This is a genomic window from Paenibacillus sp. FSL W8-0439 (genome assembly GCF_038008995.1).
Taxonomy (GTDB): domain Bacteria; phylum Bacillota; class Bacilli; order Paenibacillales; family Paenibacillaceae; genus Paenibacillus; species Paenibacillus polymyxa.
Window position 1 is genome coordinate 3,026,199 of the sequence record NZ_JBBPAK010000001.1, and the last position, 57,671, is coordinate 3,083,869.

A 57,671-nucleotide genomic window follows, 5' to 3' on the forward strand; every position below is an offset into this window, starting at 1 on the left:
TATGATGGATGAACTTCGGGAAGAGGTCGACATGAATGAAGAGAGAAATCGAGGATTAAACAAAGAAGTAGTTGTCCGTTATGCAGCGTCCGCTGTAGTGCGGATCATGGAGTGGTGGTTTATGAACGAAAAACCTCTCCCACCGGTCGAGATGGCCGAGCAAATTGGCATGCTTTTAGACCGAAAATTGTGAATCTGGGCGAAAAAAGAGTAGCAGACGTATCTATCTGCTACTCTCACATCCATGAGTCAGAAGCAGCTCAAGCGAGTTGCTTCTTCAATTTTAGGTACAAGTATTTTAAAGATTATGTTTATCAGGACCAAACACAAGATTCGCCGACTGTTTGGCCTCCTCAATGACATTCATAACCTTTTCGCTATGTTCAAGCATATCCGAGACCTTTTCCAAATCGTTGTCACGGATGATACGGTCGAATTCAACGAATTCGTCATACATACGATGCGAATGATCCTTCAAATCCACACGGATGGGCATTTCCTTATTAGGAGTGTATTCAAAATAATCGCATATATTAGCTGAACTCGCCATGTGTATATAGCCTTTATTGCCTTGAATGTTCACTGCATTGGGTGCCGTACTGTCTTTTGAACCTATGCAAACACACTTAAAATCGCCGTAATCAAGTAGCAGTATGCCTGAAGTGTCAATTCCACGTTCCATGTTCGCCAAATATTCTACCTTCTTAGGGCTCCCGAAAAGGCCAACAACAAAATGAATATTGTATAAATTGATATCCATCAAGGCTCCGCCAGACATTTCTGGATTAAACGCAGGCTGGATTACTCCCGATTTAAAAGCCTCATACCGAGATGAATATTGAGAATAGTTGCATTCAATTATTTTAATCTCACCAAGCTTTGGCAGATACTCCTTCATGGAAAAATAATTTTTCAAATATTGATTCGTAATGGCTTCCACCAATACCAGTTTTCTTTGCTGAGCAATTTCTTTTAGCTCTAGAAATTCATGCAAATTGGGTGTGAACGGCTTCTCACAAATGACATGTTTACCACTCAGTAATGCTTCTTTGGCATATGAATAATGAAGATGATTAGGCAACCCAATATAGACAGTATCAACGTCATTATTCATCAGCATTTTGCTGTAATCCGAATAAATCTGAGAGATTCCATATCTACGTTGCCAATCTAGTAATTTCTCCTCATGGCTAGGTCTAGAACAAATGGCCTTTAATAAAATAGTCGGGATTTCCTGAATAAAGCTCAATAGATCCCCTACAATCATTCCTGCTCCGACAATTCCCAATTTCATTCTAGTTACACTCCTCTATACCCTTCTCAAGTATTTCCATTGAAGTTATTGTTTCTTCATCTGTAATCGCTTTTTCTTTGCCGTGTATGATCGAATGATAGAGATCGTCATATACTCGGGCATAATCTCCTTTTTCAGAAACAACTTTTTCTTCATGGTACTCTCCATCGTCATCCAGGTACGTTAAAATGCCATAATGCTCAGGCTGGTCGATGCCGAAATCGGCGTGTCCCTTAGGCAGATAGTATAATTTAAGATGCTCCTCCTGACGATCCTTTGTCTGCTTTATAAAAACGCCTTTTTTGCCGTATACTACAAAACTCGGCCGCTCTTTTAAACGAAAAAAGCTGGATTTGATGGATACCTTGAGTGAAGAATAATAAAAATCCAGATCAAAATAATCATTCATTCTTCCAGAACCGAGCAATTGGCGCACATCGTAATGGATCGTGTCAGGCTTCCCAAAATAGGAAAGAACCTGGTCAATGGTATGAGCGCCATGTCCATAAAGGTAACTGTTATATTTGGAAAAATGAGAGGTGGAGTTTGGGGTTTCAGGGCGATAATAATCGAAATGCATTTCCACCTCCAGCAAATCACCGAGTTTTCCTGATTCAATAACCTTCTTTGTAGTGAGGAAATCCGAATCGTAACGTCTATTCTGATAGCACTGTATAATCAGATTTTTCTCCTTGGCATATTGGAAGATGGACACAGCTTCTTCTTTCGTTAACATAAAGGGTTTCTCGACAAGTACATTTTTTCCGTGGTCGAGTGCCATTTTCGCATAAGTGTAGTGAGATTCTACAGGTGTACAGACAACAATCAACTGAATTTCCTTATCGTTCATTAGAGAATCAAGATGATCCGTATACTGAACGCCTGGGGCTTTCTCCCACTCCCCTTTATCTGGATTACGCGCGTAGATCGTCTTTACGTTCAAATGATCTCTGGTCAATGAAAAAGGAAGATGATACCGATTGGTACTTTTGCCATTCCCAATATAACCGATAGTAAGCATATTAATTCCCCCTAGGCTCTTTTTCATTTATTATAGTAGAAGAACGTCGATCGTAAAGAATTTGCCATCAAAATGGTACATTTAACCGAATATTTGTAAGCATGGCGGCTTGTTTTTAAACAAAATGTTTATTTGGTATCTTTTGTAAAACGTTAGTTCAATTGAACCGGGGGGAACCTGTTGAAAATACTGATGCAATTATCTGAAATGCAAAACTTTACACCAAACGAAAAAAGCATTGCTTCATATATTTTGGTCCACAAGGAAGCGATTCTGCACTTAAATATTCAGGAGCTTGCCAAAGCTACGTATACTTCGCATTCCGCCATTAATCGATTAATTCACAAACTTGGGCTATCCGGCTTCAAGGAGTTTATCATAAAACTCGCTCGGGAATTTCAGCAAGATACCCAGAATATTTCCAATGTGGACCCTAACTATCCATTCGGCTTTGATGAAACCCCACTTCAAGTGGCGAAAGAAATTGCGGAATTAATGAAGGAAACGATTGAAAAAAGCTTTACATTCATGGATGATAGCATGCTGTCACAAACGGCTCAGTTGCTGGATCAAGCGAACAGGATCTTTATATATGCGTTAGGCGATTCACAAATCCGAGCGAAAAGTTTTCAGAATAAATTAGTAAAAATCAACAAGTATGTGGTTATAGCCACGGAGCTATCTGAATGGGCTTACCATACGGCTAATCTAACTTCAGAAGATTGCGCTATTTTCTTAACTTACCACGGTAAGTCACCGATTTTTTTAAAAGCGGCACGACATTTTACGCGTGAGAATATCCCTTTTATCACCATTACAGCTACCAATCAAAGTGAGTTGGCCAAACGAAGTAGTATATGTATCCAGGTGCCTAATGACGAAGTAAAGCATGCTAAGATTGGTACATTTTCGTCGCAAATTGCCTTTGACTATGTGTTAAACGTGATTTACTCCTGTATCTATAAAATTGACTACTTGAAAAATATGCAAACCCTAACACAATCGTTGGAGAATTCGCATCTCAATGACATGATGAATGACGTGTAGAGGGATTAGCTTCTCTCTAACTGCAAAATAAGTGGCAACTTATAAGTATATATGGTTGTTTTTCGGCAAATAAGGTCTAGTTAGTATTATGCTAACTAGACCTTTGTTTTTTTATTGCTTGCTAAGAATCTGCCATACTGGCGGCTTCTTATGCTTTTCAACTATTGTCCACATTAAAGGTCAATTTTCATCAATAGCGTTTCGAATATCGTAATCATCGATGTTAATATCCAAAGCCATCCCAAGTGCTAATCTTGCCAGTTGATCTCCAATGAAGGGACCCATGGTCAGCCCGGATGCTCCAAGCCCATTGGCAGCGATAAGGCCGTTCCAGCCAGGGACAGCTCCAAGCACCGGTAGAAAACCGGGGGTAAACGGACGAAAACCGACTCTTACCTCCTGAAAAGTGCTGTTTACTAAATCAGGTGCTAATTCTAAACCTTTATTTAGGATTTCCTGCATCCCGCCTGCTGTTACTCTTGTATCGTAGCCTTCGATTTCATTCTCGTGAGTTGCCCCAATTACGATCTTCTGTTGATCAAACGCCAACAAGTATTGATCAGTAGGCGGCATGATTACAGGCCAGGTGCCGGTATCTTGTTTGACAGGAACCTGCAAGTGCATAATCTGTGCCTTTTGAAAACTAACCTTAAAGCGAATGCCCAACGGCAGCATCAGTTGATTGGCCCATGCACCTGCACAAACAATAACTTCGTCAGATGAGAAACTATTTGCACCGACCGCTACTCCGGTTACATGGTCGGAATCGTATTGAAGCACAGCATCCCCATGGATAAGGGTTGCCCCATTTCTTTGTGCTGATCGGATCAACGCATCACGCAGCGCACGACCATCTATACGAGCGGCACCGCTAATATGAACAGAATGATAGCGATCTACTAACAAAGGAAAACGTTCATGAGTTTCCTTTTGATTTAGTTGCGTAATTTCGCCGATTTCTGGTGCATCTGTATGTCGTAAGTGCGCCCGTTCCTGCATTTTTTTAATTTTCTCCGAATCATCATGAATACTGAGAGCCCCGACTTGAGCATAGCCAGTTTCTGTTTCTCCCTCGCTTTTGAGTTCTTCAATCAACCCAGGGTAAAAACGTGCGCCCGCTTTGGCTAGCTGGTACCAAGCCTGATTGCGTCGCTGTGATAGCCAGGGACAGATAATGCCAGCAGCTGCATCTGTCGCCTGTCCTTTATCTTTGCGGTCTACAAGAATGACATCAGCGCCCATTTTTGCTAACTGGTATGCTGTCGATGCCCCCAGAATTCCTGCTCCGATTACGATAACCTTCTTCATGAATACATCCCTTTCCTAAATCACTGTATCCATTATAGCGAATACTGCATGAATGCATAAAGTTTGAAACATTAATATTTCAATCCTTATAAAGTTCTTAGAATTGATCTGTAAAGTAGTTGTCAGAACGAATGAAAAGGATGAACTGATATGGATAACATTATTTTACAGACTAAAAATCTCTGCAAAACCTTCAGACGACAACAGGCGGTGAACAACGTCACATTGTCTATTCAGGAGAATTCCGTGTATGGTCTGCTCGGCCCGAATGGGGCAGGAAAATCAACTACCTTAAAAATGTTAACCGGTATGCTACGCCCCACGGCCGGTGAGATTTTATTTCAAGGAAAACCCTGGTCCCGAAAAGATCTGGCTCAGATCGGTGCACTGATCGAAGCTCCTCCCCTCTATGAGAATTTGACAGCTAGAGAGAACCTGAAGGTTCGCACAACGTTGCTTGGACTACCTGACTCGCGGATTGATGAAGTGCTGAACATTGTTGATTTGACCCATACCGGGAAAAAGCGCTCGGGCCAGTTCTCGATGGGCATGAAACAGCGGCTAGGCATTGCGATTGCTCTCCTCAATCATCCCAAGCTATTGATCTTAGATGAGCCAACCAACGGACTAGACCCCATTGGTATTCAGGAGCAACGCGAGTTGATTCACTCCTTCCCGAAGCAAGGAATTACCGTAATTCTTTCCAGTCATATCCTATCCGAAGTCGAACAAATCGTTGACCATGTTGGGATCATTGCTGGCGGCGTATTAGCTTATCAAGAGGCGGTCACTTCAGGACAAAACCTGGAATCGTTGTTCATGCAGATTGCACAGGAATACCGAAAGGAAGGTGAGTAGCATGCAGAAAAACATAGCAGCCGAACATTTAAAATTAAAGCGCACCTTCACGAAAAAGCTAGTCTGGCTGGCTCCCATTGTTACTCTTCTTCTATGTACCGGGCTCATGGGAGGACATATGTTCCAAAGCGCCAGCTACAACTGGTGGTATATCATGCTGCTGCCAGGTGCTCTCACCTTAATGTGCTCAGGAGTCATCCAAAAGGATGGCAAGAAGCTGAAATACCGTGCTATCCTCGGCATGTCTGTGGATTTGGCCCAGGTATGGTACGGGAAAATCGGGGTTTGCGTAAGGCTCTTAATGGTTTCATCTATTATCCTATTTGTAGGAATAACTCTTGGCGGATTCGTATTCTCATCTTCCGTGACACTAGCAGGAAGCGTCGCTGCAACTCTGATACTTTTTGTTACCTTTTTGTGGCAAATTCCACTTTGCCTGTTCTTAACGGACCGAATAGGCATGTTTGCCACCCTAATCATCAACATGCTGGGCAATGTAGCCTGCACCATCTTGTTCGCAACGTCTTCTATATGGTGGGCGGTACCCTATGCTATTCCAGCGCGATTGATGTGCGCCGTTATTCAAGTGCTGCCTAATGGGCTCGCTGTTCCTTCAGAAGATCCACTTTTGGATAGAGGCGTAATTGTACCCGGCCTAGTGATCACAGTTGGTCTATTCATGATTCTGTCCGTCCTGACGGCCATGTCTTTCCGCAAGCGGGAGGCTAAGTAAGATGATATCCTTCTTCCGCAATCTGAAATCTGATGTGCTTAAACTTAGAAGGCAGCCCTTATTGCTGGTGCTGCTGCTTGTGCCACTCCTAGGCATAGCAATCTTTCTAGCCTATTATTCCTTTACTCCATACTCACCAATTTCGAAGGTAGACGGCTATTTGCAAGTCCTGGCTGTGGCTCTTCCTACCATGATTGGTATTGTATGCTCCATTGCTGTTGAGCAGGAGTCAGTCGCTGGAAATTTCCAACACCTCTTGACCTCGCCGGTGAAGCTGCTACCTTTTTTGAGCAAGCTTAGCCTGCTTCTGTGCTTGGGATTTGGTAGTGTGCTGCTTGCCTCAGGCGGCTTTGGGGCTGGTTATATATATCTGATGAAAGAGTCCCCGTATGGCTTGATGTTTTATGTGTTGGCTGCCTGCATTCTGTTTATGTCCAGTGTATTCCTTTATATTCTGCATTTTTTCATTAGCTTGAGATTCGGCAAAGGAGCTTCTATCGGTCTGGGCATCATGGAGAGTCTATTGTCTGCTTTGCTCCTTACAGGGCTGGGTGATCATAATTGGATATTCATCCCCCCTGCTTGGGCGGCCCGGTTCATCACGATCTGGGTACAATACGGCGTAAGCTCAGCAGATTCTATCCCTGAAACTATACAGCTTGATTGGGGAATCAGGTATTGCGTAGTAGGGACCTTCGTCATCATGGTATTATTAGGGTTATGGATTTGTCGTTGGGAAGGACAAAACTCATCGGAGTAAAGATTAGAGTAAAGAAAGCAAAGGGAAGTGAATTAAGCATGGCAAACTTGTTGGCCGTTGATGATGAACCTGCCGTTTTGGCACTCCTTCAAAATATTTTGCAAAAAGATGGCCATGTTGTCACGGTGGTCTCCGCCTCCCCACAGGTTCTCACCATGCAGCTTGGAGCCTTTGACCTCATCCTGCTTGACGTAATGATGCCAAGCATAGACGGATTCACCCTCTGTCGGGAAATTCGCAGCAAGGTGGACTGTCCGATACTGTTCCTCACAGCAAAATCCATGGAGAACGATGTGATGTTGGGCCTTGGGGAAGGGGCTGACGATTATATTGTCAAGCCGTTTGGGGCTGGAGAGCTGCGCGCTCGAATCAACGCCCATCTCAGACGGGAGCATCGTGAACGACGAAATGTATTCTGCATCGGGGAAGTTCATTTCAATCTGTCTGGTAAGGAAATCACCGTTCAGAATATTGTAATCCCGTTTACCAAAAGTGAATATGAAATATGTAAGTTTTTAGCTCTAAATTGGGGCCAGGTGTTCTCTAAAGAGCAGATTTATGAAGCCGTCTTTGGGTTTGATGGGGACAGCGATTCCGCTACCATCGTGGAGCATATCAAAAATATCCGGGCCAAGCTTGGCAAAGTAGAGGTTTCGCCAGTGGAGACAGTTTGGGGGATCGGGTACCGATGGAAGTAGCCAAAGTACAGCAAGCACGCAAGACAACCAAACTGCGAACCATTTTCCTGGGTTATTTAGTTATGTTCTGTATCGGGACGATTGCGCTCGCGCTGTTCCTGGTCCTCATCTTCTATGTCCTGATGTCTTGTGGAACCATTCTTCCCGCGAACTATGCTGAGAATCAAGTACGGGAGGATAAGGCATTCATTGAAGCTGGCAAAACCCTACAGCCAGATTCTCGGCAGAAACTATATAGATATGCGTTATTCACTTCGGAAGGCCGCCACATTGAGGGAAATCTTCCTGAAAAGCAGGCTCAAGCCGCTTGGAGTGTTACGCAGCAGAGCAATACTGCCTATCAATTTCCCTATAACTATGTAAAAGTTTCACATAATAATAAAGTTACTGTGATGCGCTACTCTGTCTCGGCACAGTTTGAACATCCTATTCTACGTCAATATCTGCCGAACGCGGAATTGTCCTTTTTTGCCGTGTTTTGTATCGCCTTCCTGGGGGGAGGAGCCCTACTCGCTTCCTCCTTCGGACGAAAGCTGACGCGCAAAATGAGTGGATTGCAGCAGGCTACAAAGCAAATTCAGGCACAGGATCTGGACTTCTCAATTCAGCTCAGTGGTGTGATGGAGATCGATCAGGTGCTCCATTCCATGGATAAAATGAAAGAAACGTTAAAGACTTCGCTTCAGAAGCAATGGAATCTCGAAAAATCACGCCGCGAGCAAATATCCGCGCTTGCACACGATGTTAAAACACCGCTCACTATCGTTCGCGGAAACGTAGAGCTGCTGTCCGAAACCGATCAATCGGAAGAGCAAAAGAACTATACCGATTATATAGCGGAGAGCACCAGGCAAATGGAACAGTATATCAAAACTCTTATTGAAATTTCAAAAGCAGAAACAGTAGCCACCCTACAGGCGGAAATGATAAATACGGACTACTATTTAACGAAGGTGAAAGATCAGGTAAAGGCCTTGGCTGCTGTCAAAAAAACATCCGTCGCATTTGCTGCATACAACCTCCCTAAGACGTTGTATGTAGACCCCGTTCTGCTTGAGCGAGCCATCATGAATGTTGCTTCTAATGCGGTAGATCAAGCACCAGAAAATAGCGAAATCCGGCTGACTGTAGAGTCTGTGGAAGAATGTATTCGATTCAGCATCGTAGACGAAGGCCCGGGCTTCTCTCCTGAAGGCCTCAAACAAGCAGCAGAGCAATTTTATATGGGTGATTCGTCCAGAAGATTAAGTGGACATTACGGTATGGGCCTATATATAACAAAATCCATTGTGAACCTACATGGCGGACAGTTGATCATCGCCAACTCTACCCAGACAGGCGGCGGACAAGTAAGCATTGAGATACCATCGGTGCATTGATGACCTAATGTTAAAACCACCAAAATAAGTAGTAGCTATTAGGTTGGATCGATTTCCTAAGTTCCCCCCTCTTCCTCGTTTGTTATTGAAACGATATAAAACGCTACTGACATACGAAGGTCAGTAGCGTTTTATCATTTTGCCATCGGAATGAAAACACTCCTGGCACAGGCTATGGCGATTATTATAAGGTACGTGGTTATTGGATTACTGTATGTGTTGCTAAACGAATGTTGCTTTTTTACGGAAAACTGAAAAATAAAGAATGGCAAATCCTATGATCCATATGCCCATAATCCAAAAAATAGAGCTGAACACACTTTGACTTTGTGCTTCTTGATCAAGTACGGATCCTAAAATAGACGTTCCGATAGCCCCCGCCATAAAGCTTCCCATCATATAGATACCCATACCAACTCCGGTTTGCTTACCGCTTAATGTTCGAGAAATGGTGTTTGCCATTGTAATCTGAGCGAACGTTAACCCAGTATTCGCTAGAATTAAAATGATCGCAATAACTGCTGGGGCCGCCTCTGTAAAAATACCTAATATAAGATATGCTATCACTTGGAATAGCAAAGCCAACGAGAATACAAAGCGGTTGCCCTTTGCATCCGCGATTTTCCCACCTACCAGCCCAAGCAATGCAGCAATCAAAGCACCGGGAAACATTACGAGCCCTATGTTTATAGAGGACAAGTGATGTAATGAACTCAGCACCTGCGGTATCAAATACGGAACACATAAATTAAGGGTAAGAACCATACAAGCGATAATCAACCCTATCGTATATCTTGTATTTTTAAAGAGTGTCGGTTCAATAAAGGGTTCACCTGTTTTGTTAATACGAATAATGAACAATACGAATATGAGGATCGTAGTCGCGAAATAGCTCCAACTGTGACCAGTAATGGAGAGCAGCAGCAGCGTAATGGAAGCGGCAAGCAAAATACCTCCTATGAGATCAGCTTTTCCTTTTGAAGGTGCTTCATTGATTAAATACCTTCTGAAAAGAGGAATGGTAACAATTATTAAAAATGAGATTAAAAATAGGTAACGCCAGCTTGCGAATCCAATAACAAAACCAGCAATAATTGGGCCTATTGCCGTCCCTAAAGCCATTCCGGCAGAAGTAATCCCCAAAGCCTTGCCACGATTTACGATTGATATATAGCGAATCGGGATCAACATGGATGAGGCCGGAACAACAGACGCCCCAATGGATTGGAATATTCTGCTCACAATAACCATCCAATAATTAGAAGAAAAAAAGCCGACTATAGATCCTAGCGCAAAGCAACATAATCCAAAGGTAATTAGGTTTTTCAACCTAAACATGTCCGCCAATTTTCCGTAAGCCACTGATCCAATAGCATAAATAATAATATATGCTGTTACAACCCAGCTTACTTGGGAAGAGGATAATTGAAATTCTTCGCGTAGTGAAGGTAGCGCGACATTAAACATGGTGGAATTCATCACTGAAATCACCATTGCAAATGCGAGTATCCAGATAATAGCATAGGACTCAGATTGTTTGGTGCGATTGTTAACTGACACTGCGTCCTCCCTACTTACGATCGAGCGGAGATTTAGCCACCACGTTCAGATCAAGTTCGTCGATAATAGCCATTACACGATCCATACGGAGCGGGCCTGGTTCTGTTGGAAAGGTGTATGTTTCGTGCGGTTCACCCAATGCCCGGAAGAAAGGTTCGAACAATCCAGACACCAACATACCTACGACTTTCGTATAATGAGAGTCCAGTCTATACGAATGAAGTGTTCCTGCAGGTACATGAAGAAAATCTCCAGGGAATAGTTTTACTTCTTCTCCGTTTGCCCACATCGTCATTTGTCCCTGCACACAGAAGAAAGTTTCCGTATGGTGGTTATGAAAATGTTCAACAATGGGGTCTCCTTTCGGGCCATCAGAAGCTACAAAAATGTATTCCCCGTTCGTATTTTCTTGAGTAGCTAGAATCCTGTGAAGCTGGTCTCCAGTGAGCAACCGGTCTCCCTCTCCATTTTCCAGAACATAAGGAGCTACGCTTCTTGGATTATGGCTTTCTTCAGGCGAGTTATACTCCCCCCATTGAACAGCATCTTGAAGGAATACAATGTCTGCTCTATTGGAAGCTTCCGTCAATTGATTCTCAGAATACGAATTCATCGCTGTGGTTGGATGTTCAAAGTAAGGATACGGCTCTCCTAAAAGCTCATATATTGCCGTGAGATTACCTTTAATCGAATAGGAAGCAAAGCGATTTCGATGCCCAGCCATTCGATACGCATGTGCGATTCCAGGAGGGATATGAACATAGTCTCCGGCAGTCAACAAATAGTTCACTCCATCGAGCATAAATTCGATTTTACCTTCCATTACATAGATAGATTCAAAAGCATCTTTATGTTTGTGTAGCGGAAAGGTCTCTCCTTTCCCACCTGAAATCGTCGTTAATTCGAGTACATCCCCAGTGCTTTTAAAATCGGCAATAACAGTAGCTAGCTGTTGACCAAACACATACTTTCTTCCATCCCCGCTACGCAGCAAATATGGCATTTTTTCTTCTGGAAGCTCTGTAGTTAAACTAATACTCATCATGTTATCCTCCTTTGTATTTATATTTAAAATTTTAATAGTTTCGATTTTTCACTTAAATGGTCATGAGCGACAGCTTATGGGCAATTACGACCTGTACCAATTGAATACATCTTAAAAATTGATATAATAAAATTTATGACTAAAAAATGGTGTGCTTTCTACCAACAAAGGAGGGGATCGCATTGGTTAGCGAAGAGGCATATTATCTAGACCATAATTTCACAAATGGGACTCCAATTTCTCTTTGTCCTATTCAAATAGAAGGAAATATTCAAAAACACGCTCATGATTTTTACGAAATATCTTATATCAAGGAAGGTAACGGCACACTAAAATTTTCTACACAAACGTTGCCCGTCTCCAAGGGAGATATTATTTTTATCCCTTATGGAAAAGAACATCTCTTTGTTCAGAGTAATACAACAGATCATACACCGCTTGAGGTTATGAACTGTCTTTTTGACAAGCAAATACTAACATTGCCCGGAGAGCCTGCTGATAGCCAAATTCAAGAGGATTTCTATCGTTTGGCTCTTCTTTTTCGGGAATGTACTGACTATATTCAAGTTCGTGAAAATGCAAAAGAATTTGCTAAAATAATGTACACTATTGAAATGGAGCAAAAATGTAAATCCACCGGATTTAGATATAAACTTTATTTATACTTAATCGATTTATTAGAACATATCAGCCATGCTATGCAACAAATAGCTCATGTTTCCAAGCCAATCATAACCGATCCCATTCAGTATGCGATTGATGATATAACCAGAAATTATAAAAATCCGTTGTCTGTTGACCAAATTTGCAAGCAATTCTTAATTAGCTCACGGCAATTTCAACGCAAATTTAAACAAGCCAGCGGCATGACCTACACCAAAATGCTGCAGGATATTCGTATTCACGAGAGTTGTAGCTTACTATTAGATACTCATTGGAGCGTTCAAACGATCGCACTTGAAGTCGGTATTCATGATATGAAATATTTCTATCGAATCTTCAAGGAACGATGTGGATTAACCCCTCATGAATTTCGCTTTCATGCCTGTTCGAATATTCAGTAATACGTAGATCTTACGGGCGTCTAAAAGCTCTCTTTTTCGCATGTTCATATACATTTCCTAACAAAAAGAGTTCTAAAGTTTTTACTTTAGAACTCTTTTTTCAGAAGTATTTATTTGGTAATCGTAATTTGTTTGGATGCAGTATTATAGTTTACCTGATAACCCGAAAGCTCGCTGATGACTCGTAATGGAACCAGCGTGTAGCCGTTAACAATAACTGGAGCAGTGATGCTCGTCGAATAATTCCGGGAGTTGTTTAACTCATATACAGCAAGTGTGGAATTCTTGACTTGAAGTACTATTTGTTTGCCGTCTGTAGGACGATTCAGAATGATCTTTTTGGTGCCTTTTTCATAATTTACATCGTAACCCACCCGTTCACTGATAAATCGTAACGGGACCATCGTTACGCCATTTATGATTTTCGGCGCCTGAGCTATCGTTGTAGCCCGACCATCCACATAAGCTGTTTTAGCTCCTGGTGTTAGGGTGAACGACGTTGAATAGGAAGCAACCGCACTGTTCGTGTAATTCGTCGTAGTGCCGGAAGTCGTTGTAGTTGAACTCGTCCCGGACGATGAACTGCCGGTGCCTAATGCCCTATTACGAATAGCCTCCAATCGATCCAGCAGATCGCTTTTACGTGTACCGGTTGGCAGATCACTAATCGCATCTCTGGCAGAACGCCAGTCGGACGCATTTAGACTGTTCTCCGCAATCCGCATCAAATCTCTTGCTTTCTCATAGTTCGATGAACTAGAGGACGAAGAGTAGTAACCATCCGAATTCGTGCGTTCCGATATCTTTACACCACTAGATTCCCTTCCACTACTATTTACGGTTATGACCTTAATCTCATACCAGCGTCCCTCTCGTAAATCCGTAATTTTATAGGATTCTGAGCTTGTAGTTCCCTTATAATCGCCATCAACATATATTTTCACCTTCTCTGCTCTGCTCGGCATGTCATAGGTGATTTTGATCCAGGTGTCGCTTTTGCTATCGACTTCAAGATTGGACACTTCTGACGAATTGGAGGACGTACTGTCCGTTGTGGCAGTCAGTTTCACACCGGAAGACAACGCACCTGTGCTTCGCTTGGATTTTATTGTAAACGTGTATGTCTGGCTTGCCGATAGATTGTTAAATGTATAGGATGATCCTGTTGAATCAGTTACCAGCTGTCCATCCTTATACAGACTGACTGTACTAATTCCGCTAGGTCTTGTCCAGGAAACAGTAACGCTATAGTTATTAACTGATGTCACTGAAGCACCTGTCACTTCAGGCACAATATCGGTAGAGACTGAAGACGTTGTAACGGGAATACTAACTCCCTGAGATAAGTTTCCGGATTTGTCTATCGTTTTGACCGTTACATTGTAGGCTGTAGCAGCATTCAAGACATTAAACGTGTAAGACGTGCCTGTGGTTCTCTGAATTTCTGTACCATTTAAATAGATAATCGCTTGGCTTAAGTCAGTATCCTTAGGCAATATGTAATTGATGGTAAATCCATTATAACCTACATTCGTCGCTGTCAGCCCGCTTACTTCTCCTGGGGGTGTCTTATCTACAGGACCATCAACGGAAGCTGTTTTAGCCTGTATTGTTGTACCGAGAGATTCATTTCCACTCTTATTCACCGTTTTCACGCGAAAGGTATATGTCGTGTTCGGCTGTAAACCGCTCATCATATAAGAGTTACTTCGAATGTTATCTACATATACATCGTTAGTGACATTAACCACTTTTACATGGTCAAAATTGATGTCCGACGGATTGATCCAAGACAAATTTACTTTTGTTGTTTCTGTAGGAACCGCAGTAAGACTGCTTACATCTGCTGGCGCAATATTCGAAGTAACCAGCTGGCTCGACATTACTTTTATCATTTGGTTAAGAGTGGTCTTCTGACCAGTTAACGAAGTCAATTTCGCGCCAGAAGTGAACGGCATTTGGCGCCCTTGAACGGTTGCTAATTTGGTATGTGATTGTGCACTATTCAAACCTGTCAGATTTGAGTTATGCCTTTCAGTCGGCAACGCGCTAGCCACTGCATCGGGTCCCAAAATGCCATATCCCGTATTCAAAATCAGTGTGGCCGTTGCGAACGGAGCCATCCATTGACGCAGACGTTTTTTATTCATATGCTATGCTCTCCTTGATACCAGTATGGAAATTTTATTTGTCAAAACGAATAAGTAAACGCACAAACCCTTCTGCTGCAATCCAGCTTTTAAAATATATACCATAACGTACAGACGTTCATTTAACTGTTATCGGAATTTCCATACCAAATGTTTAGACCTCATTTTTTTCTTACGTTAATCTAAACAACCCGGACGTTGTGACCCGAGTATCAAAGTAAATATTAAGAGTTAGCTGTAAATTTTCGATATATCGTAACTTTCTACCGTTTAATAACATTGCATTATAGGATATATTAAATTTTAAGTAACAGAAAAAGGAGGTCTATTATGTTCAAAAATGCTTTTAAAACGTTTGGTGCCATTGGTAATATTGAAGCGATTTCTTATTTGCTGCTTGTATGTATTGCCATGCCACTTAAATACGCAGCTGGAATGCCGCAAATGGTAAGCTGGGTGGGAATGATCCATGGGGTACTGTTTGTGGCTTATGTGGTTGCCACGTTAGTCATGTTGATATTGCGTAAAATTACGCTGCTGCAAGGGCTTGCAGCCTTGATTGCCTCGCTGTTGCCGTTCGGCCCCTTCATTTTCGATCGTAAGGTGCTTAAGAAAGCCGCAGCCCGCACTAATCATGCCAGCCCGATCAAAGCTACATAAACCTATACCAGGCCTAGGTCAACGCAGCCATGCGGTGTTCTCTTTACCACTTATATAGCAGAATATAAAAAAACAACCGATGGCTGTAAACCACTCGGTTGTTTTTTTATTCATGAATAATAATTATTAGTTCCTGGCATTTTCCAAAAATTCATAATAGCCATCATTTGACGGATCATCCTGGTTATTACGTTTGAGATATCCTGCTATAGCTAGATAAGCAAAAAGTCCGAACATAGCAGCAGAAACAACTATATATACTTTAAAACCGAAAATCATTGAAAAGATGATCATAAAAATACCGATTGTAAGGGAGACGCCTAACTTTGACATTCTTTCATCCCTTTCTGTTATATTTATGTAATCACAACTAATCTCTCGGGTAATTTACACTCATGATATCCATAAAAGGAACTTTATCCGTTTCTCCATTACTCTCTACATGAACCTTGCCTGTTCTCGGGTCCATTTTAACGATTTGTCCGCGGGTTGCTTCTTCGCGTCCCCATACAGTCAATACAACTTCGGATTGCTCTTGTTGTGCTTCTACAAGCTGATTCCCGATTTCCTCAAGTACAAATTCATCCCGAGTAGGCCGTTTGGGTACCTTCGCTTTTGCCACTTGCATCACTCTTCCTTTCGCGCAAAATCAAATTCATTCCATTTTACCATACTTTTCATCATTTGGTGCTGGTAATGTGAGTAAAATTACATCCCAGGATGCACCAAAAAGCCGAGTTCTCAAAAATGAAAACATCGACTCTCTAAAGTCGCTTGTTGGAGCTCATTAGGGGCGCTTGAAAACCGACCAGCTAAGTCATTTGACCAATTGTGGAATGTAATCCACGATGTTATAAATTGGAGCACTGCTCTGTTGCGTAACGGCCAAAATTAATGCACCTTCGAGCATTGAAATGATCAGTACCGCCAGGCTGTGTGCCTTTTCCTCATCCAAGCCCGATTCCTGAAGACGCTCCATATAAATGCGCTGCCAATCTGTAAACGTATTCACACAAGCATGACGTAGCGATTCGCTGATACAGGAAGTTTCCGCAGCAGCCCAGAAGCCAATCGGCATGAAGCTGTCAAAGCCGAGACGGTCTGCCTCCTCAGCTGTATGACGAATAAAATCCTGAATGGCTACTACAGGATTTTCGTTTCCGCTCAGTGCCTGTTTTAATTTTTGCTTAATAAACTCATTCCCTCTTCTTATGCACTCCAAAGCCAACTCTTCTTTACCATGTGGAAAATAATAATAAAGTGATCCCTTCGGCGATCCACTCTCGGCAAGAATCTGATTCAGTCCGGTCGCATGATACCCCTGGTGAAAAAAGAGTCTCGACGCCGTTTGTACGATATTCTCATATGATTCGGGTTTAGCAGCCATATACAGCATCCTTCATTATATAATATTTGAAACTTTTACTTTGACAAAAAAATAATAGCATGTTTATTATATATAGACCGATCGTTATAATTCAATACCCATTAATTTATTGGAGGAACAAAAACAACATGAGTACAATGAGTCAAACAAGTTCGCCCTCTGAACCCAAGACGTTCAAGGTGCTACCTATTATGATTGCCCTGCTCCTTAGTGGCTTTATTGGAATGTTCAGTGAAACGGCACTTAACATTGCGTTGAATGATTTGATGCAGATTTTGCATATTACAACAGCAACAGCCCAATGGCTGACTACCGCTTATCTGCTGACACTTGGTATTTTGGTGCCTGTATCGGGATTGCTGCTTCAAACCTTTACTACAAGACAGCTGTTTGTGGCATCGTTGCTGTTCTCAATAGCTGGTTGTCTCGTTGCAGCGCTTGCCCCTACCTTTTCAGTGTTATTGATCGCACGCATTTTGCAGGCCATTGGTACAGCACTGTTATTGCCGTTAATGTTTAACACCATCTTAATTATCTTCCCTGCTGAAAAAAGAGGCGCGGCTATGGGAATTATCGGATTGGTTATTATGTTTGCACCTGCGGTAGGGCCTACTATTGCAGGGCTGGTGCTACAAAATTTATCTTGGCACTGGATCTTCTGGATCTCTCTTCCGTTCCTGGTACTCTCGCTGATCTGCGGTATTTTGTTTATGCAGAACGTCTCAGAACCGACCAAGCCCAAGATTGATCTTTTATCTATTATCCTATCTTCCATTGGTTTCGGCGGTGTCGTGTTTGGTTTCAGTAAATCCGGAGAAGGTGGCGAAGGCTGGACCAGCTTGGTTGTTTTGCTTCCTGTGATTGTCGGTGTGGTATCGTTGATTTTGTTCTCTGTACGACAGTTGAAAATGAAGGCACCTATGCTGAATTTGCGTGTATTTAAATATCCAATGTTTGTGATCGGCGTTATCATGGTGTTCTTATGTATGATGACGATCCTTTCTACGATGCTGATTCTTCCACTGTTCTTGCAAAAAGGGCTGGCCTTGTCCGCTTTAACAGCAGGTTTGGTGCTTCTGCCCGGTGGGATTATCAACGGTCTCTTGTCGCCTATTATGGGCTCCTTATTCGATAAATTTGGTCCCAAATGGCTTGTGATTCCAGGACTTGTAATCGTGGCTGCTGTGTTGTTTTTCCTGTCAGGCATTACAACGACATCCACGCTCGTACTCATTATTGTGCTGCATAGCTGCTTGATGATCGGCATTTCTATGATTATGATGCCAGCCCAAACTAACGGTCTAAACCAGCTCCCTATGGATCTATACCCAGACGGAACGGCTATTATGAGTACGCTCCAGCAAGTCGCTGGTGCAATCGGTACTGCCGTAGCGGTAAGTATTCTCTCCAAAGGCATGGACAGCTATTTGAGCCAATCCAGCATGCCTCAATCCGTAAATGAAATGGCTAAAGCCATGGTAGTCGGATCTCAGAATTCATTTTTCTTTGCAATGGTCATCAGCGTGATCGGTCTGATCCTTGCGTTTTTCATTCGCAGAGTTCATGTTGAACATGGCACTGCTAAAGCACCCATGCACTAATTAACCATTATTTTTATTCCAAACATAATACCTGAATAAATTTAAAGGCTGCTAACCATCTCATTTATGGTTAAGCAGCCTTTTTTTACGAATCTAGATAGGTATTCATATAATTACATATTTACAAATCCTCCTCATTTGGTTACGATATGACTCACGGAGTAAAGCGTAAAAATTACGATTACTATTAAGGAGGACTCCCTGTTGTTTAAACGTTCATATTTCAAACTATTTATACCCGCGGTAATGGCGGTGATGATGACAGCCTGTGCTTCATCTCCATCAACTACATCCACATCCTCTACGGCACCACAAGATAAGAGTGTCACCTTATTGTTCAACGTGCAAAGCCCTTCTATTGATCCTCATACAGATATTAATTACACAGCCATTCGTGCTGGAGTAAATGAAACACTGATCAAAGTGAATAAGGATCTCAAGCTGGAAGCTTGGCTTGCAGAGAAATGGGATAGTAAGGACGGGCGACACTGGACCTTTAGCATCCGACCAGGCGTGAAATTCCATAGCGGGAAAGCCGTAGATGCCGCAGCTGTCAAAGCCTCTCTGGAAAGAGCGCTAAAGCTCAATCCATCGGTCAAAAATGCACTACATATCCGTGATATTCATGCAGAAGGGCAGACCTTGAGCATTACGACGGACAAGCCCTTCCCGGAATTTGTATCTGAGCTGGTTCATCCGAATACCGCAATTATGGACACCACAGCCACAGGTGACTTCCCATCGGGAACGGGGCCGTTCCAGGTTGCCAGTTTCCGTGCCGGAAGTGAACTGAATCTGGAGCGCAACGAGCACTATTGGAACGGTGAAGTAAAGCTGAAACATGCCAAGTTCATGTTTAACGAAGACGCCAATGCACGTCAGCTTGCATTTCAAGCTAAAACAGCCGATATTGTGTACCGTCCGCCCATTGAAAGTCTGGAACTCTGGAAAGCTGATTCTACCGTTAAAGTTGACTCTCTCCCCAGCCTGCGGACGCACCAACTTATTTACAATATGAACAATCATGATCTGAAAAAAACAGCTGTGCGCAAAGCATTCGATCATCTGATCAACCGGGATGAGATTGCGAGCGGTATCATGTCTGGTCAGGGAACCCCTGCGCAAGGTCCGTTCTTGCCGGACTTTCCTTTTTCACCGGAATATATTACGAAAAAGTTTGATCTGAATGCGGCACGAGAAGGCTTCAAAGAGGCTGGATATACAGTGCAGAACGGCAAAATTACGAATACTGACGGCTCCTCCCTTCATCTTACATTGTTAACCTACCAGTCGAGAGCAGAGCTTCCACTCATTTCGCAGCTGATTCAGGCTAACGCTAAGGAGCTTGGCATTACGATTGATATCCGTCAGGTTGATAATATTGATGAATATCTGGCCGCTCATCAGGATTGGGATTTGGCGACTTACAGTAACATTACAGCCCCGCGCGGCGATGCAAGCTACTTCCTGAATGCGGCCTATATGCCGGAGGGAGCATTGAATTACGGTCGTGTGCATATACCAGAACTCGAGCGTATGATTACACAACTGAACACAACTGTGAATGAGGAGCAGCGCAACAAGCTGGCGCTGAAGGCTGTCACGCTGATTGACCAAGAAAATCTGCAATCCTTTCTAGTTCATCCAAACAACGTAGTGGCCTATCGTAATTACGTACATAACTGGGTAACCAGCCAAAGTGAATACTATCTGCTGACCCAGGACTTGGATGTGAACTAGCATGTTTCAATCCATTGCCAAAAAGTTTCTGACGTTTATGTTGTTTTTTCTTATTCTTTCCTTTGTGAGCTTCTGTCTGCTTAAGCTTGTTCCGGGCGATCCCGTTCGGAGCATTCTTCGAGTAGATGATGTAGCTGTATCCAATCAGCAAATTGCAGATATGCGTAGCCAATTGGGGCTGGATCAGCCATTGCCTGTGCAATATGGTAAGTGGCTGGTTCAGTTGCTCCAGTTGGATTTTGGACAATCTTATTTAACCCATCGTCCAGTCTTGACAGAGTTTATAGAAAAGCTGCCTTATACACTCCTCCTGACTGGAGGCTCCCTGTTCATTATGCTGCTGATAGCTCTCCCGTTGGGCACATTGTCTGCGCTGTACCGTAACCGCTGGATTGACAGTGCCAGTCGTGTGTTTGCCTTAATTGGCTCCTCGATTCCTAGCTTTTGGTTAGGTCTTTTGTTTATCGAATGGTTTGCGGTTAAATTGCGTATTTTGCCGTCCATGGGAGATGGAACTATTTTCCATTTGCTCCTCCCTTCTCTTACCCTCGGATTGGCAATGGCGGCTGTTTATGTACGAATGATTCGCGCAAGTCTGATTGAAAGCTCGGGGCAGGATTTTATCAAAGCAGCGCAAGCGCGTGGAATCAGTCCGGTTCGCATTTTTTTCAGACACATGTTCCGTCACAGCTTAGTTCCACTTATTACGGTATTCAGCGAGAGCATTGGCAGCCTATTGGGAGGTACGGTGGTGATCGAAGTGCTATTCGCCTATCCGGGGCTTGGCAAATGGATTGTGGATGCAATTGCCGCGAGAGACTACCCCATTATACAGGGCTATACAATCTTTATGGCCGTATTCATTATATGTCTCAATATCTTGGTAGAGCTATCCTACCGTTGGGTCAATCCTGAAATTGCTTTGAAGGAGAAACGTTTATCATGATAAAATCCGTACATGCGGAAAACAGGCAGTTCACCAGGGCACGATTGTCCAAAGCATGGATCGGATCACTTTCCATCCTGTTTATTCTTACAGCCATTACAGTCATACCCTTCTTAGCTCCGCAAGATCCGTATCATATCCAAATGGGAAGTCGACTTCAACCAATCAGCGCAATGCACTGGCTGGGAACCGATCATTTGGGTAGAGATGTGCTGTCGAGAGTCATAGCAGGACTACGGACGACAGTCGGAACCAGTTTGTTGATTTTGATCGTTTCACTGGTTGTCGGGGTTCCCCTCGGTCTGCTGTCAGGATTTATTGGAGGCTGGGTGGATCGTGTATTTCAACGTGTAGTCGATGCCTTCATGACTTTGCCTGATTATATTTTTGCCATTGTGCTAAGCGGCCTGCTTGGACCAGGCTTAGGGAATCTTATATTTGCGGTGTCTGCAGTAAAATGGGTTGGTTATGCCCGCCTGGTGCGCAGTACCGTTCTGGCTGAAAAGCAAAAGGATTACATTTCGCTATCGATACTTGCGGGTACCTCCTCCCTGCGAATTGTCATGCGGCATATTCTGCCCCATGCCATTGGGAATGTACTGGTACTGACTACGCTGGATATCGGCAAAATCATCTTAATGATCGCCTCTCTATCTTTTTTGGGCTTAGGTCCTCAGCCGCCCATTCCCGAATGGGGAACGATGTTGAATGAAGGGCGTGCATATTTTCAAATGGCACCCCATTTAATGCTGGGTCCCGGCATAGCTGTCGTACTCACCGTGCTACTGGCGAACGTGTTTGGAGACAAGCTACGCGACCGATATGATGTTAGAACCCGGTCAGAGGAGTGAACTATACATGCTGACTATTGAAGGCTTAACGATTCGGACAAAAGCAAAAACGATTGTAGAACAACTGGAACTTGCCATTCATCCGGGTGAATGGTGTGCTCTGGCAGGCGAAAGCGGCAGCGGTAAAAGCATGACTGCGTTCGCTATTGGCGGTCTGCTCCCCGCTTCTGTTAGCGCTGAAGGAATCATCATGTGGAATGACGAGAATTTGCTTGCCCTACCTGTTAAACAAAGACGTTCCTTGCTTGGCAGTGAAATATCTTACATTTTTCAAGATTATCACGGGGCTTTTACACCTTTTTTACGTGTAGGCAGCCAACTCGACGAGCTGATGTGTGCTCACGGCAAGCAAGACCGTAAAGCGCGTAAACAGCGTTGTATCGAGGTGCTTGAGCACGTACAGCTTCCCGCCGAACGTGTGTACCGCAGCTATCCATTCGAGCTCAGTGGCGGTCAATTGCAGCGAGCGGCTATTGCAGCTGCACTGCTTCTAAAACCAAAGTTGCTTATTGCCGACGAGCCCACAACTGCGCTGGATACGCTCACTGCACACCGAGTCCTCCAGCTCATTGATCAAATCCGGATGGAAACGGGAATTTCCGTCTTGTGGATCACTCACGATCTACGGCATGTACGGAAGTATGCGGATCGAATTGCAGTAATGCGTACAGGTGTTTTGGTTGAAGCTGGCCAAACGCAAGCGGTGCTAGACCATCCAGTCCATCCCTATACGCGTCGCTTGCTGGCGGCTATTCCGCCGCTGTCTCCAGGCGCTCCTTCGCGTTTGCCATGCAATAGCACTGATGAACAGCTTGCACCGGGAAGGAGCATATTACATGAATAATCAAGCCGCCTGCGCTCAGTGGCAAGACAGCTCTAATCCTGTTGTTACCGTCTCCGGTTTGACGAAGGCTTACACTGGGGGCAAAACTGTGCTGCACGATGTTACTCTGTCGGTCTTGCCCGGAGAATGTCTGGGTGTTGTCGGAGAAAGCGGCAGTGGGAAAAGCACACTCGCTCGCTGTATTTTGACATTGGACCCGTTTGATCAAGGTGAGCTTAGATTGGGCGGACAGTCCATTCGAGGATTAAAGCGAAGTGAATTAAAACGGATTCGCAGCAGACTGGGGGCGGTATTTCAACATCCATCCGCAGCTTTGAACCCCAGACTAACCATTCTGCAATCACTGCTGGAGCCATTGGATCAGCTCAAGTGCTATGTTCCTTCCTTTATGGCGGGTTTGCCCTCCGGACGTCGGAATATAGCAGAACAACTGTTAGGTATGGTAAAGCTTCCGGCCAGCTATCTGGATAAGTTCCCACATCAGCTCAGTGGTGGGGAAAAGCAGCGTGTAACCATTGCACGTGCCATTAGCACAGAACCGGATTTTATCGTATTGGACGAGCCGACTGCAAGTTTGGATGTGACCACACAAGCCACGGTTTTGAATCTGCTTAAGGATTTGCAGGATGAGTTTGGACTGGCTTATCTGTTTATCTCGCATGATCTGGCGGCTGTGCACTTTATGAGTGATCGAATCATGGTTATGAAAGATGGCCGTGTGCTTGAACATTTTTCCAAGGAATCATTATTTCATTCGGATCGGCATCCCTATACACAATCGTTACTGGAGGTTTTTTCAACATGCTGCCTTCCCACCGAGCCTATCTTGCTTTAGCAATCCCTTTAATTATTTCGACGATTACAACCCCGCTACTCGGTGCGGTGGATACAGCAGTAATCGGTCATTTAGGCCACTCTGCCTATTTAGGCGGCGTGGCAGTCGGTACTCTTATTTTCAATACTTTATATTGGCTGTTTGGCTTTCTGCGAGTCAGTACGTCAGCTTTCACAGCACAAGCCGCAGGGGCACAAAATAACGATCAAGGCATTGCTGCTCTCATGCGCCCACTTGCCATAGCTCTACTCATTAGTGCAGTATTTATTGTATTGCAAAAGCCCATTCTGCTAGCTTCTCTCCAGCTCATCCATCCAGCTCAGGATGTGGCAGAGCAAGCAGCAATTTATTTTAACATCCGTATTTGGGGAGCACCCCTTACATTAGTGAACTATGTGCTGCTCGGATGGCTGATGGGATTGTCCCGCGTGAAGGCTACACTATTTTTACAAATATCCATGAATGTGATTAATATGCTATTAGCTATTGTATTTACACAGATCATGCATTGGAATGTCGCTGGGGTTGCAAGCGCTACTCTGATTGCAGAAGCTCTTGCATGTGTATTGGGTCTTGTACTGGTGTTCCGTTCACCGATTTGGAGAGAATGGAAGCGCAGCGGACAGAGGAATTGGCGAGAATGGTTCGGTGCCTCAGAGTTAAAAAGTGTCATGGCGACGAACCTTGATCTCATGATTCGTACTGCCTGCCTGTTGACGATGTTTAATCTGTTTACGGCGCGCAGTGCGAGCTTTGGAACCGATCAGTTGGCGGCAAATGCTATTTTGTTGCAGATCCATTACATTATGGCTTACTTTTTTGACGGGTTCGCCAACGCCAGTAGCATCATGACGGGTCAGGCTCGTGGTGCCGGGGATCGTAAAATGCTGCAGAGAGTTATTCATTTATCCTGGTTCTGGACACTGGTTACCAGTGTAGTGACAGGAGGATTGTATCTTGCACTGAAAGAGCCGCTGATCTCGCTATTTACAGGGAATACTACAGTGATTAGCCTGACAGCTCCTTACAATGGGTGGCTGGTGGTCTTTCCCCTAGCAGCCGGGCTGGGACTGGTATTCTACGGTGTGTTTACAGGGATGACGGTAACGTATCCGATCCGTAATTCGATGCTGATTTCACTGGTCTGCTTTTTGATTGCTCTCTTCTGGTGCGTTCCTCATTATGGGAATCATGGACTTTGGTTATCCTTTATCATCTTTGCCCTGGGACGGTCACTGTTTCTGGTGGTTTACTTACCTCGGTTGAAGAGAATTTAGTAGCCCCTGCTTTACATGACTCTCAAAAACAAAGGATGTCTCCTCCACCATATATGTGGTGTGGGGACATCCTTTTATTATTTATTCATACGGCTTTCAGGTTAGGCGTTTGCCAATCCTTCTACTCGCCTTGTGGTACGGTCAAGCTCAGACCATCCGCTACACGACGCCCGTATTCAGGATCAGCTTTATAGAAATGACCGATCTGACGCAGTTTGATTTCATCACTTTCTACAGGCTTCATGGCATTTACAATGTTTCGGACCAGACGTGAGCGCTCCTCTTCACTCAGCAAGCGGTACAGGTCCCCTGGTTGTGTGTAGTGATCGTGATGATCGTAGGCTACACTTTGTGCCTCGCCAGACACTTCAAAAGGAGCAATTTTGTGAGCTGATGATTCTTTCGGTCCGCCGAGACTATTCGGCTCGTAATAGACAGATCCCCCGCCATTACCGTCACTGCGCAATGCACCATCGCGTTGATAGTTGTGTACTTCCGCATGCGGCCGGTTGATTGGCAACGCATTATGGTTTGCACCTACACGGTAGCGATGTGCGTCACCATAGGCAAACAGGCGTCCTTGCAGCATCTTATCCGGGGAAGCCTCAATACCAGGAACAAATGAACCCGGCGAGAATGTCGCCTGCTCTACCTCAGCAAAGTAGTTCTCAGGATTGCGATTCAGCACCATGCGCCCTACCTCGATCAGCGGGTAATCCTTTTGAGACCATACTTTGGTCACATCAAATGGATCAAAACGGTACGTATCCGCATCTTCTATGGGCATAATCTGCACATAAAGTTTCCATGCCGGGAAATCGCCCTTTTTAATCGCATTAAATAAATCTTGTATATGATAATCAGGATTTTCACCGGCAATTTTCGCAGCTAAATCCACATCGAGATTTTGTATGCCTTGTTCTGTTTTAAAATGATATTTCACCCATACGGCCTGTCCCTCGGCGTTCACCCACTTGAACGTGTGGCTGCCAAAACCATGCATATGTCTAAGTGTAGCGGGAATACCGCGATCAGACATGAGAATACTTACCTGATGCAGCGATTCAGGAGACAAGGACCAGAAATCCCAGACCGCATTCGGGTTTTTCAAATGCGTTTGGGGGTGGCGTTTTTGCGTATGAATAAAGTCAGGAAATTTAATGGCATCCCGAATAAAAAAGACAGGTGTATTATTGCCCACGAGATCATAGTTTCCTTCTTCTGTATAAAACTTTACCGCAAATCCACGTGGATCGCGTACAGTATCGGACGAGCCTAGCTCACCTGCCACAGTAGAAAAACGGATAAACATCGGTGTACGCTTACCCACTTCGGACAAAAAGCTTGCTTTTGTATATGAAGACAAATCATTAGTGACTTCAAAATATCCGTGTGCCCCCGCACCTTTGGCATGAACAACCCGTTCCGGCACACGCTCCCGGTTAAAATGCGCCAATTTTTCCAGCAGATGCACATCCTGAATTAGTACAGGCCCCCGTGAGCCTGCTGTAATCGAATTCTGATTATCTCCAACAGGAGCGCCCCAGCTTGTAGTCAGGTTCGTTGGTTGGTTACTCATAATTGAAATCACCTCTTGATTGAATTGGTTGACCTTGTGCCTTTCACTATAAATTGTGCACAAACAAAAATCAATACTTTTTTATAATAATTATAATTTAGGATTTAGAATTAGTTTAAAATCACAAATAAAAAAGCAAGCCCCTTAAGGCTTGCCGTAATATAGTGCTGTATTTATTTACAATAAAGTGACTTCAATTTCTATATTCTGAAATGATCGCATTGATCACTTCTTTAGGTTTTGCTATAGAGACTTTCAGACAATATTCATATAGAATTCATCATAAAATCATAATAAGAGCTGCTTTCTATCGAGAAAATCCAAAATATCCTGTACCGACTGCTTTACCTCCCGGCCTTCCGTAGATACGATTAAATCAGGTTCCAGCGGTACTTCATATGGAGCATCAATCCCTGTAAAATGTTGGATTTCTCCAGCTCTTGCTTTCTTGTACATGCCTTTTGGATCACGACGCTCGCATTCCTCTAGACTGCATCGGATATAAATCTCGTAACAGCCCTCCTGCTGTAAAATGTCCTTTACCATTTCACGATCCTCACGATAAGGCGAAATGGTGGCGCAAATCGTTAGAACACCCGCATGGGCCATTAGCTTGGACACTTCGGCTATACGACGAATATTTTCTTTGCGGTCAGCGGGCAGGAAACCCAAATTGCGATTCAAACCATGCCGAACATTATCCCCATCCAAAATAAATGTACGTATACCTCTTGCATATAACGCTTTTTCGAGTGTGGAGGATACCGTTGACTTTCCCGAGCCAGACAGCCCCGTAAACCAAAGCACCGGACTCTTATGTCCGTTCAGAAGCTGTCGAGCTTGCTTATCCACTTCTGATACATGCCAGGTAATGTTGGAAGATGGGTTCATTCAGCACTCTCCTATTTCATCAGTATTAATGTTTAATCTGTCTCTAACATCAGGATAGAGCATTTTTAAAACTGTTTAAAGTACGCTGCTCTGCTTTGTGGTCCAATACCGCAAAGACAACCCGTTTAAACAGGAATCCATATCCTTCAGTTACAAGTACTTGCTTAAACCAACTGGCTACCTCCTCCGGCTTATTGCGGAATACTCCACAACCATAAGCACCAAGCACAAGATGTTCTACACCGTTTTGCATGGCCATTCCCAAAATGTAACGAATGCGCTCCAACATAACTTCTCCAATCCGATTGACCTGCTCTGGCTCCCGTTCATGCACGACTCCAGCATTCACAGCAGGCGCGGTCAGGAAATCGACTAGATACGGCTCTTCCAGCAATGTTCCCTGATCATCCCGAAATACAGGAACTTGAGGAGAATAAATCATATAATCTGAATAAAAACAGCTCCGCAGCTTCCGATTATGTTGGTACATTTCCTCCATTTGTGAAATACAAGGATATAGCGCTGACGAACGAGCCAAGCTTTCCTCTTGAGCCTGACTGCCTCCAAGGAATCCGCCCCCGGGGTTTTTGGCTGATGCAAAATTCAAACAAGCTACGTGTTCCCGCTTCTCCTCGACCTGGAGTCTATGTGCGGCCTGCAACGTACTTTCTCCCGTTACTTCCATCTTTTTAATGATCGCCTGTTCGACTACATCGGAAGAAGCTCCTAATATACTTTTTATTCTTTGCTCTGCATCTTGCTTTATCGCTACCAGTTGAGAAGGTCTATATAGCTTCGAGCCTGTGACCGCATTCCCTACCTCTTTTGCTATATTTACTTGTACCTGTTTGGTATTTGTATAATGCCCATTCTCTAAAATGGATAATGTTTCATGCGCCATATGTGACCTGGCATCCCGCTTACTTCGGGAATTCATTGTGTTTTTCATGGTGACTAATCCTCCTTTTGCAATAGATCTTCACGTAAATTCGTCAATATTTCCCCCAGCCAGTTCGTACCCCGCCATAGCTTCCGGTGCTGTATACGAGCATCATTTTCAGCTAAACCTACACCCCAAATGGTATCCGTGGGACTAGCCTCAACCAGAGTAGTTCCCTTCGTTTTAAGCAGGTGCTTGAGCAAATTCGTATTTTGGGTGAACTTGGCATAATTTCCGTCATACACAAATTGCTGGCAATTTGCTTCCCATAAGGATTGGTCAAATCCGCGCACACTGCGACCACGGGCTTTTTGCTCCCTTGGGGTAGGGGCTTGCATAATTTTCAGAGCTGCCTCTTCATCTCCGAAAAGCTGCGCTTTTTTTAGCATCATATATTGCTCAGCACAGTTAAACTCCAATCCATCCACGACAAATTCACTAGGGTACCATTGCGAAAATGGTGAATGACTGCGATAAAAAAATGTAAACTTCTCCATGACTAATCCTCATTTCTTCTTCCTTTTATGCTATATAAAACGTGACCGTGGCTTAAATCGGTATAGCTTGGACGGACGATGTCCGGCCGCCTTCCTGTATTCATTGGTTTCTTCTACGAGATCTGCTATTTTACGACGAAAAGCCGCGGCTAACAGCTCTTTACCTAAAATAATTTCATACACCTGTTGGAGTTCACTCAGTGTAAACAGAGCTGGCATCAGGTGAAACGCAATATCTGTGTATTCAATTTTGCTGCGTAGACGCTCAATACCGTACGCAATAATTTTGGCATGATCAAAAGCAATTCCCTGTGACTCCAGCACTTCTCGCTTGATTTCTATGGTTTTCCCCTTAAGAATTTCAGTTACTTTCACTTTGGCTGTTAAAAGGATGTCCGCATGCTTCAATGTAATGTCAATGTTTTGTTCCCATGTGTAACCTTCCGGTTGATTCGTCCGCGTCTCCTGAGCCACACTGTAATCCAGTTCGAACCATTGAGCATCTGCGGCATCATCCCCTGCCTGCACCTCCAAGGATTCATGGTCTACTAACGCCATGTAAGCACAGCTGATTACCCGCATACGCGGATCACGTGCTACATCTCCCCAAGTGTACAGCTGCTCCATATAAATCTGATCCACATTGGTTTCAGTTTTAAGCTCACGGCGTGCAGCCTCTTCCAGGCTTTCATTCATGCCTACAAAACCGCCGGGCAACGCCCATTGCCCTATAAAAGGATGCTCTCCTCTTTGGATCAAGAGGAGCTGAAGTGTTTTCTCCGGTAGCTTACGGTAATTCTGCTGGAGCTGATCCATTACAGTAAATAGCAGCATATCTACCGTTACGGATGGACGCTCATATTGATTCGCATCATAAAGGGCCAAAAATTGCTCCTCCGTCAAGCCACTGTCGTTGTATTTCGATCTATCTGTCACTTGTGTCACCTACCTGCTCATATTTGGGACATCATCGCTTTTCCTTCAAAAGCAACGAATGCTCTATGTAAATTTTAATTTAAATCATTTGATAAAAACAAAATGTTAATATCAATACATTAATATATAATTAGCGCTTCGTCAATAGGGTGTATAGACCTATTTTTGGTCATGTGATAGTACTATTAGACTGTTTACTGAATTTTACTTGTTGCTTATTGTCATATCATGTATGATGTTTTGGACAATATAGGAAACACAACATACTAAACACGTAAGGAGAAGATCCAATTGTCTAACCCGTCTAACCCGTTTAATCCGCAATACAATCAACAAGGAGCACCGTCCAGACCAGCCCCTGTTTACCCGCCACCTGTTTCATTCAAGGAGTGGATGATCAGCTTACTCCTGATGGCAATACCAGTAGTTGGAATTGTTATGCTGTTTGTGTGGGCTTTTAGCGGCTCGACAAATCCGAGCAAAGCGAACTACGCTAAAGCAGGCCTGCTATGGGCCGCTATTGTAATTGTTATCTATATCATTATGGCTGTTGCTCTATTGCCTGCGATCATAAGCTCATTAAATTCCAGCAGCTATTATTGATTTCTAGTACATAGCAAAATAACCTTCTGATGAATCCAATTGAATCATCAGAAGGTCTTTAAACTAAAACTGTCGACCCTGTCGACAGTTTTTTTACTTCACCTTACTTCACTTCACTTTACTTGTACCAAAGATCATCGGTTTCAAGCTCCTGTAGACTGCTCAAAAACGATTTTGAGTTATCGACATAAAGTTCGGTATCGATATAGTCAATGAGCATTCGACTATGATTCCAACGGGCTCGTCCTTATCTACACCTTTGACCCGCAAAGCATGTGCAAGCTGATTGGCCTGTTTGTTCAGATCAGCATACGTCAAATGCTTGTCCCCAAGTACAACCGCCACATGGTCCGGTGTGCGCTCAACCTGCTCCTCAAACAACTGATGAATCGTTTTCTCTCGTGGGTAATCCACTAACATACCGTGTAACATGCTCAACTTCATCTCCTTCTCCTGTCAGCCATAATCCAGATATTACAATAGATTGGGGATTTAACTGGAGAAAAAGAAATGACATCAGAGCTTGTTTTTCGACTGAACATTTCTTTAAAATAAGTATATAGCTACTTCTTGCTCTACAATAAATACCACAGATTGGTTACTCGACTGGAGGAAAAGAAATGACATCGGAGTGGCAGAGACTACAGACCAAACTGCCGGAATGGGTAGAACAAAGCCGTCATGAGTATATTCATGGCAAGGTAGCAGCGTATATTCCCGAACTGTCCAAGGCCCCGGCCGACGCGCTGGGTATTGTGGTCATGAACGGTGCGGGTGAGACCGTGGTAGCCGGAAATACGGAAATCCAGTTTACGATGCAAAGCATCTCAAAGGTATTTACGCTCATTCTGGCCTTGATGGATAATGGAGAGGACGTTGTCTTCTCTAAGGTAGGTATGGAGCCTACCGGAGACCGTTTTAATTCCATGCTAAAGCTAGAACTAGTCGAGCCGGGGATTCCATTTAACCCACTTATTAATGCCGGAGCAATCGCGGTCTCCTCTCTGATTCGCGGAAACAGTCCAGAAGAGAGATTTGCCCGTGTTCTTCAATTTTTCCGTCTGCTTACTCATAATGACACATTGGAATATGATCAGGATGTCTACGATTCAGAATCAGCCACAGGCCATTTGAACCGTTCCCTTGCTTATTTTCTAATGGAAAAGGGGATTTTAAGAGGTCATGTGGAGGATGTGCTTGACGTCTATTTCAGACATTGTGCTGTCAAATTAAACTGTACAGATTTAGCACGTATGGGACTCATACTAGCCTACAACGGCCGTGATCCGGTCACAGGTATACCTTTGATCCCCCGTCGCTATGTACAGATCGCCAAAACATTTATGACAACATGCGGTATGTATGACGCCTCTGGTGAATTCGCCATTCAAGTCGGACTCCCTGCCAAAAGCGGCGTATCTGGCAGTATAATGACGATGGTACCTGGACGATACGGCATCGGGTTAGTGGGGCCTTCATTGAATCGTATGGGCAACAGTACAGCGGGGGTACACTTGTTGGAGACAATGTCCCGGGATTTGGATTGGAGTTTGTTTTAGGATACAAAAAAAAGGGTATTCCCAGCCAGTACGGCTCATAGGAATACCCTTTTCTGTTACGTTCTTGCTATGTTAAATGGTTTGACCATGAACCAATTTGATTTGAATACGGAACGGGTCAGCCACATACAGGGCCCCATCACGTTCTTGTAATTGATAACCTGCCGCAGTCAAACGAGCAGTAATGGCATCCAATTCTTGTTGGTCTGGAACAATCAGTTCAAAATAATCCAATCCAGCAGCCTGCTCGGGAGCTGGTGGCGCTCCTTCACCTGCCCATATATTCAAGCCCATATGGTGGTGGTAACCACCTGCGGAAACGAACAAGGCTGAAGATCCATATCGGCATGTAATGTCAAAGCCAAGCACATCGCAATAAAATTGCTGTGCTGTGAGCAAATTAGACACATGGAAGTGAACATGCCCAATTACCGTTCCCTGTGGCAGTCCCTGCCAAGGTAAATTTTCAGAAATGGCAATCAGGTCTTCTGCATCCACAGGTCCAGTTCCCATCATGTAAAATCCGTTTGCATCTTTTTTCCATTGATTACGAGGACGATCCGCATAGATTTCAATTCCGTTATTATCGGGATCATGGATGTATAATGCTTCACTTACATCATGGTCTCCCTGTCCGATTTCAATCTCATGAGCCAGCAGATTACGCAAAGACAAACCCAGAGCTATACGATCTGGTAGAAGAATAGCAAAGTGATACAATCCGGCTGCAGACTGGCGCGGCAGAATAACTGCATTTTCAATATAGTTAAGAATCAGTAGCGCATGCTTTCCGTCAACAGTCAATTCAGCGGTATCCGCTGTTTGACGTAGAAGCTGTAAACCAATGACCTCAGTGTAAAATTGAATAGAGCGCTCCAAGTTACTAACTTTTAATGAAACCTGCCCGATTTTAGTGTTGTCATGAATATGTGCTGTCATGAGATTTCCCTCTTTCTACATGGATTGGAGGACTAAGGCTTAATCAAATTTATTGTTCTGTTGACCCACGACGGCTGAACAAAGAATCCAGAGACCAGCGAGTTGTCGGCGCAAATACGAGATGAAGAGCTACCAGAATAAAAGCAATATCCAGCTCATAGCCAGCGCCTTGACCATTCCCCATCAACCCGCCGGACAATTTGGCCGTGAAAATAGCGCCGATCAATACAATAACTAAAAGTCCGGATACATAGCGAGTAAGCAATCCAAGAATTAATGCAATCCCGCCGACCAACTCAATCACCGCAACGACATAACCTAAAAATCCTGGGACACCAATGCTGGAAAACCAGCCTGCAACATTACCCAATCCCATTTGGAATTTAGCAATTCCGTGCGCCAAAAACAAAATTCCGAGCGCCACCCGCATAATTGTAGAAACATTTCTGCTTGCTGAACTCATCTTTATCTCTCCATTCTGTTTGTTTTAATACACTCATACAAGCGTATATGAATAATTAATTTATATTACTAATAATTTAGCCAAAAAAATAATGACGTCCGAATCTATACTGCAACACATAAGTATGAATTACACTTAAATTATTAGTAATAGTAATAATTATTTTGTAATGTGAATTTAGCATAAGAAACTATAGTCTGTCAACAAATTATTTGGTATGATTAATAATAAATTAGTATATATTATATTTCCCTAAAAGGAGGAACGCTCTATGGGTATAGGATGCAACATTCGTGCAGCTCGTAAACGTAAAAATTTATCCATCCAGCAAATCTGCGAACGAACCGGTCTATCTCAAGGATTTATGAGTCAAGTCGAAAATAATAAAACCTCCCCTTCCATCGCCACATTGGACAGCATCGCTAATGCGCTGAACGTACCTCTCGCTTTTCTGCTTCTTAAAGAAGAGGAACGGATGCAAGTGATTCGTAAGGACGAGCGTCGTAAAACATTGTATGGTAAAAACAAACTCCAGGTCGATCATTTGGGTGGTCAGGGTAATGTCAAAATGATGCTGGTGGACATGCCGCCAGGCTCATCTACAGAAGAAGAACATGCTCATGCAGGGGATGAGATTCATTTTATTTTGGAGGGTACGGTATACGTGGAGCAGGGTGAGGATTCAGCTACTCTGGAAGCAGGAGATTCCTTTAGCTGGAGAGCAGCCATCCCCCACTATGCCAAAAATGTTGGAGAAAACAACGCGCGTATTCTGATCTCCGTGTTTCTCGAAGCAGAAAATGACGCCTAAACAAGATTTGAGCATATCACAATATTCATTACCCATTTCATGTAAAAAGCGTGTACCGGGAAGTTAAATTAACTTCAACGATACACGCTTTTTTGTAGTATCTGCTCTACTAAACTTATCCCATCGCCTGCTGGGCATCTGTACGCGATTCCCACGGCAGCTTGAAGGTTTTCATGATCTGCTTGGCATCGGCTCGGAGTCCGCTTACCGGATCGCCCGTCGTACCCAGCAGCTCTTCTTTTTTATCTATAGTAACACGCCCATAAAAAGTAGTGCTGCTGTCTCCCCATCCTGTAGTATACTCGTAGATCAGCGGCTTATTTAATTTCGGATAGGTTCCCCACTGATCTTTGGCTTTATTGGCCACAAACAACTCCAGTGGATCGTATTCCATCGTAAAGGTTTTATCAAAGGGAGCTCCCACATACCCTTGATAGGTAACAATCGGAAAACCGTCCTTCACTTCAACCAGACTCAGTACATCCCCGTTCACTGTAAAATACCGCAATGCTTCGCCTTGGGGGAACATATAGACGCTGGACAGCAGCTCAGTGTTAGGACGATGTGCTTCTATATAAGGATGGACAGAACGTCTTTCTAAGTGGATTAACGCTTCACGTGCTGCCACGAGATCCCCCTCATATATTTGTTCTTTAAGTTTACCGTGAATCGGTGGCTGGATCTGAATCTGTGTATTTGTCTTCTCCAACGTATAACCTAACTCAAGCGATACATCTCTAAGAGGCACATAAACGTCTTTACCTACAACCTCAAATGTAAGCTGCTGCTTGTTCTTTCGTAATCGCTCCTTAAGAACTAAGGGCTCTGCCCACTTTTGCAGCGTGACCTGCTTTTTTTTAGCATCCCAATGGTAGCTTGCACCTACAGCTTCAGCCAAAGGTTTAAGCGGTACCATGAGCTTACCGTCAATCAATAGAGATTTGGTCTTGTTGTTTAAGGGTTGACCGGCTATAACAATGTCTGTTAGTTGTGTTGATTGAGGTGCTGTGGTTCCCTGTTCAGCCGCTTCGACTTCTCCTTGGTGCATTGTTGTCAAGAGCAATGGTAGCATCAGCAAGGCGACAAACAATCGCTGAAATCCTGTTCGATCTAGCTTCATTATGAGTCTCCGTTCACTTAATAGACTTGTTCATTCCGGCTCTATTTCTTTTTGGCTGCGTCAATGTCTCCAGGTCTCATCCCTGCCCAGATGTTCGGGATACTGACGGTCTCTGGATGCTCAAATACGAGAAACGCAGTCGGCAAATATCGTTCTCCGTATTCAGAGGAAGGCTTGTTGACAATGGTGTTATCCTTGACGAGCACCGTTGATGAACCTCCATCCAAATTAGCACCGATAACCGCTCCATGCTTAAGTAAAATATTTTGCATATCATACAAGTTGGCACCTATGCTGTACCCAGGCTGGCGACCGTCGACGGTTACGAAAAGGATTGCCCCGTCTGCTCTCTGTCCCATCGCGGTACGGGGAGCAATGCCCCATCCCTCGCTTGCATTGCGAATCAGGCCTTTTCCATTCACAATTAGGCGTGGTTGGAAAGTAACCGCTTCTTGCACATTCATTTTGGACAACTCGGACAACGAATAGTGACCGGCTATCATTTTTCCCTGTTTATCAATACCTACGATTTGAACAGAGGCATTTTTACCCATATCGTTGTAGTATATCTGGCCCTGAGAAATGACAACACCAATCGGTTTAAAGCCATTCCCGTTCCAGTTGGGATCAGCGAATCCACCGCCGTTTACACCAGCAACGGCCCCCAAACGCTCGACCATACTAGATACATGTTCTCCCCGGCCGACTTTAGCAGGAACCCCGAGCCTAATTTTAGTGGGGTCATGCACCGTCATAACATAGCCATGATAGTTACGACCCGATACCTCTTCCACTTCAACCAACGGTGTCTGTTGTACTTTAGTAGGTATCAGATCAGGCAGATTGATTGTATGTCTATCCTTTTCCTCTCCCATCTCTTCGAACCGGGCCGAATATTCAGCCACGCGCTTCTTCGCCTCTGCTTCGCCGATAAAATATTTCGCCCAGTGACGATGCTGAGTCGTAATCAGCGTATCCGCAGCCAAATAGCGCATCTCCTTGCCAGAAGGGGTTAAAAACAACCATGCACCGCCCCCAATTCCTGCTAACAGGAATACAATAAAAAATCGCAACATAAAGCGACCAAATTTTCCTTTTCGTTTCTTTTTCTTATTTTTCTGCCTGCGAGCTGCTGCACGCTGTGGCAAGACTTCCGGTTTCATTCATCATCTCTCCTGTTTGGTGACTTCTATCGTATTTCTTCACTATTGCCCATCAAATGATCAGTAACGATAGGCTGCGACATCTAACGACAATATCATAAACTAATTTTGTAGAATGATAGTGTCAATTTTTTAACAGATTCATCCACTCTGAAAAAGAATACAGCAAAAAGCCCTTCACATAAATGTGAAGGGCTTTAAATAGGGGGGATATCCTATTTACGGAGCAGCCTCCGGTTCGAGTAGCATGAACAGCTCTTTCATCTGCTGTCGCTTAAGTTTGGGACTAAGCACATACAAAGTATCGCCCGGTTCAATCACAGTTGTACCTCTCGGGGCAATAATTTGCTCGTTCCGAATAATGGCTGTGAATAAGATGTCTTCAGGCAGCTGTATATCCTGAATCGCCTTGCCGGCTATCGACATCCCCTTTTGTACCTGAATGTGGTTGATTTCCGAAGTGGTTTTTCCCAAAGAAACTAATTCCAGCAGTGAAGGCGACGATGTCTCGTTAGGGTCCATCAAGCCAAGCTTCACCGCTAGCCACGAGATCGTGGTACCTTGAATAATCGCAGAGGTGAGCACGACGAAAAATACGACATTAAAAAACAAAGGTCCTACATCCATTTCGTCCAGTAATGGATAAGTTGCTAGTACAATGGGTACCGCTCCCCGCAGTCCTGCCCAGGATAACAGTGTCTTCTCGCGAACAGAGTACCTGGAAAAAAGCAAGCTTAGGAACACACCTATTGGACGAGCCACCAGCATGAGGATGAAGGAGAGCGCCAAACTTTGCCACGCAATGCCAAGCAATTGATCGGGAAAGACCAATAGGCCGAGCAGGACAAACATCATAATCTGCACCATCCAGGCGAAGCCATTGTTAAAATGAATAATGGATCGCTTGTAGGTCAAGTCGGAATTTCCCAATACAATGGCCATGACATATACCGCCAGCAATCCGCTCGCCTCCAGTAACGATGCCGCCGCATACGTCAAGACTGCAAATGCCAATGCCATTACAGGATACAAACCGGATGAATCAAAATTCATTTTATTAATCGCATATACACCTAAGCGTCCGAGTACAAAACCAACGGCTAGACCAAAACCCATTTCCCATAAAAACAACAAGATATGTATCCAAATGGATTGCTCAGGGTGATGTATCAGTTCGATCAATGTTACTGTGAGAAATACAGCCATCGGGTCATTACTGCCGGATTCCGCTTCAAGCGTCGAGGTAATTCGCTTTTTGATGTTTTTACCTCCTAAAACGGAAAACACAGCTGCCGCATCTGTCGATCCGACAATAGCGCCAAACAGCATGGATTCCATCCAGCTTACGCCTAAAATAAACTTGGCGCACACGCCAATGACTACAGTCGTGATGATGACCCCTAACGTTGATAATGACAACGCAGGTCGAATTACTGGCTTAACATCTGTAAACTTTGTCTGCATCCCGCCTTCAAACAAGATTACAATGAGCGCGAGAATGCCCACCAGCTGTGTGATAAAGGCATTATCAAAATAAATAAACTGACTGAGCACCATGCCTACAGCAATAAACAAAACGAGCGCAGGCATACCGAAACGGCTGGAAAATTTGGTAGTCAGCACACCGACCAGCAGCAAGCCGGACAGCAAAAGCACAATCAAATTAATCACGGTTGTCTGTTCCATACGGCTTCTCCTATCTTGAAAATAAATGTTCATTTTTTCGCCTTCTAACTATATACCCTCAAATCACACAGAATACTAATCATAAGTAAAAAAATATATGAGAAAATCAAAAAATCCAGCTCATGGTCTGTGCTAAATTCCGCACTCCACAAGCTGGTTTGTACATTTTTTTAAAATTTCTCAAGCTGTACCCGTTCGTCGTGCTTAGGCTTTGGGCTGAATCATATGTGCTGGTACAACATATTGGTCGAACTGCTCTTCCGTCAGCAGTCCACTGCGGAGTGCCGCTTCCTTTAGAGACAGCCCTTCTGCATGTGCAAGTTTAGCGATTTTAGCAGCATTTTCATATCCAATATGTGGATTCAATGCTGTCACCAACATTAGTGAATTATTCAAATTGTGCTCAATCTTGGCGAGATCGGGCTCGATGCCAACGGCACAGTTGTCATTAAAAGCAATGATGGAATCGGCCAGTAGATGAACTGATTGCAAAAAGTTGTATATGATTACTGGCTTAAACACATTCAGTTCAAAATTACCTTGACTTGCTGCAAAGCCGATAGCTGCATCATTACCCATGACTTGCGTAACGACCATCGTCAGTGCTTCACTCTGGGTCGGATTTACCTTACCTGGCATAATGGAGCTACCCGGCTCGTTAGCAGGAATCGTGATTTCCCCCAAGCCGCTTCGCGGACCACTAGCCAGCCAGCGAACATCATTGGCGATTTTCATCAAATCCGCAGCTAGCGCTTTGATTGCTCCATGTACAGCCACCACTTCATCGTGACTGGTCAGCGCATGAAATTTATTAGGTGCAGAAGTGAACGTTTTGCCAGTGAAGCCGGAAATTTCCGCAGAGGTTCGGGAACCAAACTCTGGATGAGCATTAATTCCTGTGCCCACTGCTGTTCCGCCAATCGCCAGCTCCTTCATATATTGAACCATGTCGACGATCATCCGCTTGCTTTTATCCAGCATGGCATACCAGCCGCTAATTTCCTGACCCAGTGTAAGTGGTGTAGCATCCTGCAAATGGGTTCGACCAATTTTGATAATATCCTTGAACTGTTCTGACTTCTGTTGAAAAGTCTCTTTCAGCTTATCAATGGCAGGCAACAAACGGTCCTCGACGGCAATGACACCCGCTACATGAAGCGCTGTAGGAAACGTATCATTTGAGCTTTGCGACATATTCACATCGTCATTCGGATGCAGCTTCGCATCTTTTCCCTGTTTTTGTAACCATTCACTGCCCAGATGAGCAATCACTTCATTGACATTCATATTGGACTGCGTACCGCTCCCTGTCTGCCATACAACCAATGGGAAATGGTCATCCACTCGTCCAGCTAGAATTTCATCCGCTGCATAAATAATGGCATCCTGTTTTTCCTGAGATAGCTTACCCAACTTATAATTGCTGATCGCCGCACTTTTTTTGAGTACCGCGAACGCCTGAATGACCTCTAATGGCATTTTCTCCGAGCCAATAGGGAAATTTTCCTTACTGCGCTGTGTTTGCGCTCCCCACAAACGATCTGCCGGTACTTTGATTTCGCCCAACGTATCCTTTTCAATGCGGTAGTTCAACTCATTTCCTCCTCTTGGCCTATGTAATTCAGACAAAATATGGTGATCTTCTTTGCCTATTATACATTAAATTTCAAATGTTATCATATATTTTGCAAGCGCTTTTTTACGATAAGGTTAGAGGAGATAGAAGAAAAAATTCAGCTATGAGCTTGATTACCAGCCTCAGCTAATCGTGATGTTGCTTTTGGCATGCACTTCTTTTCTGCCCAGTAGCTTGTTTAGTGCGTCGATATAAGCTTTAGCGCTAGCTTCCAAAATATCTGTACTAGTGCCTCTTCCCAGTGCTGTGTACTCACCTTGCCTCAAAATAGCGTGAACTTCCCCCAACGCATCTTTGCCATACGTTACAGACTGGATGGAGTAATCCTCCAACTCCACCACTTCACCACTAGCCTTGTCAATCGCATGAAAAATCGCATCTACAGAACCATTACCCATCGCAACTTCATCAATTGATGTGCCATCTTGCTTATTCAACCGTATAGAGGCGACTGGAACCGACTGATTACCATAGGACACCTGAATAGAATTTAGTGTGTAAATTTGAGGTGAGCCATTGCGGCTTTCATCCATCAGGACAAGTAAATCCTCATCCAACACCTGTTTTTTCTTATCTGCCAAGGCTTTGAATTTGCGAAATGCAGCCTGAAGTTGTTCCTCTGTCAAAACATCAAACCCCATGTCCGCCAGTTTTTCCTTAAACGCATGACTTCCCGAATGCTTGCCTAATACAAGTTTACTGGTCTTCAAACCAATGCGCTCAGGAGACACGATCTCATATGTTGTACGCTCCTTTAGCATTCCGTCCTGGTGTATACCGGACTCATGTGCAAATGCGTTGGCCCCAACAATGGCCTTGTTCCCCGGTACCGACATTCCAGTACGTTTGCTTACCAGTCGACTGGTAGCATATAGTTCCTCCAAAACCAGACTCGTTTGTGCACCATAGAGATCGGTTCTCGTGTCAAGGGCCAGTGCGACCTCCTCGATAGGTGTATTTCCGGCTCGCTCGCCAATACCATTAATGGTACCTTCAAATTGATCTACACCGTTACGGATAGCTGCCAGCGTATTAGCTGTTGCCATCCCAAGATCATCATGACAGTGTGTGCTAAGCTGTATTTTTTCAATACCTGGTACTTGTTGTTTTACGATTCTAAACATTTCTCCAAACTGATCTGGCGAGGCATAACCTACGGTATCCGGTAAATTGACGACGGTCGCTCCAGCGCGAATTGCCATATCTACAACTTCACAAATAAAGTCCAACTCGGTACGACTGGCATCCTCTGCCGAAAATTCTACCTTGCTGAAATACTTACGTCCATAACGAATGGCAGCAGCAGCGGTCTCTAATACCTTCGCTTTATCCATTCGTAGCTTATGCTGACGATGAATAGGTGAGGTAGCCAGGAACAAGTGAAGACAAGCGTCCTCCGCTCCCCGTAGAGCTTCTCTGACCGCATCTATATCCTGCTCTTTCGAGCGTGCAAAACCAACCAGTGTTGCTTGGGTGACCTGTTTGGCAATCTCCTGCATGCTGATGATCTCACCAGGTGAGGTTGCCGGAAAGCCGGTCTCAATCCGATCTACGCCTAATTTTTGAAGCTGAAGAGCGATTTCCACCTTTTCTGTGCTGGTTAAGCTAACTCCTGGTGATTGTTCTCCATCTCTTAACGTTGTGTCCAACACCCATATTTTGCGCATACAGATACCACCTTTGGTTTGATTTTAGGAGATGCTCAAAGTAGAAGGTTTATACATCGTTTTATTCATCCGATCATCTGATGTTTAGGATTAAAAAAATTAGGAACTTCCCATATGCTTTTGCAGCTCCAGCTTGGTGCCGTCCAAATGCTGAATACTATATAGCTCTGCAGCCTTACCATCCTGATCCAAAATCGCTTCATAAATTTTTTCATGCTGAAGTGTAAAATGATTTGGCATCGCCGGATCGGTAATCAGATTGCTCAGCGCCTTGCGAATAGCCTCTACAAAGCTGCGGTATACGTCCGTAAGCACCTTATTGCCTGTAGCTGCTGCAACAGCCAAGTGAAAAGTGATATCCGCATCCAAGTACCCATTCATATCTCCAGCCGTCAATGTCGCAGCTCGACGGTCCAGTGCCTCTCGCATCAAGCGTAAATCTTCGTCATTACGACGTAACGCAGCTAATCTGGCAATCTCCAGTTCCAGCACGCTCCGCACTTCATAAACTTCAATAATTTCAGCACGGCTTAGTCGGTAATCCAATGGTTCTTGAGAAGTCGTCGGTTGGCAGACAAAGGTCCCGTGTCCTTGCTTTTTCTCTAATAGACCGGCATGCACCAGTACGCTAACCGCCTCCCGAACTGTAGATCGCCCGACTCCAAATAGCTTCATAAGCTCGGGCTCGGTTGGAATCTTAGTGCCTACATTCCATTCACCAGCAGCAATTTTTCGTTGCAACTGCTCAGCCACTTCATCTGCAATTTGCTTGCGTTTAACAGCTTGAAAAGGCATCATTCCATGATTCATCTGATCATCTCCTGTTTCGTATCATACTATGACACATTGCTTTTCTGCAACTTTTTTCATAATCTTTCTTAGTGGTCTTGTAACTGCAGCCTTAGCAATCGAAAAAGCCTGCACCGTTCACCACGATGCAAGCTTATTTGGATAAAGAACATATTAAGATTTCGTTTTATTCGGAGTAACACAATACAGACGGCTGGTTGTTTCAAAAATATGTCCCGGAGCCAGTGCAATTAACCCGATGTCTTCCGCAGGCAAGTCTGGTCGATTCGGTGCATTGATCATGTTCATTTGCGGTTCAGGACAGATGAATTCCTGGTTCGCTTTGTTGTTCCAAATCATCCAGTGCTTATAAGCAGTGCCTACATCGTATACAAGGGTAGCACCTGTCTTACTGTGTGTGAGTTCCATATAGTTACGTCCATTTTGCGGAGCCGCCGTATAATGATTATCCATAGAGGCAAAATAAGGGCTAACTCCTGTTGTCTTCATCAGTTCCTCTTCCGGGGATAAAGGTTGGAACTGTCCAGTGGCCAACAACCGATCTGTCAGCTCACGCCGCTCACCGATCGTAACCTTAATCTTGTAATCCTCAGGCGAGCTATCAGGTACAAACGGTACCCGAATGGCTGTGTGAAAGGCAAACAAGTTGGGAATCGGCTGATCCCCCTCGTTATGGATCACATAACGCTGATGCAGGCCAAATTCGTCAAGGCTGTACGTCAGCTTCATCGTAAAGGTGAAGGGTAGATAACGGAACATAGGATGCCCTTCCCTTACATGCTGATTCATTACCACATAACTACCTTGCTCCCCGGAACCGTAATCCTCAACCTCCCACCGAACGGTGTGTAAAAAGCCGTGCAAATGGTTATGGGTAGCCTCTTCATTAATTGGCAGCTCATATGTAACACCATTCCACAGGAATTTTCCATCCTCATATCGATTCGGAGGGAATAAGAAAGGAATTCCGTAAACGGATGGGCTTTGCTTAAAAGCCTCTATGCTCTCAGCATCCGGCTCACGTAAAAAAGAATATCCCGTCTCATTGTCACGAAAAGAAATCAGATTTGCGCCGTTTCCTGGCAGGGCAACCGCTTCATATCGTCCAAATTTAAGACGAATCGCCGGTATTCCATAATAAAGATCACCAATTGCAGTATGCTGTTGTGTCATCAAAAATCCTCCTTGATGAAATGACGATGTTTAATGAAAGCGTTTAGCTTTTGGCTTGACTATACCATGTCCAGCAAAAAAATTCCACGTCCACGCAAAAAAACGATGCCCCGCAAGGCATCGTCCTTCACACATATTACACATAACGTCCCTGTTTGGGTACTGCCATGTGTTCAAAATTTCCAGCCAGCTTTTCCAACTGATCAGTCAGCTCGGTACCTTGCATGAAATGTCCATGCCCTGTAACTGCAATTGCAGGCTTTAAGTTGGCTAATATCTTCACTGACCGCTGTGCAGCTTGCCAATCTGTTGTAAAATACGCAGGCGGTCCGTGGATTTCTTCTTCCTGTAAAAGCACAGCCAAGGCCGATTCCTGCTTTACCGTGATAAAAGCGTCACCAGCTACCATTAAGCGTCTCCGCTCATGAAAAAGCGATACATGACCAGGCGTATGTCCTGGTGTATGCAGCCACTTCCAACCAGGGGCGCCGGGGACACTGCCATCTTGGGGCAAGGAGGTGATGCGATCATCGAGATCTATAGCATCATTGGGATACAAGAAGGAAATTCCCGACATCAAGCCTCCCCCAACACTAGGGTCAGGTTTTTGATAATCTTTCATTCCCGTTAAATAAGGTAATTCCAAAGGGTGTGCATAAACAGGTGTACCCCAATGCTGAACCAACTCAATAACCGAACCTACATGGTCAAAATGACCGTGAGTAAGCACAATAGCAACCGGAGGACCCGTAAACCGTTCTTCAGCTAGGCGTATAATCGAGTCTGTGAATCCTGCCATCCCCGTATCCACCAGCACCCAGGATCGGCTTCCCGGCTCTCCGATAAAACACACATTTACAAACAGCGTCCGTAAGCTCAGGAGATCGGGAGCAGCCTCTTCATTTGCCGTCATTCCTTCGGTGAACAGATGATTTGCCAAAGCTTCACCCTCCTATTCACATGGAATTTCCTGTTATACTCGACCTTTAGGCTTCCCCCATGTCAGCAGATTATGCGGACACTGCTAAATATAATCCGCTTGTCACGAAAATAGACCATGTTTACATTACTCGGGTAATTTACTCCATGCCGCATCCAGCAAATAGTCGAAAAGATCATCGTTCTCTTCAATCCAGCTATCCATCTCTAGCATCTCTTCCTCCAAGCGTGGCTCTCCTGCAAAATGGAGACTATAATCCCACTCCTTTCCCTTTTTACTGTGGAAGGTGATTTCATATATAGAACTCTGTCCGTCTACTCCAAATACCACTTGGCCTAAATATGCACCGTTCTCATCTCTAGTCATTTGCGCCTGCTGAATATGTACTTCTTTCAATTCCTGAGAAGAATTTTGCTCCGTCATTTATTTATCCGCCCTTTCATTTTCACTAAAAAGTACCAAAACTGATTTGTGAACCTTTTCGTTACATTGTACAATATATAAGCTATGTGTGGAATTTGCAAAAAAACTGTGCGAATTACCCTATTCTTATTTGAGGCTTTTTCGTGAAATGGAGGAAAGTTACATGTCAGATTTTCAACAAAAATTGCAGAAATATGCGGAATTAGCCGTTCGAGTGGGCGCCAATGTCCAACCTGGGCAGACACTTATCGTTCATGCGCCAATCTTGTCCGCCGAACTCGTACGACTTATCGTTAAATCAGCGTATACTGTCGGAGCTAAGCTGGTAAAAGTAAAATGGAGTGATGAGACGGTTACCCGATTACAGTATGAACTAGCTCCTGATGAAACTTTTAATATTGCTCCCAAATGGTACGCAGCCGAAATGACTGAAGAAGTCGAAAATGGCGCTGCAGTGCTCCATGTCATTGCCGAGAATCCTGATTTGCTTCAAGGGATTCCGTCCAGCAGAATTACCGCTGCCCAGCGTGTGCGATCACATGAGTTACGTCAATACCGTGAATACCAAATGGCTGACAAGTTCAGCTGGTCTCTGATTGCTTATCCTTCAGCAGAATGGGCAGCCAAAGTATTCCCTGATCTGCCAGCTTCCGAGCAAATGGATAAACTGTGGGAAGCCATTTTCAGCACTGTACGTGTGGATCTGGACAACCCTGTGGAGGCGTGGAATGAGCATTTGAAAACCCTCTCCAGCAAAGCTGATATTTTAAACTCCAAACGCTATAAAAAGCTGCATTATCTGGCGCCAGGTACAGACCTCACTATCGAACTGGCAAAAGACCATCTATGGGTAGCAGCCGAAAGCGTCAACCAACAGGGACATACTTTTGTAGCCAACATGCCTACTGAAGAGGTATTTACTGCTCCACTTAAAACGGGAGTAAACGGTAAAGTCAGCAGCACCAAGCCACTCAGCTACAGTGGCAATATCATCGACAACTTCTCACTGACCTTTGAAAATGGGCGTATTGTCGATGTACAGGCCGAAACCGGTTTGGAGACTCTCCAGCATCTCGTAGAAATGGACGAAGGTTCACACTACCTGGGCGAGGTTGCGCTCGTGCCTCATAAGTCACCGATCTCTGATAAAAACATTTTATTCTACAATACATTGTTTGATGAAAATGCCTCTAACCATCTGGCTATCGGTAATGCTTATGCATTCAATCTTAAAGGCGGTAAGGATATGACTCAAGAGGAGTTGGCTGCCAACGGTCTTAACTCCAGTCTGACTCACGTCGATTTTATGATTGGTTCAGGTGAAATGGACATCAATGGCGTTACCGAAGACGGTACTGAGGAACCGATCTTCCGTAAAGGAAATTGGGCGATTTAACACGGTAAAAAAGGCTCTCACCGCTTGATGCGAGAGAGCCTTCTTGCTTCATCTTTAAGTTATGTTACATACATTTACAGTGTATTAATCCAATAATTAGCTGCAAGTCCAAATACGATTTGTACTATGCTGATGATGAAAAAGACAATAAAGCAGCTTACAACTCTTCTATTAATGGTTTGATGTAAGGATAAAGATGATTTCACATATAACATGCTGCCTAATATCCCCAAACACAGACCAAAGATACCTGCAAATAGCCACCCTATAACTAAGCTGACCACGACAAAAGCCCAGCTCCAGCCCGGAGCCTTACTTACTGGAACATAAGGTTGATTGGACCCAAGATATATACCGTCCACAGCTAAATCTGCTTTGTTGCCAATGACCACAACATTCACAGCTTTCTCCTTCAATCGAATTGGAAAATCAATCAAGTTCAAAAATGCGTTCTGGCTTTTCACCTTCTGCTCGCTACCATTCACAATAATTTTTCCTCCGGTAAAGCCACGCTTGTACTCAATACTATATTGAATACCTTGGTCTTCTACATTCCATTTGGCCATCGCTAAACCCCTCTCAAATTTTAGGTAATTTTCTAATTATGTACCATGAAAATCATACCATAAGCCGCAAGTTAAATAATGGAAAAAGGCCGCTTATCAGCGACCTTTGAATCTACTTATTTCGTATGTGATTAGTTTCTATGTCCAATTTTAGTCTTGTAGGCAACTGAATACTGATCAGCCGCTAAAATTGCATCAAGCACATCATCCGCTGTAACAGCAAATGGTAAATTGTGAGCGGTTTCGCCTTCTTTGGTAGCAGCCTGAGCTACCCGGTACAAATCCTCTCGGGAAGCTTCCTGCAGCTTAATGTCTTCCAGCGTAACCGGCAGATCGAGTTTTAGGTAAAAATCAATATACCGCTCCACCTCAGTTAAAGGTCTTTTTTCCAAGGCAAGCTGTACTAAGGTGCCAAAAGCTACTTTTTGGCCATGCGTCAGGTGATGAATGTCTCCTTCGAGTACGGTAAAACCATTGTGAATGGCATGTGCACCTGCCAAGCCGCCGCTTTCAAAGCCCAAACCGCTTAGCAATGTATTGGCTTCCACCACCGCTTCAAGCGCTGGTGTAACGACTTTGCGCTTCACAGATTCATAAGCTTGCAGTCCGTAATCGAAAAGAACCTCCTCGCACTTGGACGCAATGGCTTCTGCCGCCAAGGTTGGCAAGCCGCCAGCCATAGTTGTAGCACGAGCTTCAATGACTGCACGGGCTTCAATCCACGTTGCCATAGCATCCGCAATACCTGAGGAGAGGAACAAAGGCGGTGCCTGAGATATGACCTTCGTGTCAACCAGGATTAAGCTCGGGTTTTTACTGAAAAAGGTATACGTATCAAATGCACCCTCATCCGTGTACAAAACAGATAGAGCACTGGTAGGGGCATCTGTAGAGGCGGTTGTTGGAACAATCACCACCGAGGAACCGAGTAGCTCATTAACGGCTTTGGCGGTATCCAGTGTTTTACCGCCACCTACACCAATGACAATATCGACCTGGCCGCTTCGTCCCTCATCAGCAATACGGTTTACTTCATTTTTGGATGCTTCTCCTTGAAACTCAACCTTTATAGCAGTGATATCAGCCTGCTCCAGACTTTTGACCACTCGATCGGCTGCAATCTCCCAAACCAGCTTGTCCGCAATAACCAAAGCCGTATGGCCTAAATGCTTAACATATTCACCTGTTTTATCAATCACATTTTTCCCTTGCACATATTTACCTGGACTAATAAATACTTTTTCGCTCATCATTCAACTCTCCCTTCCATGTTTGTACAATCTCTATTATACGGCTGAAAGGGCACACATCTCAATTTCAAAACCAAAATCTTCTATCATTTGATGATCAGCGGTAACTTCTTGGCCTGCTGTCGTTAAATAATCTCCTACAAAAATCGAATTTGCTGCATAAAGGGCTAGCGGTTGTAATGAGCGTAAATTCAATTCCCTTCCGCCTGCGACGCGTATTTCTTTGGATGGACAGATGAACCGAAACAGTGCCAACACCTTTAAAGCTTGGATCGGCGAGATCCGCTGTGCTTCTCCCAAAGGGGTTCCGGGGATTGGATTTAGGAAATTAATCGGAATAGAGTCGGCATCCAACTCTCGTAAGGCATAAGCCATTTGAACGATTTCCTCATTCGTCTCCCCCATACCGATAATAACGCCAGAGCATGGAGACATTCCGTGTGATTGAGCCATTTTCACAGTTTCGATGCGTTGGTCATATGTATGTGTGGTCGTAATCGAGGGATAGTTGGCTTTGCTTGTATTTAAATTATGATTGTAACGGTGTACCCCAGCATCTGCCAATCGCTGTGCTTGATCTCCCTTGAGAATCCCCAAGCAAGCGCAAATTTTGAGCGGCATGGTACGACTAATTTCTTGTACAGCATCAATCACCTGATCCAGTTCCCGATCTGTCGGACCTTTGCCGGAAGCTACAATGCAATATGTCCCCGCTTTTCGTGCTAGGGCTTCCCTTGCCCCAGCCAACAATGATTCCTTATCCAGCATACTATACTTGCTGACAGGTGCCGTAGAAACGAAGGATTGTGAGCAATAACCACAATCCTCCGGGCACAGACCACTTTTGGCGTTCATGATCATATTGAGCTTTACTTTTTTTCCGTAAAAATGATGCCTTACCTGAAATGCAGCTTGCATAATCGGTAATATTTCCACATCGTCCGCTTCCAGTACCGCCGTGCCTTCTTCCAGCGTCAGATTGCTGAAATGTATCGCTTTTTCAGCTAATGAGTCCCAATTTAAAGCCTTATTGAATAAATTCATACTTCATCCTCCCTCATTTAGATGGTTATGTAAGCAGATGAGATTTTTACCGTAAGGAAATCCGCTTTATTGTCAACTTAATAATTATATATTAGGTTGACAATAACACAGATATCATATCAATTCACATCCTTTATGTAAAGAAGACAAATTAAAAAGCGACCCCACATCATTAAAGGTCGCTTTCCATATTTATTCCATTATGAGACTCCTGCTTCCTCCACGATGATAGGCTGTTTGATTAGCCGAATACGTGAAATCCGCTTGTTTTCAACTTCTTCTACAATGAACATACATCCTTCAAACACTACAGACTGACCTGGCTGTGGAGGGATAACCTCTACATGTGAGTAGAGCCAGCCCCCTACTGTATCATAATCCTCATGATCAAGATCTAGCCCGAAACGATCGTTCACTTCATCAATTAATAACATACCGTCAATGGAAAATTCCTCGTCATTAATCTGCTCACAACTCGGACGTTCTTGGTCGAACTCATCCTGAATTTCACCGACGATTTCTTCCATAATATCTTCCAATGTTACCATACCCGATGTGCCACCGTATTCATCAATCAAAATTGCAATTTGCGTCTTGCTACGCTGCATGCGTTTGAGCAGATCACTAATTTGCGTTGATTCAGGAACAGCAAGAATCGGGCGAATCATCGTACGGGTATCCAGCGTGTTCGCACGTAGAAGATCTTTAATATGGATAAAGCCGATAATATGGTCCTTATCTTCGGCGCAGATTGGATAACGGGTTCTCATGCTTTCCGTTGCAATCGCGAGATTTTCTTCTGTGGACTCATTACTGTATAAACAGATCATCTCCGTGCGCGGAATCATGATTTCCCTGGCGGTCGTGTCAGCAAAATCAAATATATTATCAACAAGCGCCAATTCCGTATTATCAATTAGTCCGCTCTTATTGCTTTCTTTCATCAGAATGCGTATTTCATCCCCCGTATGCGCGGAATCATCATATTCGGATACCGGCTCCAGACGGAACAAACGCAACAGGCTGTTCGCCATTCCATTCAACGCCCATATGAATGGATACATCAACTTGTAAAACCAAGTCATCAGCATGGCCGAATACAGTGTAATAGTCTCAGATTTACGAATAGCTATCGTTTTGGGTGCCAATTCACCCAACACAATATGCAGAATCGTAATGACAATAAATGCAATCACCACGGCAGTACCGTGTACGTATACCGCTCCCAAGCCAACGGCAGTAAATATAGGCTCAATCAAATGTGCGATGGCCGGCTCTCCGATCCATCCCAGTCCCAACGATGCTAAGGTAATACCCAATTGGCAGGCAGACAAATAAGCGTCCAAATTGTGTATCATATTGGCGGCGTATACGGCCTTTTTATTGCCCGCCTCCACCAAGGTTTCGATACGGCTGCCCCTGACCTTCACCATGGCAAATTCCGCAGATACAAAAAATCCATTCAATAATACTAATGCAAAAACAATAATTAAGTTAAACATACTCGGTAAAGGGTCACTCAATATGCTCCCCATCAGCCGTCATTACGGCAGACAGGCGCACCTCCTTCGGATATTTTCATCATAGACAGAACGATAACACATCATAAGCAGCGTCAACTTCCCAACACATTCACCCCTTCCGGCTTCCATAAGCCATATTCCGCATAAATGTTTAAATCATTCATCAGCTTATATTTAATTATATAACTATACTCTATACAGTCAAACTACAAGCAATGTCAGAAAAATCAATCCCTCCATCATTTAGGTCGAAAAGCTCTCATTTTCGCCTCTTACCACCAAGAAAGCAACTATATTTGAGAAAGAATATAAACAAAATACATCCCCTGCCGTCTGGCAGAGGATGTAAACTCATATATATGAAGGCATCAGCGAACCGGAGATCCGCCCGGGTTCCCGATGACGCCGGGATATTGGTACAACAATGGCTCATCAAAAGTTGCATAATCTAGGTTTAACATCAGCAGAATGGTCCGTTTGCCTGTCGCCGGATCACTAATAATAATATGGTCCCGACCTGCTGCTTCCAGAATGCCTTTGAATATTTTAGCATTCCATTCTCGGTTATTTTCATAGGTCATATAAAAAGTTCCCGTTTTGCCCAAGTTCAAGCGTAAAATATTCTCGATGTATGATTGCTCGTATTGAGGAGTCTGAACCTGCACTACCGTACCCGTTGGTGTCATAGGGCTGCCACTACTTACTTGAGGTGGAAAGCCAGTCATAGGTTGCATGGTTCCGGCTGGAGCCATTCCTCTTGGCCATTCGGGATATCCATTGCCGGAAGCATAAGATACGGGACGGTAAGCTTGCTGTGAAATCATTTAAATTCCTCCTAAAATGGTTTTAATTTTTAAATTCTTCAAGCCATCCTGAAAGGTGTCTAATATACATTAGGACAGTCCTGTGCAGTCGGGCTAAAAAAGCAATGGGCTTTAAAGCGTCCGGTATTGGTCTGGTTATACCAGGTACCCGGGCAGTCTCCAGCCGGTCTGAAAAACCATAATGCATTGGATGCTGGACGTATTTTTTCACCATTGATTACACGCTGGGCAAGTCGAATGTCCCGATCACGGGCCCTCTGATAAAAATACCCCTTCTGAGTAGCCTCAAAACCTCCGGGGCTTTGAAACACCATGTCATTCATGAGGCGTATCCCTTGGAAATCTAGGCAATTGGCTAAAATTCGGTTCACACCGACATTGCCAACCATGAGCATTCCTGACTCGCCTTCACCTTCAGCCTCAGCCCGCATCAGCCGGGCGAGGGTCCTCACATCCTCTGAGTTGGTCTTGATTACAGCCACCGCGTCCCCTCCTTGCTTCTCCTTCACATACCCTATCCTATGGTACAAATGCCCAATAGGTGACAGTCCAGAAAATAAAAAAATAGCCCCAAGAATGGGACTACTCATTTAGGCTTTTATCATGGCTCGTAGATCATCTTACGCGTCATGCCACCATCGACCACTAGATTCGTGCCTGTTACAAAATCATTGCCGGGTTGTGTTAAATACAGACAGGCTCGTGCGATGTCTTTAGGGGTCCCTACTCGCCCAGCCGGATGCTGTTGATGGTCTTCCGCACGCAATTGCTCGTAATCCCCGGTTTCAATCCATCCTGGACTAATACAATTGACCTGAATCCTATCCTTTCCTAGCGATATGGCCATCGCGTGTGTAAGGGCGGCTATGGCTCCTTTGGATGCTGCGTAGGCTTCTGTGTCCGGCTCTGACATGAAAGCTCGTGTAGAGGTCATATTAACCACTGAGCCCCCTTCTGCGTTTCGCTTCATTACCTTAGCCGCTTCTCTGGTTGCAATAAAACAACTGCGTACGTTTGTATTCAGAATGTCATCCCATTCTGCTACGGTTAACTCATATGGAGATTTCCATCTGGATACGCCTGCATTGTTAATCAACGTATGAATTGTACCGTATTCTTCTTCCGTGGCACGGATCAGCGCTACAATATCTGCTTCCTTACGCACATCACAAGGAATAAAAATAGCCTGATGACCCTCGTTCCGGGCTGCTGCAGCGGCTGCGGCGCCCTCTTCCTCATTGTAGTCAGCAAATACAACTTTGGCACCCTGAGCAGCATAGGCAAAAGCGACCTCTTTCCCGATGCCATGCGCCGCTCCTGTTACAATAACAACTTGTCCTTCAAATGACACGACTTATTCCTCCTCTGAACTACTCTGTTTTAGTATATATGTACCAAAATGTGCCGTACAAGAAACATTCACAGCCCCCTACCCTGGCTCCTCGCAGAAGGCTGTAAATGAGCATGAATGTTTTTGACTGAATCCTACATTTTAACCTGCTCCAAGCTATAACGATTAAGACGCTGAAACCCGATATACCTTGTACCTTGAAAAGTAAGCCGTCCCTCATCCCCTTCAGCACATTGACCATATTCTTCCCCTGATACCTTGAACTCCATCCGGTCGCCACTCTCCACTTCAAAGGTTACATAATAGAAAGTATAGGTACGACTCCCTTGTTCCTCTTGGCGCCTCTGTTGGAGATGTGTCCTTCTGGCCGTAATGCGGGAACCCACCGTCAACACAGGCTGCCGCTTGTTCCGGCTCCATTCCATGACTTCCCTGCCCGCAGACAACACGACAATACCCAACACAACTACGAAAAATACGGGCAATACCGTACCCAGCCAATCGAACATCCATAATGACTCAAATCCCATGCACCGCACTCCTCTCCGCCAGGCATTCCACAGGGAAACCACTGGGCATCCTGACCTGCCTCAAGCCTTCTATAACAGTATATGTATGTTGCTGCCCAAATTTGATAGCAACCCTCAAGAACGCCAAGAGCCTCCACGGATTAATCCGGGAGGCTCAAGATATGGCGATATCAGAATGGCTCATCGATTTACACATGTACAAGCTGGAGATAACGTTGTGTTTCATCCAGAACTTCATGATCTTCTTCTTCGGCGTAACGCTCTGCGCATTGCTTGCAGTCCTCTTCCGTCGTGCAACCGTAGGCATCCTGACAAGTGTAGCAAAATTGAAGGTAGTATTGGGTTAACATATGATCCTGATTCGCTCTCATGATTATCACTCCTATCGTTGTTTACAGGTTTAGTATAACAGTGGCTCATTTGTTAGTTTGTGATTTTTTTCACATGTTGTCGTATAAAATTTAAATTTTTTAAAAATAAAACGCCCTGGGAAGACATCCCAGGGCAATCACCTTTATCGTGATTATAAAATTCTCCAGTTTGCACCACCATCTGTTGTTTTTAACAGCAGTGATTTCTTGTCGTCGAGTCGTTCCAAAAGCAGCCAACCTACCGATGAAGAAGCAAAACGCAGCTTGACTGATCGTGGGTAGTCTTTTAGCTTCGAAGGCAGCACCTTGTTGCCTTTGAGACTTGTCCACGTCTTGCCTCCATCTATTGTATGGCTCATTCCGTTTATGGTTATAACCCATCCTTCTTTATCGCTTAGAAAGGTACGCCCAGGAGTTATAGAATTATTATTGCTACTCAGACCCAATGGCACATCATTCCATTGTGTTCCTGTATTATTCGTAAACAGCCCGTTATATTTGGTACCGTTATCCCCATAGCAGAAAACCGGAATCCAGTATGAGGAACTGTTACCTTTAAGAGACTGCTGAGCTTCTGCCTTAGCCTGAGGGCACCCTTGCATGCTGTTAGCGACTGAAGTCCACGTTTTCCCTTGATTCGAAGTTTTATACAATTTCACGCTATTGTCCACGTTAATCGCCACAAAACCCTGATTGTTGGAAGAAAAGCTCATTCCCGCCATACTGCCTTGATCGGGTAAACCTGAGCCTGATTTGTTGGAAGTCATACCAGAACTTTGCGCAACTTTATTCCACGTGGCTCCTCCGTCCGTGGTGTGATACAACATTTTTTGTTGATCCTGCTCATTCAGTTTTGTATAAGCCATGATCCAGCCTGTGGTTGGATTTACATATTGAATCGAGCTTACATGGTCTCCGCTAGGTAGCGCTGAAACATCCCAGCTCTGCCCTCCATCTGCCGTTCTTAGAATGACTGTTGCTGTTTGGTCCAGATTTTGGCGGACGACCCAACCGTGACGTGAATCTGTGAAACTGATATCCTTGCCATATTCAAGCTTGTCTTGAAATTGGACGTTTTCAGAAGGAGAAATATTATTCCATGTTTTCCCACCATCATGGGTATCATAAAGTCGAAGCTCATTATGGGTAACTCCCCAAACCAACCCTTTATTGTTATCGATTAAATGAAAATCCGCGATTCGTGTCTGTACTACATATTTGGCGTTTGGATCGCCAGCCTTTGGGGTTACCGGCGGATTAATAGTTATCGTTTGTCCCTGGTCATCTGGTTCCTCAATCGGAGGTTTAGTTACAGTTTTTGGGGGTTCAGCAGAACAGGCAGTTAGCAGGATGCCCGTCAATAGCATTACTCCTCCCAAGAGCGCACGCCAGCGCAGTTTCATATCAAAATCCTCCCTCGATGGCATGCGGTAATCACGTGCCAAAAGCTTATCTGAAACAGAATTATACCATAAACACCCCTATGTGACACTTTTCGCGTAATGACAAAAAAAACCGGCTCCTTCACAAAAGTGAAGAATGCCGGCTTTTTTCATACTAATATTGTTAGGATTTATGATTCAACAAACTTTTGTGATATCCATAGAAGAAATAAATCAGTAATCCAAGCAGTAGCCACACGATAAATCCGATCCAGGTGCTGATATGAAGCTGAAGCATCAGACCGATGCAAACCAAAGCACTCAGTAGCGGAAGTAACGGAACCCATGGTACGGTAAACCCTCTTTTTAAATCTGGTCGTGTCTTCCGCAAAACGATGACCCCAACCGAAACTACAGCAAAAGCGAACAGGGTTCCAATACTCGTCAAGTTGGTCAGTGCATGTAACGGGAACAAACCACTTGCCAATGCGATAATGCTACCCACCAGCCATGTGCTTCGAATCGGTGTTTGAGTTTTGGCATTTATCTTAGAAAGAAAAACGGGTAAAAGACCATCTCGTGACATAGAAAAAATTAATCGTGTCTGGCCGTACAACAGCACCAGCAAAACGGTCGTCATCCCAGCAATCGCACCAACTGAAATTAATCCAGCTACAAAATCCTGATGAATAAAGCGGAGAGCAAACGCAACCGGATCACTAACGCCCAACTGCGTATAAGGTACCATTCCCGTTAACACAACTGAAACGGCAATATACAATATCGTGCAGATCGCTAAAGAGGAAATAATGCCGATGGGCATGTTCCGTTGCGGATTGCGTACCTCTTCAGCAGCAGTTGAGATAGCATCAAAGCCTAGATAAGCAAAAAATACGATTGCCGCAGCACTCAATACACCAGAAAATCCATAAGGCAAGAACGGTGTCCAGTTGGCAGGCTTAACATAAAAGATTCCAATTCCAATAAATAGCAGTACGACCCCGACTTTGACACAAACCATAATGAAATTGAATCGGACCGTTTCCTTGGCTCCGAGACTAAGCAACAGTGTGATGAGCATGATGATGCACACCGCTGGCAGATCAATAATGGTCCCCTTGGTCGAATCGAAGGCTGCGGTTAAAGCTAACGGTAGATGTATATCAAATCCGGCCAGCAAGCCTTGAAAGTAAGCAGACCAGCCACTACTCACAGAGGCGGCCGCCACTCCATATTCCAGAATCAAGTCCCAACCTAGTACCCAGGCCAGAACTTCTCCAAAAACAATATAACTATATGCATAAGCGCTCCCAGCCGCGGGAACTGTAGATGAAAGCTCTGCATAGCACAAGGCTGCCAATACGCAGGCAATCCCTGCAATAACAAAAGAAAGCATCAAGCCGGGACCTGCATTTTCTGCTGCTGCCTTGCCAGTAATAACAAAAATCCCTGTCCCGATGATGCATCCTACTCCTAGCATGGTGAGATCAAAAGGCCCCATTGTTCTCTTTAAGTGACCTGTAGATCCGCTTTCCTCGTGCGAGAGCAGTCCTGTTTTTTTTCGAAATAAGTCCATATTCCTAATCCTCTTTCCATAATTTCATGCGTCAATATCGGTGCTGCAACGCTTTAGTGCATGTTCTTATCATTCGATTAATTATTAGCGAGCTCGCCTTTGAAGTCAAGGAAAAATGTCATATTTCTTTGCGGTGGGTTAGTATATAGGGTACACTAAGTTGGAAAGATAAATTTTTAAGTAATATCCCAAAATGAAAAGGTATACAACCCGAGAAGGAGATGAGGATTTTATGAGCTTAAAACCTTACAAACGAAGTAGAGTGGCTATTGTCGGCATGGGAGCGGTTGGCACAACAACCGGCTACACCCTGCTGCTGCGCCAACGCATGCAAGAACTTGTCTTTATTGATGTCAACGTCAAAAAGGCGAAGGGGGAAATGCTCGATATGAATCATGGGCTTCCTTTTCTCGGCGGTGTCAAAGTATGGGCGGGTGATTATGAAGACTGCCGTAATGCAGATATCATCATTGTTGCAGCGGGAGCTTCACAAAAGCCGGGAGAAACACGTATTGATCTTCTCAAGCGTAATGCCGAAATTTTTGAAAGTATTATTGATAATATCATCAAGGTCAATACACATGGCATTTTGCTGATCGCAACCAATCCAGTGGACATTCTCTCCTACATCTCTTGGAAACGCAGTGGTTGGCCTTCAAGCAGAGTCATTGGATCAGGAACGTTGCTGGACAGCGCACGCTTCCGCTATCTGATCGGGAAGCAAAAGGGCATCGATCCACGAAGCATCCACGCCCATATTATTGGAGAACATGGTGACTCTGAGTTACCTGTATGGAGCACAGCCAACGTGGCTGGAACTCCACTGGAGTTGGACGAAGGAACGAAAAATGAAATTTTTGAGAATACGAAGAATGCTGCCTATGAAATTATAGATGCCAAAGGCGCTACATCCTACGCCATCGGGCTGGCTCTTGACCGTATCGTAGCCGCTATTCTCGGAGAC

The 57,671-nt window shown here is 44.3% G+C and carries 58 protein-coding genes (2 of these 58 cut by a window edge); 21 read left to right on the forward strand and 37 right to left on the reverse strand.

All coding sequences use genetic code 11. The features are described from left to right. Window positions 1-193: the 3' portion of a TetR-like C-terminal domain-containing protein gene (locus tag MKX36_RS12800; protein WP_340864830.1), read on the forward strand. The gene continues 119 nt to the left of window position 1, outside the view; only the last 193 of its 312 coding nucleotides appear in the window; its start codon lies off the left edge, out of view; it ends in the stop codon at window positions 191-193. Between the two features lie 105 nt (window positions 194-298). Here the strand turns inward: MKX36_RS12800 and MKX36_RS12805 are convergent, their stop codons facing one another. Continuing rightward, window positions 299-1,294 (reverse strand): Gfo/Idh/MocA family protein, encoded by a 996-nt coding sequence (locus MKX36_RS12805; protein ID WP_340864831.1) that lies wholly within the window; start codon window positions 1,292-1,294, stop codon window positions 299-301. A gap of 1 nt (window position 1,295) precedes the next feature. Continuing rightward, entirely contained in the window at window positions 1,296-2,315 is a 1,020-nt protein-coding gene (locus MKX36_RS12810) for a Gfo/Idh/MocA family oxidoreductase (RefSeq protein ID WP_340864832.1), read from the reverse strand. Window positions 2,316-2,495: 180 nt separating this feature from the next. On the opposite strand from MKX36_RS12810, the gene MKX36_RS12815 reads away from it, so the two are divergent. After that, window positions 2,496-3,362: a MurR/RpiR family transcriptional regulator gene (locus MKX36_RS12815; RefSeq protein WP_340864833.1), complete on the forward strand. Its 867-nt coding sequence runs from the start codon at window positions 2,496-2,498 to the stop codon at window positions 3,360-3,362. A 180-nt stretch (window positions 3,363-3,542) separates the two neighbouring features. Here the strand turns inward: MKX36_RS12815 and MKX36_RS12820 are convergent, their stop codons facing one another. Further along, on the reverse strand, window positions 3,543-4,670 hold the full coding sequence (locus tag MKX36_RS12820) for an NAD(P)/FAD-dependent oxidoreductase (protein ID WP_340864834.1): 1,128 nt from the start codon (window positions 4,668-4,670) through the stop codon (window positions 3,543-3,545). Between the two features lie 150 nt (window positions 4,671-4,820). Between MKX36_RS12820 and MKX36_RS12825 the strand changes: the two genes are divergently transcribed. The 5 genes from MKX36_RS12825 to MKX36_RS12845 are packed head-to-tail and all read left to right on the forward strand — an operon-like array spanning window position 4,821 to window position 9,098. Then, window positions 4,821-5,528 carry a lantibiotic protection ABC transporter ATP-binding protein gene (locus tag MKX36_RS12825; protein ID WP_045244542.1) on the forward strand — a complete coding sequence of 236 codons (708 nt, stop codon included), beginning with the start codon at window positions 4,821-4,823 and terminating at the stop codon, window positions 5,526-5,528. Window position 5,529: 1 nt separating this feature from the next. Then, the gene (locus tag MKX36_RS12830; RefSeq protein ID WP_045244541.1) at window positions 5,530-6,261 is read left to right on the forward strand and encodes a lantibiotic immunity ABC transporter MutE/EpiE family permease subunit; all 732 of its coding nucleotides are present in this window, start codon (window positions 5,530-5,532) and stop codon (window positions 6,259-6,261) included. Between the two features lies 1 nt (window position 6,262). Then, a complete protein-coding gene (locus MKX36_RS12835) occupies window positions 6,263-7,021 on the forward strand; it encodes a lantibiotic immunity ABC transporter MutG family permease subunit (protein ID WP_045244540.1) in 759 nt (252 codons plus the stop codon). Between the two features lie 38 nt (window positions 7,022-7,059). Beyond that, the gene (locus MKX36_RS12840) at window positions 7,060-7,719 is read left to right on the forward strand and encodes a response regulator transcription factor (RefSeq protein WP_045244539.1); all 660 of its coding nucleotides are present in this window, start codon (window positions 7,060-7,062) and stop codon (window positions 7,717-7,719) included. Continuing rightward, window positions 7,710-9,098: a HAMP domain-containing sensor histidine kinase gene (locus tag MKX36_RS12845; protein ID WP_045244538.1), complete on the forward strand. Its 1,389-nt coding sequence runs from the start codon at window positions 7,710-7,712 to the stop codon at window positions 9,096-9,098. Before MKX36_RS12840 ends, MKX36_RS12845 begins: the two co-directional genes overlap by 10 nt. A 222-nt stretch (window positions 9,099-9,320) precedes the next feature. Here the strand turns inward: MKX36_RS12845 and MKX36_RS12850 are convergent, their stop codons facing one another. Next, the gene (locus tag MKX36_RS12850; protein ID WP_340864835.1) at window positions 9,321-10,658 is read right to left on the reverse strand and encodes an MFS transporter; all 1,338 of its coding nucleotides are present in this window, start codon (window positions 10,656-10,658) and stop codon (window positions 9,321-9,323) included. 10 nt (window positions 10,659-10,668) lie between these two features. Next, on the reverse strand, window positions 10,669-11,700 hold the full coding sequence (locus MKX36_RS12855; RefSeq protein ID WP_340864836.1) for a quercetin 2,3-dioxygenase: 1,032 nt from the start codon (window positions 11,698-11,700) through the stop codon (window positions 10,669-10,671). 185 nt (window positions 11,701-11,885) lie between these two features. Here MKX36_RS12855 and MKX36_RS12860 point away from each other — a divergent pair, with 185 nt between their 5' ends. Beyond that, window positions 11,886-12,767 (forward strand): helix-turn-helix domain-containing protein, encoded by an 882-nt coding sequence (locus MKX36_RS12860; RefSeq protein WP_016820811.1) that lies wholly within the window; start codon window positions 11,886-11,888, stop codon window positions 12,765-12,767. A gap of 110 nt (window positions 12,768-12,877) precedes the next feature. On the opposite strand, the gene MKX36_RS12865 is transcribed toward MKX36_RS12860, so the two are convergent. Further along, window positions 12,878-14,917, reverse strand: a complete 2,040-nt coding sequence (locus tag MKX36_RS12865; RefSeq protein WP_103042454.1) for a fibronectin type III domain-containing protein — start codon at window positions 14,915-14,917, stop codon at window positions 12,878-12,880. A 330-nt stretch (window positions 14,918-15,247) separates the two neighbouring features. On the opposite strand from MKX36_RS12865, the gene MKX36_RS12870 reads away from it, so the two are divergent. After that, complete coding sequence (locus MKX36_RS12870; protein ID WP_016820809.1) at window positions 15,248-15,577, forward strand: DUF3817 domain-containing protein; 330 nt, start codon at window positions 15,248-15,250, stop codon at window positions 15,575-15,577. 126 nt (window positions 15,578-15,703) lie between these two features. Here the strand turns inward: MKX36_RS12870 and MKX36_RS12875 are convergent, their stop codons facing one another. From MKX36_RS12875 to MKX36_RS12885, 3 genes are all read right to left on the reverse strand, one after another. Beyond that, the gene (locus MKX36_RS12875) at window positions 15,704-15,910 is read right to left on the reverse strand and encodes a hypothetical protein (protein ID WP_016820808.1); all 207 of its coding nucleotides are present in this window, start codon (window positions 15,908-15,910) and stop codon (window positions 15,704-15,706) included. Window positions 15,911-15,947: 37 nt separating this feature from the next. After that, window positions 15,948-16,199 carry a YolD-like family protein gene (locus MKX36_RS12880; RefSeq protein WP_025364962.1) on the reverse strand — a complete coding sequence of 84 codons (252 nt, stop codon included), beginning with the start codon at window positions 16,197-16,199 and terminating at the stop codon, window positions 15,948-15,950. Window positions 16,200-16,394: 195 nt separating this feature from the next. After that, window positions 16,395-16,964, reverse strand: a complete 570-nt coding sequence (locus MKX36_RS12885) for a TetR/AcrR family transcriptional regulator (RefSeq protein ID WP_016820806.1) — start codon at window positions 16,962-16,964, stop codon at window positions 16,395-16,397. A 137-nt stretch (window positions 16,965-17,101) separates the two neighbouring features. On the opposite strand from MKX36_RS12885, the gene MKX36_RS12890 reads away from it, so the two are divergent. From MKX36_RS12890 to MKX36_RS12920, 7 genes are all read left to right on the forward strand, one after another. Continuing rightward, entirely contained in the window at window positions 17,102-18,565 is a 1,464-nt protein-coding gene (locus MKX36_RS12890; RefSeq protein WP_177189517.1) for a DHA2 family efflux MFS transporter permease subunit, read from the forward strand. A gap of 204 nt (window positions 18,566-18,769) precedes the next feature. Next, window positions 18,770-20,305, forward strand: coding sequence for a nickel ABC transporter substrate-binding protein (nikA, locus tag MKX36_RS12895; protein ID WP_340864837.1), 1,536 nt, complete (start codon window positions 18,770-18,772; stop codon window positions 20,303-20,305). A gap of 1 nt (window position 20,306) precedes the next feature. Then, on the forward strand, window positions 20,307-21,251 hold the full coding sequence (gene nikB, locus MKX36_RS12900; protein ID WP_151256031.1) for a nickel ABC transporter permease: 945 nt from the start codon (window positions 20,307-20,309) through the stop codon (window positions 21,249-21,251). Continuing rightward, a complete protein-coding gene (gene nikC / locus MKX36_RS12905; protein ID WP_340864838.1) occupies window positions 21,248-22,102 on the forward strand; it encodes a nickel transporter permease in 855 nt (284 codons plus the stop codon). The genes nikB and nikC overlap by 4 nt, the downstream gene beginning before the upstream one ends. A 7-nt stretch (window positions 22,103-22,109) precedes the next feature. Further along, window positions 22,110-22,946: an ATP-binding cassette domain-containing protein gene (locus MKX36_RS12910; RefSeq protein WP_025364968.1), complete on the forward strand. Its 837-nt coding sequence runs from the start codon at window positions 22,110-22,112 to the stop codon at window positions 22,944-22,946. Beyond that, window positions 22,939-23,781 carry an ABC transporter ATP-binding protein gene (locus MKX36_RS12915; RefSeq protein WP_025364969.1) on the forward strand — a complete coding sequence of 281 codons (843 nt, stop codon included), beginning with the start codon at window positions 22,939-22,941 and terminating at the stop codon, window positions 23,779-23,781. Before MKX36_RS12910 ends, MKX36_RS12915 begins: the two co-directional genes overlap by 8 nt. Continuing rightward, complete coding sequence (locus tag MKX36_RS12920; protein WP_340864839.1) at window positions 23,748-25,058, forward strand: MATE family efflux transporter; 1,311 nt, start codon at window positions 23,748-23,750, stop codon at window positions 25,056-25,058. Before MKX36_RS12915 ends, MKX36_RS12920 begins: the two co-directional genes overlap by 34 nt. Before the next feature lie 121 nt (window positions 25,059-25,179). Here MKX36_RS12920 and katA read toward each other — a convergent pair whose 3' ends face one another. The 5 genes from katA to MKX36_RS12945 all read right to left on the reverse strand — a co-directional run bounded on the left by katA (window position 25,180) and on the right by MKX36_RS12945 (window position 29,901). Then, a complete protein-coding gene (gene katA, locus MKX36_RS12925) occupies window positions 25,180-26,637 on the reverse strand; it encodes a catalase KatA (RefSeq protein ID WP_016820798.1) in 1,458 nt (485 codons plus the stop codon). A gap of 288 nt (window positions 26,638-26,925) precedes the next feature. Further along, window positions 26,926-27,528, reverse strand: coding sequence for an adenylyl-sulfate kinase (gene cysC, locus MKX36_RS12930; RefSeq protein ID WP_017427014.1), 603 nt, complete (start codon window positions 27,526-27,528; stop codon window positions 26,926-26,928). A 49-nt stretch (window positions 27,529-27,577) separates the two neighbouring features. Next, window positions 27,578-28,477: a TIGR02452 family protein gene (locus MKX36_RS12935; protein ID WP_340864840.1), complete on the reverse strand. Its 900-nt coding sequence runs from the start codon at window positions 28,475-28,477 to the stop codon at window positions 27,578-27,580. A gap of 5 nt (window positions 28,478-28,482) precedes the next feature. After that, complete coding sequence (locus MKX36_RS12940) at window positions 28,483-28,965, reverse strand: NADAR family protein (RefSeq protein ID WP_340864841.1); 483 nt, start codon at window positions 28,963-28,965, stop codon at window positions 28,483-28,485. 30 nt (window positions 28,966-28,995) lie between these two features. Continuing rightward, a complete protein-coding gene (locus MKX36_RS12945) occupies window positions 28,996-29,901 on the reverse strand; it encodes an NUDIX hydrolase (protein ID WP_019687360.1) in 906 nt (301 codons plus the stop codon). A gap of 291 nt (window positions 29,902-30,192) precedes the next feature. Between MKX36_RS12945 and MKX36_RS12950 the strand changes: the two genes are divergently transcribed. Continuing rightward, the gene (locus MKX36_RS12950) at window positions 30,193-30,504 is read left to right on the forward strand and encodes a hypothetical protein (RefSeq protein WP_017427018.1); all 312 of its coding nucleotides are present in this window, start codon (window positions 30,193-30,195) and stop codon (window positions 30,502-30,504) included. A gap of 162 nt (window positions 30,505-30,666) precedes the next feature. On the opposite strand, the gene MKX36_RS12955 is transcribed toward MKX36_RS12950, so the two are convergent. Then, window positions 30,667-30,948 carry an AMP-binding protein gene (locus MKX36_RS12955; protein WP_340864842.1) on the reverse strand — a complete coding sequence of 94 codons (282 nt, stop codon included), beginning with the start codon at window positions 30,946-30,948 and terminating at the stop codon, window positions 30,667-30,669. A gap of 176 nt (window positions 30,949-31,124) precedes the next feature. Here MKX36_RS12955 and glsA point away from each other — a divergent pair, with 176 nt between their 5' ends. After that, window positions 31,125-32,063 carry a glutaminase A gene (gene glsA, locus MKX36_RS12960; RefSeq protein WP_017427020.1) on the forward strand — a complete coding sequence of 313 codons (939 nt, stop codon included), beginning with the start codon at window positions 31,125-31,127 and terminating at the stop codon, window positions 32,061-32,063. Between the two features lie 72 nt (window positions 32,064-32,135). On the opposite strand, the gene MKX36_RS12965 is transcribed toward glsA, so the two are convergent. After that, window positions 32,136-33,002 (reverse strand): VOC family protein, encoded by an 867-nt coding sequence (locus tag MKX36_RS12965; protein ID WP_340864843.1) that lies wholly within the window; start codon window positions 33,000-33,002, stop codon window positions 32,136-32,138. Between the two features lie 49 nt (window positions 33,003-33,051). Continuing rightward, a complete protein-coding gene (locus tag MKX36_RS12970; RefSeq protein ID WP_016820790.1) occupies window positions 33,052-33,465 on the reverse strand; it encodes a DoxX family protein in 414 nt (137 codons plus the stop codon). 271 nt (window positions 33,466-33,736) lie between these two features. On the opposite strand from MKX36_RS12970, the gene MKX36_RS12975 reads away from it, so the two are divergent. After that, window positions 33,737-34,276 (forward strand): helix-turn-helix domain-containing protein, encoded by a 540-nt coding sequence (locus MKX36_RS12975; protein WP_016820789.1) that lies wholly within the window; start codon window positions 33,737-33,739, stop codon window positions 34,274-34,276. A gap of 115 nt (window positions 34,277-34,391) precedes the next feature. Here the strand turns inward: MKX36_RS12975 and MKX36_RS12980 are convergent, their stop codons facing one another. From MKX36_RS12980 to MKX36_RS13020, 9 genes are all read right to left on the reverse strand, one after another. Further along, complete coding sequence (locus MKX36_RS12980) at window positions 34,392-35,396, reverse strand: copper amine oxidase N-terminal domain-containing protein (protein ID WP_340864844.1); 1,005 nt, start codon at window positions 35,394-35,396, stop codon at window positions 34,392-34,394. Window positions 35,397-35,437: 41 nt separating this feature from the next. Further along, a complete protein-coding gene (locus tag MKX36_RS12985) occupies window positions 35,438-36,559 on the reverse strand; it encodes a phosphodiester glycosidase family protein (protein ID WP_340864845.1) in 1,122 nt (373 codons plus the stop codon). 219 nt (window positions 36,560-36,778) lie between these two features. After that, window positions 36,779-38,245, reverse strand: coding sequence for a potassium/proton antiporter (locus MKX36_RS12990; protein WP_016820786.1), 1,467 nt, complete (start codon window positions 38,243-38,245; stop codon window positions 36,779-36,781). Window positions 38,246-38,449: 204 nt separating this feature from the next. Next, entirely contained in the window at window positions 38,450-39,838 is a 1,389-nt protein-coding gene (fumC, locus tag MKX36_RS12995) for a class II fumarate hydratase (protein WP_019687365.1), read from the reverse strand. Window positions 39,839-40,003: 165 nt separating this feature from the next. Further along, window positions 40,004-41,548 (reverse strand): 2-isopropylmalate synthase, encoded by a 1,545-nt coding sequence (locus MKX36_RS13000; RefSeq protein WP_031461534.1) that lies wholly within the window; start codon window positions 41,546-41,548, stop codon window positions 40,004-40,006. A gap of 99 nt (window positions 41,549-41,647) precedes the next feature. Continuing rightward, window positions 41,648-42,358, reverse strand: a complete 711-nt coding sequence (locus tag MKX36_RS13005; protein ID WP_117290242.1) for a FadR/GntR family transcriptional regulator — start codon at window positions 42,356-42,358, stop codon at window positions 41,648-41,650. 153 nt (window positions 42,359-42,511) lie between these two features. Further along, window positions 42,512-43,531: an aldose 1-epimerase gene (locus MKX36_RS13010; RefSeq protein WP_016820782.1), complete on the reverse strand. Its 1,020-nt coding sequence runs from the start codon at window positions 43,529-43,531 to the stop codon at window positions 42,512-42,514. A gap of 136 nt (window positions 43,532-43,667) precedes the next feature. Next, the gene (locus tag MKX36_RS13015) at window positions 43,668-44,471 is read right to left on the reverse strand and encodes an MBL fold metallo-hydrolase (RefSeq protein ID WP_340864846.1); all 804 of its coding nucleotides are present in this window, start codon (window positions 44,469-44,471) and stop codon (window positions 43,668-43,670) included. 126 nt (window positions 44,472-44,597) lie between these two features. Beyond that, window positions 44,598-44,894 carry a hypothetical protein gene (locus MKX36_RS13020; RefSeq protein WP_045244528.1) on the reverse strand — a complete coding sequence of 99 codons (297 nt, stop codon included), beginning with the start codon at window positions 44,892-44,894 and terminating at the stop codon, window positions 44,598-44,600. A 163-nt stretch (window positions 44,895-45,057) separates the two neighbouring features. On the opposite strand from MKX36_RS13020, the gene MKX36_RS13025 reads away from it, so the two are divergent. Beyond that, window positions 45,058-46,290 (forward strand): aminopeptidase, encoded by a 1,233-nt coding sequence (locus tag MKX36_RS13025; RefSeq protein WP_016820780.1) that lies wholly within the window; start codon window positions 45,058-45,060, stop codon window positions 46,288-46,290. A 74-nt stretch (window positions 46,291-46,364) separates the two neighbouring features. Here MKX36_RS13025 and MKX36_RS13030 read toward each other — a convergent pair whose 3' ends face one another. The 11 genes from MKX36_RS13030 to MKX36_RS13080 form a co-directional block, all read right to left on the reverse strand. Further along, window positions 46,365-46,856 carry a hypothetical protein gene (locus MKX36_RS13030; protein WP_340864847.1) on the reverse strand — a complete coding sequence of 164 codons (492 nt, stop codon included), beginning with the start codon at window positions 46,854-46,856 and terminating at the stop codon, window positions 46,365-46,367. A 131-nt stretch (window positions 46,857-46,987) separates the two neighbouring features. Next, window positions 46,988-48,106: a glycerol dehydrogenase gene (locus tag MKX36_RS13035; protein WP_340864848.1), complete on the reverse strand. Its 1,119-nt coding sequence runs from the start codon at window positions 48,104-48,106 to the stop codon at window positions 46,988-46,990. Window positions 48,107-48,142: 36 nt separating this feature from the next. After that, entirely contained in the window at window positions 48,143-49,150 is a 1,008-nt protein-coding gene (gene bioB, locus MKX36_RS13040; RefSeq protein ID WP_340864849.1) for a biotin synthase BioB, read from the reverse strand. A 200-nt stretch (window positions 49,151-49,350) separates the two neighbouring features. Continuing rightward, a complete protein-coding gene (locus MKX36_RS13045; RefSeq protein ID WP_172494064.1) occupies window positions 49,351-50,652 on the reverse strand; it encodes a hemolysin family protein in 1,302 nt (433 codons plus the stop codon). Window positions 50,653-51,041: 389 nt separating this feature from the next. Continuing rightward, on the reverse strand, window positions 51,042-51,497 hold the full coding sequence (gene gerQ / locus MKX36_RS13050) for a spore coat protein GerQ (protein WP_017427029.1): 456 nt from the start codon (window positions 51,495-51,497) through the stop codon (window positions 51,042-51,044). 59 nt (window positions 51,498-51,556) lie between these two features. Then, complete coding sequence (locus tag MKX36_RS13055; protein ID WP_016820774.1) at window positions 51,557-51,979, reverse strand: cell wall hydrolase; 423 nt, start codon at window positions 51,977-51,979, stop codon at window positions 51,557-51,559. A 119-nt stretch (window positions 51,980-52,098) separates the two neighbouring features. Next, window positions 52,099-52,848, reverse strand: coding sequence for an SDR family NAD(P)-dependent oxidoreductase (locus tag MKX36_RS13060; RefSeq protein WP_016820773.1), 750 nt, complete (start codon window positions 52,846-52,848; stop codon window positions 52,099-52,101). Between the two features lie 134 nt (window positions 52,849-52,982). Next, the gene (locus tag MKX36_RS13065; RefSeq protein WP_016820772.1) at window positions 52,983-53,378 is read right to left on the reverse strand and encodes a DUF2500 domain-containing protein; all 396 of its coding nucleotides are present in this window, start codon (window positions 53,376-53,378) and stop codon (window positions 52,983-52,985) included. Between the two features lie 188 nt (window positions 53,379-53,566). Beyond that, on the reverse strand, window positions 53,567-53,749 hold the full coding sequence (locus MKX36_RS13070; protein WP_013371387.1) for a hypothetical protein: 183 nt from the start codon (window positions 53,747-53,749) through the stop codon (window positions 53,567-53,569). 152 nt (window positions 53,750-53,901) lie between these two features. Continuing rightward, a complete protein-coding gene (locus tag MKX36_RS13075; RefSeq protein ID WP_340864850.1) occupies window positions 53,902-55,152 on the reverse strand; it encodes a YCF48-related protein in 1,251 nt (416 codons plus the stop codon). Between the two features lie 163 nt (window positions 55,153-55,315). Next, the gene (locus tag MKX36_RS13080) at window positions 55,316-56,707 is read right to left on the reverse strand and encodes an amino acid permease (RefSeq protein ID WP_090890563.1); all 1,392 of its coding nucleotides are present in this window, start codon (window positions 56,705-56,707) and stop codon (window positions 55,316-55,318) included. A gap of 232 nt (window positions 56,708-56,939) precedes the next feature. On the opposite strand from MKX36_RS13080, the gene MKX36_RS13085 reads away from it, so the two are divergent. After that, window positions 56,940-57,671, forward strand: the 5' portion of a protein-coding gene (locus tag MKX36_RS13085; protein WP_107733547.1) for an L-lactate dehydrogenase. The gene runs 198 nt beyond the window's last position; 732 of the gene's 930 nt are visible here — the first part of the coding sequence; the start codon lies at window positions 56,940-56,942; the stop codon falls past the right edge of the window.

What these genes read in the sequence shown, in the direction of transcription:
- MKX36_RS12805 (WP_340864831.1), bottom strand. Translation starts at nt 1,294, where the DNA reads ATGAAATTGGGAATTGTCGGAGCAGGAATGATTGTAGGGGATCTATTG.
- MKX36_RS12810 (WP_340864832.1), bottom strand. Translation starts at nt 2,315, where the DNA reads ATGCTTACTATCGGTTATATTGGGAATGGCAAAAGTACCAATCGGTAT.
- MKX36_RS12820 (WP_340864834.1), bottom strand. Translation starts at nt 4,670, where the DNA reads ATGAAGAAGGTTATCGTAATCGGAGCAGGAATTCTGGGGGCATCGACA.
- MKX36_RS12825 (WP_045244542.1), top strand. Translation starts at nt 4,821, where the DNA reads ATGGATAACATTATTTTACAGACTAAAAATCTCTGCAAAACCTTCAGA.
- MKX36_RS12830 (WP_045244541.1), top strand. Translation starts at nt 5,530, where the DNA reads ATGCAGAAAAACATAGCAGCCGAACATTTAAAATTAAAGCGCACCTTC.
- MKX36_RS12835 (WP_045244540.1), top strand. Translation starts at nt 6,263, where the DNA reads ATGATATCCTTCTTCCGCAATCTGAAATCTGATGTGCTTAAACTTAGA.
- MKX36_RS12840 (WP_045244539.1), top strand. Translation starts at nt 7,060, where the DNA reads ATGGCAAACTTGTTGGCCGTTGATGATGAACCTGCCGTTTTGGCACTC.
- MKX36_RS12845 (WP_045244538.1), top strand. Translation starts at nt 7,710, where the DNA reads ATGGAAGTAGCCAAAGTACAGCAAGCACGCAAGACAACCAAACTGCGA.
- MKX36_RS12855 (WP_340864836.1), bottom strand. Translation starts at nt 11,700, where the DNA reads ATGAGTATTAGTTTAACTACAGAGCTTCCAGAAGAAAAAATGCCATAT.
- MKX36_RS12865 (WP_103042454.1), bottom strand. Translation starts at nt 14,917, where the DNA reads ATGAATAAAAAACGTCTGCGTCAATGGATGGCTCCGTTCGCAACGGCC.
- MKX36_RS12870 (WP_016820809.1), top strand. Translation starts at nt 15,248, where the DNA reads ATGTTCAAAAATGCTTTTAAAACGTTTGGTGCCATTGGTAATATTGAA.
- MKX36_RS12875 (WP_016820808.1), bottom strand. Translation starts at nt 15,910, where the DNA reads ATGTCAAAGTTAGGCGTCTCCCTTACAATCGGTATTTTTATGATCATC.
- MKX36_RS12885 (WP_016820806.1), bottom strand. Translation starts at nt 16,964, where the DNA reads ATGGCTGCTAAACCCGAATCATATGAGAATATCGTACAAACGGCGTCG.
- MKX36_RS12890 (WP_177189517.1), top strand. Translation starts at nt 17,102, where the DNA reads ATGAGTCAAACAAGTTCGCCCTCTGAACCCAAGACGTTCAAGGTGCTA.
- nikB (WP_151256031.1), top strand. Translation starts at nt 20,307, where the DNA reads ATGTTTCAATCCATTGCCAAAAAGTTTCTGACGTTTATGTTGTTTTTT.
- nikC (WP_340864838.1), top strand. Translation starts at nt 21,248, where the DNA reads ATGATAAAATCCGTACATGCGGAAAACAGGCAGTTCACCAGGGCACGA.
- MKX36_RS12910 (WP_025364968.1), top strand. Translation starts at nt 22,110, where the DNA reads ATGCTGACTATTGAAGGCTTAACGATTCGGACAAAAGCAAAAACGATT.
- MKX36_RS12915 (WP_025364969.1), top strand. Translation starts at nt 22,939, where the DNA reads ATGAATAATCAAGCCGCCTGCGCTCAGTGGCAAGACAGCTCTAATCCT.
- MKX36_RS12920 (WP_340864839.1), top strand. Translation starts at nt 23,748, where the DNA reads ATGCTGCCTTCCCACCGAGCCTATCTTGCTTTAGCAATCCCTTTAATT.
- katA (WP_016820798.1), bottom strand. Translation starts at nt 26,637, where the DNA reads ATGAGTAACCAACCAACGAACCTGACTACAAGCTGGGGCGCTCCTGTT.
- cysC (WP_017427014.1), bottom strand. Translation starts at nt 27,528, where the DNA reads ATGAACCCATCTTCCAACATTACCTGGCATGTATCAGAAGTGGATAAG.
- MKX36_RS12935 (WP_340864840.1), bottom strand. Translation starts at nt 28,477, where the DNA reads ATGAAAAACACAATGAATTCCCGAAGTAAGCGGGATGCCAGGTCACAT.
- MKX36_RS12940 (WP_340864841.1), bottom strand. Translation starts at nt 28,965, where the DNA reads ATGGAGAAGTTTACATTTTTTTATCGCAGTCATTCACCATTTTCGCAA.
- MKX36_RS12955 (WP_340864842.1), bottom strand. Translation starts at nt 30,948, where the DNA reads ATGAAGTTGAGCATGTTACACGGTATGTTAGTGGATTACCCACGAGAG.
- glsA (WP_017427020.1), top strand. Translation starts at nt 31,125, where the DNA reads ATGACATCGGAGTGGCAGAGACTACAGACCAAACTGCCGGAATGGGTA.
- MKX36_RS12965 (WP_340864843.1), bottom strand. Translation starts at nt 33,002, where the DNA reads ATGACAGCACATATTCATGACAACACTAAAATCGGGCAGGTTTCATTA.
- MKX36_RS12970 (WP_016820790.1), bottom strand. Translation starts at nt 33,465, where the DNA reads ATGAGTTCAGCAAGCAGAAATGTTTCTACAATTATGCGGGTGGCGCTC.
- MKX36_RS12975 (WP_016820789.1), top strand. Translation starts at nt 33,737, where the DNA reads ATGGGTATAGGATGCAACATTCGTGCAGCTCGTAAACGTAAAAATTTA.
- MKX36_RS12980 (WP_340864844.1), bottom strand. Translation starts at nt 35,396, where the DNA reads ATGAAGCTAGATCGAACAGGATTTCAGCGATTGTTTGTCGCCTTGCTG.
- MKX36_RS12985 (WP_340864845.1), bottom strand. Translation starts at nt 36,559, where the DNA reads ATGAAACCGGAAGTCTTGCCACAGCGTGCAGCAGCTCGCAGGCAGAAA.
- MKX36_RS12990 (WP_016820786.1), bottom strand. Translation starts at nt 38,245, where the DNA reads ATGGAACAGACAACCGTGATTAATTTGATTGTGCTTTTGCTGTCCGGC.
- MKX36_RS13000 (WP_031461534.1), bottom strand. Translation starts at nt 41,548, where the DNA reads ATGCGCAAAATATGGGTGTTGGACACAACGTTAAGAGATGGAGAACAA.
- MKX36_RS13005 (WP_117290242.1), bottom strand. Translation starts at nt 42,358, where the DNA reads ATGAATCATGGAATGATGCCTTTTCAAGCTGTTAAACGCAAGCAAATT.
- MKX36_RS13010 (WP_016820782.1), bottom strand. Translation starts at nt 43,531, where the DNA reads ATGACACAACAGCATACTGCAATTGGTGATCTTTATTATGGAATACCG.
- MKX36_RS13020 (WP_045244528.1), bottom strand. Translation starts at nt 44,894, where the DNA reads ATGACGGAGCAAAATTCTTCTCAGGAATTGAAAGAAGTACATATTCAG.
- MKX36_RS13025 (WP_016820780.1), top strand. Translation starts at nt 45,058, where the DNA reads ATGTCAGATTTTCAACAAAAATTGCAGAAATATGCGGAATTAGCCGTT.
- MKX36_RS13030 (WP_340864847.1), bottom strand. Translation starts at nt 46,856, where the DNA reads ATGGCCAAATGGAATGTAGAAGACCAAGGTATTCAATATAGTATTGAG.
- MKX36_RS13035 (WP_340864848.1), bottom strand. Translation starts at nt 48,106, where the DNA reads ATGAGCGAAAAAGTATTTATTAGTCCAGGTAAATATGTGCAAGGGAAA.
- bioB (WP_340864849.1), bottom strand. Translation starts at nt 49,150, where the DNA reads ATGAATTTATTCAATAAGGCTTTAAATTGGGACTCATTAGCTGAAAAA.
- MKX36_RS13045 (WP_172494064.1), bottom strand. Translation starts at nt 50,652, where the DNA reads ATGTTTAACTTAATTATTGTTTTTGCATTAGTATTATTGAATGGATTT.
- gerQ (WP_017427029.1), bottom strand. Translation starts at nt 51,497, where the DNA reads ATGATTTCACAGCAAGCTTACCGTCCCGTATCTTATGCTTCCGGCAAT.
- MKX36_RS13065 (WP_016820772.1), bottom strand. Translation starts at nt 53,378, where the DNA reads ATGGGATTTGAGTCATTATGGATGTTCGATTGGCTGGGTACGGTATTG.
- MKX36_RS13070 (WP_013371387.1), bottom strand. Translation starts at nt 53,749, where the DNA reads ATGAGAGCGAATCAGGATCATATGTTAACCCAATACTACCTTCAATTT.
- MKX36_RS13075 (WP_340864850.1), bottom strand. Translation starts at nt 55,152, where the DNA reads ATGAAACTGCGCTGGCGTGCGCTCTTGGGAGGAGTAATGCTATTGACG.
- MKX36_RS13080 (WP_090890563.1), bottom strand. Translation starts at nt 56,707, where the DNA reads ATGGACTTATTTCGAAAAAAAACAGGACTGCTCTCGCACGAGGAAAGC.